Annotated in this window: 68 protein-coding genes and 2 pseudogenes (2 of these 70 cut by a window edge); 17 read left to right on the top strand and 53 right to left on the bottom strand. The window is 50.5% G+C overall.

Annotation, left to right across the window (positions count from 1 at the left end; all coding sequences use genetic code 11):
- Positions 1-528, bottom strand: the 5' portion of a protein-coding gene (znuA, locus tag F3J26_RS04415) for a zinc ABC transporter substrate-binding protein ZnuA (RefSeq protein ID WP_166991812.1). 417 nt of this gene lie to the left of the window's left edge; 528 of the gene's 945 nt are visible here — the first part of the coding sequence; the start codon lies at positions 526-528; its stop codon lies beyond the left edge, outside the window.
- Between the two features lie 79 nt (positions 529-607).
- On the opposite strand from znuA, the gene znuC reads away from it, so the two are divergent.
- Positions 608-1,360: a zinc ABC transporter ATP-binding protein ZnuC gene (znuC, locus tag F3J26_RS04410; RefSeq protein WP_166991807.1), complete on the top strand. Its 753-nt coding sequence runs from the start codon at positions 608-610 to the stop codon at positions 1,358-1,360.
- Complete coding sequence (znuB, locus tag F3J26_RS04405; RefSeq protein WP_166991804.1) at positions 1,360-2,145, top strand: zinc ABC transporter permease subunit ZnuB; 786 nt, start codon at positions 1,360-1,362, stop codon at positions 2,143-2,145. Before znuC ends, znuB begins: the two co-directional genes overlap by 1 nt.
- Positions 2,146-2,200: 55 nt before the next feature.
- Here the strand turns inward: znuB and ruvB are convergent, their stop codons facing one another.
- The 6 genes from ruvB to aspS form a co-directional block, all read right to left on the bottom strand.
- Entirely contained in the window at positions 2,201-3,211 is a 1,011-nt protein-coding gene (ruvB, locus tag F3J26_RS04400; protein WP_008453938.1) for a Holliday junction branch migration DNA helicase RuvB, read from the bottom strand.
- 8 nt (positions 3,212-3,219) lie between these two features.
- A complete protein-coding gene (gene ruvA / locus F3J26_RS04395) occupies positions 3,220-3,831 on the bottom strand; it encodes a Holliday junction branch migration protein RuvA (protein ID WP_008453936.1) in 612 nt (203 codons plus the stop codon).
- Between the two features lie 82 nt (positions 3,832-3,913).
- Positions 3,914-4,435: a crossover junction endodeoxyribonuclease RuvC gene (gene ruvC, locus F3J26_RS04390; protein WP_008453933.1), complete on the bottom strand. Its 522-nt coding sequence runs from the start codon at positions 4,433-4,435 to the stop codon at positions 3,914-3,916.
- A gap of 40 nt (positions 4,436-4,475) precedes the next feature.
- Positions 4,476-5,216: a YebC/PmpR family DNA-binding transcriptional regulator gene (locus tag F3J26_RS04385; protein WP_008453931.1), complete on the bottom strand. Its 741-nt coding sequence runs from the start codon at positions 5,214-5,216 to the stop codon at positions 4,476-4,478.
- Positions 5,217-5,239: 23 nt separating this feature from the next.
- A complete protein-coding gene (nudB, locus tag F3J26_RS04380; RefSeq protein WP_008453929.1) occupies positions 5,240-5,683 on the bottom strand; it encodes a dihydroneopterin triphosphate diphosphatase in 444 nt (147 codons plus the stop codon).
- Positions 5,683-7,455: an aspartate--tRNA ligase gene (gene aspS / locus F3J26_RS04375; protein ID WP_166991801.1), complete on the bottom strand. Its 1,773-nt coding sequence runs from the start codon at positions 7,453-7,455 to the stop codon at positions 5,683-5,685. Before aspS ends, nudB begins: the two co-directional genes overlap by 1 nt.
- A 268-nt stretch (positions 7,456-7,723) precedes the next feature.
- Here aspS and F3J26_RS04370 point away from each other — a divergent pair, with 268 nt between their 5' ends.
- From F3J26_RS04370 to cmoB, 5 genes are all read left to right on the top strand, one after another.
- Positions 7,724-8,290 (top strand): hydrolase, encoded by a 567-nt coding sequence (locus tag F3J26_RS04370; protein WP_008453925.1) that lies wholly within the window; start codon positions 7,724-7,726, stop codon positions 8,288-8,290.
- Complete coding sequence (locus F3J26_RS04365; protein ID WP_166991798.1) at positions 8,287-9,105, top strand: DUF72 domain-containing protein; 819 nt, start codon at positions 8,287-8,289, stop codon at positions 9,103-9,105. The genes F3J26_RS04370 and F3J26_RS04365 overlap by 4 nt, the downstream gene beginning before the upstream one ends.
- Before the next feature lie 70 nt (positions 9,106-9,175).
- Positions 9,176-9,571, top strand: coding sequence for an MAPEG family protein (locus tag F3J26_RS04360; RefSeq protein WP_008453920.1), 396 nt, complete (start codon positions 9,176-9,178; stop codon positions 9,569-9,571).
- A gap of 39 nt (positions 9,572-9,610) precedes the next feature.
- A complete protein-coding gene (cmoA, locus tag F3J26_RS04355) occupies positions 9,611-10,354 on the top strand; it encodes a carboxy-S-adenosyl-L-methionine synthase CmoA (RefSeq protein ID WP_166991795.1) in 744 nt (247 codons plus the stop codon).
- On the top strand, positions 10,351-11,322 hold the full coding sequence (gene cmoB, locus F3J26_RS04350; protein WP_166873000.1) for a tRNA 5-methoxyuridine(34)/uridine 5-oxyacetic acid(34) synthase CmoB: 972 nt from the start codon (positions 10,351-10,353) through the stop codon (positions 11,320-11,322). Before cmoA ends, cmoB begins: the two co-directional genes overlap by 4 nt.
- A 54-nt stretch (positions 11,323-11,376) precedes the next feature.
- Here cmoB and F3J26_RS04345 read toward each other — a convergent pair whose 3' ends face one another.
- Positions 11,377-11,655 carry a YdgH/BhsA/McbA family protein gene (locus F3J26_RS04345; RefSeq protein ID WP_008453915.1) on the bottom strand — a complete coding sequence of 93 codons (279 nt, stop codon included), beginning with the start codon at positions 11,653-11,655 and terminating at the stop codon, positions 11,377-11,379.
- A 329-nt stretch (positions 11,656-11,984) separates the two neighbouring features.
- On the opposite strand from F3J26_RS04345, the gene F3J26_RS04340 reads away from it, so the two are divergent.
- The 4 genes from F3J26_RS04340 (at position 11,985) to F3J26_RS04325 (ending at position 14,747) form a co-directional block, all read left to right on the top strand.
- Positions 11,985-13,106, top strand: a complete 1,122-nt coding sequence (locus F3J26_RS04340; protein WP_166991792.1) for a tyrosine-type recombinase/integrase — start codon at positions 11,985-11,987, stop codon at positions 13,104-13,106.
- Positions 13,107-13,392: 286 nt separating this feature from the next.
- Entirely contained in the window at positions 13,393-13,632 is a 240-nt protein-coding gene (locus F3J26_RS04335) for a DinI-like family protein (protein WP_008456751.1), read from the top strand.
- A 354-nt stretch (positions 13,633-13,986) separates the two neighbouring features.
- Positions 13,987-14,427, top strand: coding sequence for an STM2901 family protein (locus tag F3J26_RS04330; RefSeq protein ID WP_166991789.1), 441 nt, complete (start codon positions 13,987-13,989; stop codon positions 14,425-14,427).
- Positions 14,424-14,747, top strand: a complete 324-nt coding sequence (locus F3J26_RS04325) for a DUF1493 family protein (protein WP_166991786.1) — start codon at positions 14,424-14,426, stop codon at positions 14,745-14,747. The genes F3J26_RS04330 and F3J26_RS04325 overlap by 4 nt, the downstream gene beginning before the upstream one ends.
- 95 nt (positions 14,748-14,842) lie before the next feature.
- On the opposite strand, the gene F3J26_RS04320 is transcribed toward F3J26_RS04325, so the two are convergent.
- From F3J26_RS04320 to F3J26_RS04310, 3 genes are all read right to left on the bottom strand, one after another.
- Positions 14,843-15,220, bottom strand: coding sequence for a HumD family translesion DNA polymerase (locus F3J26_RS04320; protein WP_008456757.1), 378 nt, complete (start codon positions 15,218-15,220; stop codon positions 14,843-14,845).
- 2 nt (positions 15,221-15,222) lie between these two features.
- Entirely contained in the window at positions 15,223-15,462 is a 240-nt protein-coding gene (locus F3J26_RS04315) for a DNA polymerase V (RefSeq protein WP_166991783.1), read from the bottom strand.
- 106 nt (positions 15,463-15,568) lie between these two features.
- Positions 15,569-16,498: a tail fiber domain-containing protein gene (locus F3J26_RS04310; protein WP_166991780.1), complete on the bottom strand. Its 930-nt coding sequence runs from the start codon at positions 16,496-16,498 to the stop codon at positions 15,569-15,571.
- A gap of 276 nt (positions 16,499-16,774) precedes the next feature.
- Here F3J26_RS04310 and F3J26_RS04305 point away from each other — a divergent pair.
- Positions 16,775-17,611, top strand: a pseudogene (locus F3J26_RS04305) (tyrosine-type recombinase/integrase); the annotation flags it as partial.
- A 365-nt stretch (positions 17,612-17,976) separates the two neighbouring features.
- Here the strand turns inward: F3J26_RS04305 and F3J26_RS04300 are convergent.
- The 6 genes from F3J26_RS04300 to F3J26_RS04275 form a co-directional block, all read right to left on the bottom strand.
- Positions 17,977-18,381 (bottom strand): GtrA family protein, encoded by a 405-nt coding sequence (locus F3J26_RS04300; RefSeq protein WP_008459974.1) that lies wholly within the window; start codon positions 18,379-18,381, stop codon positions 17,977-17,979.
- Positions 18,378-19,331, bottom strand: a complete 954-nt coding sequence (locus F3J26_RS04295; RefSeq protein WP_166991774.1) for a glycosyltransferase — start codon at positions 19,329-19,331, stop codon at positions 18,378-18,380. Before F3J26_RS04295 ends, F3J26_RS04300 begins: the two co-directional genes overlap by 4 nt.
- A gap of 10 nt (positions 19,332-19,341) precedes the next feature.
- On the bottom strand, positions 19,342-20,664 hold the full coding sequence (locus tag F3J26_RS04290) for a hypothetical protein (protein ID WP_286180184.1): 1,323 nt from the start codon (positions 20,662-20,664) through the stop codon (positions 19,342-19,344).
- 505 nt (positions 20,665-21,169) lie between these two features.
- Positions 21,170-21,874, bottom strand: a complete 705-nt coding sequence (locus F3J26_RS04285) for a Rha family transcriptional regulator (protein ID WP_166991768.1) — start codon at positions 21,872-21,874, stop codon at positions 21,170-21,172.
- Between the two features lie 89 nt (positions 21,875-21,963).
- The gene (locus F3J26_RS04280) at positions 21,964-22,746 is read right to left on the bottom strand and encodes a BRO family protein (RefSeq protein WP_166991765.1); all 783 of its coding nucleotides are present in this window, start codon (positions 22,744-22,746) and stop codon (positions 21,964-21,966) included.
- Positions 22,736-22,894, bottom strand: a complete 159-nt coding sequence (locus tag F3J26_RS04275) for a hypothetical protein (protein WP_008456791.1) — start codon at positions 22,892-22,894, stop codon at positions 22,736-22,738. Before F3J26_RS04275 ends, F3J26_RS04280 begins: the two co-directional genes overlap by 11 nt.
- A gap of 98 nt (positions 22,895-22,992) precedes the next feature.
- Here F3J26_RS04275 and F3J26_RS04270 point away from each other — a divergent pair, with 98 nt between their 5' ends.
- The gene (locus tag F3J26_RS04270; protein ID WP_166991762.1) at positions 22,993-23,316 is read left to right on the top strand and encodes an Arc family DNA-binding protein; all 324 of its coding nucleotides are present in this window, start codon (positions 22,993-22,995) and stop codon (positions 23,314-23,316) included.
- A 34-nt stretch (positions 23,317-23,350) separates the two neighbouring features.
- The gene (locus tag F3J26_RS04265) at positions 23,351-23,818 is read left to right on the top strand and encodes a hypothetical protein (RefSeq protein WP_286180183.1); all 468 of its coding nucleotides are present in this window, start codon (positions 23,351-23,353) and stop codon (positions 23,816-23,818) included.
- Positions 23,819-24,105: 287 nt separating this feature from the next.
- Here the strand turns inward: F3J26_RS04265 and F3J26_RS04260 are convergent, their stop codons facing one another.
- The 6 genes from F3J26_RS04260 to F3J26_RS04235 are packed head-to-tail and all read right to left on the bottom strand — an operon-like array spanning position 24,106 to position 33,259.
- The gene (locus F3J26_RS04260) at positions 24,106-25,947 is read right to left on the bottom strand and encodes a tail fiber/spike domain-containing protein (protein ID WP_166991759.1); all 1,842 of its coding nucleotides are present in this window, start codon (positions 25,945-25,947) and stop codon (positions 24,106-24,108) included.
- 58 nt (positions 25,948-26,005) lie between these two features.
- Positions 26,006-28,483 (bottom strand): host specificity factor TipJ family phage tail protein, encoded by a 2,478-nt coding sequence (locus tag F3J26_RS04255; protein WP_166991756.1) that lies wholly within the window; start codon positions 28,481-28,483, stop codon positions 26,006-26,008.
- The gene (locus F3J26_RS04250; RefSeq protein ID WP_205246346.1) at positions 28,470-28,886 is read right to left on the bottom strand and encodes an NlpC/P60 family protein; all 417 of its coding nucleotides are present in this window, start codon (positions 28,884-28,886) and stop codon (positions 28,470-28,472) included. Before F3J26_RS04250 ends, F3J26_RS04255 begins: the two co-directional genes overlap by 14 nt.
- Positions 28,849-29,319 (bottom strand): hypothetical protein, encoded by a 471-nt coding sequence (locus F3J26_RS04245; protein ID WP_166991753.1) that lies wholly within the window; start codon positions 29,317-29,319, stop codon positions 28,849-28,851. The genes F3J26_RS04250 and F3J26_RS04245 overlap by 38 nt, the downstream gene beginning before the upstream one ends.
- The gene (locus F3J26_RS04240; protein ID WP_166991749.1) at positions 29,319-29,816 is read right to left on the bottom strand and encodes a hypothetical protein; all 498 of its coding nucleotides are present in this window, start codon (positions 29,814-29,816) and stop codon (positions 29,319-29,321) included. The genes F3J26_RS04245 and F3J26_RS04240 overlap by 1 nt, the downstream gene beginning before the upstream one ends.
- Complete coding sequence (locus F3J26_RS04235) at positions 29,816-33,259, bottom strand: tape measure protein (RefSeq protein ID WP_166991746.1); 3,444 nt, start codon at positions 33,257-33,259, stop codon at positions 29,816-29,818. Before F3J26_RS04235 ends, F3J26_RS04240 begins: the two co-directional genes overlap by 1 nt.
- Before the next feature lie 109 nt (positions 33,260-33,368).
- On the opposite strand from F3J26_RS04235, the gene F3J26_RS04230 reads away from it, so the two are divergent.
- A complete protein-coding gene (locus tag F3J26_RS04230; RefSeq protein ID WP_286180182.1) occupies positions 33,369-33,851 on the top strand; it encodes a hypothetical protein in 483 nt (160 codons plus the stop codon).
- 400 nt (positions 33,852-34,251) lie between these two features.
- On the opposite strand, the gene F3J26_RS04225 is transcribed toward F3J26_RS04230, so the two are convergent.
- From F3J26_RS04225 to F3J26_RS04155, 15 genes are all read right to left on the bottom strand, one after another.
- Positions 34,252-34,926 (bottom strand): DUF6246 family protein, encoded by a 675-nt coding sequence (locus tag F3J26_RS04225; RefSeq protein ID WP_166991742.1) that lies wholly within the window; start codon positions 34,924-34,926, stop codon positions 34,252-34,254.
- 49 nt (positions 34,927-34,975) lie between these two features.
- Entirely contained in the window at positions 34,976-35,716 is a 741-nt protein-coding gene (locus tag F3J26_RS04220) for an Ig-like domain-containing protein (protein ID WP_166991739.1), read from the bottom strand.
- A gap of 65 nt (positions 35,717-35,781) precedes the next feature.
- Positions 35,782-36,183: a phage tail termination protein gene (locus F3J26_RS04215; RefSeq protein ID WP_166991737.1), complete on the bottom strand. Its 402-nt coding sequence runs from the start codon at positions 36,181-36,183 to the stop codon at positions 35,782-35,784.
- On the bottom strand, positions 36,180-36,578 hold the full coding sequence (locus tag F3J26_RS04210; RefSeq protein WP_166991733.1) for an HK97 gp10 family phage protein: 399 nt from the start codon (positions 36,576-36,578) through the stop codon (positions 36,180-36,182). The genes F3J26_RS04215 and F3J26_RS04210 overlap by 4 nt, the downstream gene beginning before the upstream one ends.
- 1 nt (position 36,579) lies before the next feature.
- The gene (locus F3J26_RS04205; RefSeq protein WP_166991731.1) at positions 36,580-36,927 is read right to left on the bottom strand and encodes a hypothetical protein; all 348 of its coding nucleotides are present in this window, start codon (positions 36,925-36,927) and stop codon (positions 36,580-36,582) included.
- Positions 36,924-37,094, bottom strand: coding sequence for a DUF551 domain-containing protein (locus F3J26_RS04200; protein ID WP_166992911.1), 171 nt, complete (start codon positions 37,092-37,094; stop codon positions 36,924-36,926). Before F3J26_RS04200 ends, F3J26_RS04205 begins: the two co-directional genes overlap by 4 nt.
- Positions 37,091-37,489, bottom strand: a complete 399-nt coding sequence (locus tag F3J26_RS04195) for a DUF7370 family protein (RefSeq protein WP_166991728.1) — start codon at positions 37,487-37,489, stop codon at positions 37,091-37,093. The genes F3J26_RS04200 and F3J26_RS04195 overlap by 4 nt, the downstream gene beginning before the upstream one ends.
- Before the next feature lie 59 nt (positions 37,490-37,548).
- Entirely contained in the window at positions 37,549-37,737 is a 189-nt protein-coding gene (locus F3J26_RS04190; protein ID WP_166991725.1) for a glycoprotein, read from the bottom strand.
- Between the two features lie 9 nt (positions 37,738-37,746).
- Positions 37,747-38,823 (bottom strand): major capsid protein, encoded by a 1,077-nt coding sequence (locus F3J26_RS04185; protein WP_166991722.1) that lies wholly within the window; start codon positions 38,821-38,823, stop codon positions 37,747-37,749.
- A 19-nt stretch (positions 38,824-38,842) separates the two neighbouring features.
- Entirely contained in the window at positions 38,843-39,292 is a 450-nt protein-coding gene (locus F3J26_RS04180) for a gp53 minor capsid family protein (RefSeq protein WP_166991719.1), read from the bottom strand.
- A complete protein-coding gene (locus F3J26_RS04175; protein WP_166991716.1) occupies positions 39,292-40,566 on the bottom strand; it encodes a hypothetical protein in 1,275 nt (424 codons plus the stop codon). The genes F3J26_RS04180 and F3J26_RS04175 overlap by 1 nt, the downstream gene beginning before the upstream one ends.
- A 2-nt stretch (positions 40,567-40,568) precedes the next feature.
- A complete protein-coding gene (locus tag F3J26_RS04170) occupies positions 40,569-41,504 on the bottom strand; it encodes a phage minor head protein (RefSeq protein ID WP_166991713.1) in 936 nt (311 codons plus the stop codon).
- Positions 41,479-42,807 (bottom strand): anti-CBASS protein Acb1 family protein, encoded by a 1,329-nt coding sequence (locus tag F3J26_RS04165; protein WP_166991710.1) that lies wholly within the window; start codon positions 42,805-42,807, stop codon positions 41,479-41,481. The genes F3J26_RS04170 and F3J26_RS04165 overlap by 26 nt, the downstream gene beginning before the upstream one ends.
- A 21-nt stretch (positions 42,808-42,828) precedes the next feature.
- The gene (locus F3J26_RS04160) at positions 42,829-44,313 is read right to left on the bottom strand and encodes a phage terminase large subunit family protein (protein ID WP_166991707.1); all 1,485 of its coding nucleotides are present in this window, start codon (positions 44,311-44,313) and stop codon (positions 42,829-42,831) included.
- Entirely contained in the window at positions 44,300-44,860 is a 561-nt protein-coding gene (locus F3J26_RS04155) for a terminase small subunit (RefSeq protein ID WP_166991704.1), read from the bottom strand. Before F3J26_RS04155 ends, F3J26_RS04160 begins: the two co-directional genes overlap by 14 nt.
- Positions 44,861-44,884: 24 nt before the next feature.
- On the opposite strand from F3J26_RS04155, the gene F3J26_RS04150 reads away from it, so the two are divergent.
- Entirely contained in the window at positions 44,885-45,118 is a 234-nt protein-coding gene (locus tag F3J26_RS04150) for a hypothetical protein (protein ID WP_166991701.1), read from the top strand.
- A gap of 364 nt (positions 45,119-45,482) precedes the next feature.
- Here the strand turns inward: F3J26_RS04150 and F3J26_RS04145 are convergent, their stop codons facing one another.
- The 6 genes and pseudogenes from F3J26_RS04145 to F3J26_RS04120 form a co-directional block, all read right to left on the bottom strand.
- Entirely contained in the window at positions 45,483-45,701 is a 219-nt protein-coding gene (locus tag F3J26_RS04145) for a hypothetical protein (RefSeq protein WP_166991698.1), read from the bottom strand.
- Between the two features lie 101 nt (positions 45,702-45,802).
- Positions 45,803-45,913, bottom strand: a pseudogene (locus tag F3J26_RS04140) (lysis system i-spanin subunit Rz); the annotation flags it as partial.
- A gap of 670 nt (positions 45,914-46,583) precedes the next feature.
- Entirely contained in the window at positions 46,584-46,967 is a 384-nt protein-coding gene (locus F3J26_RS04135) for a hypothetical protein (RefSeq protein ID WP_286180181.1), read from the bottom strand.
- 202 nt (positions 46,968-47,169) lie between these two features.
- Positions 47,170-47,667: a lysis protein gene (locus F3J26_RS04130; protein ID WP_166991690.1), complete on the bottom strand. Its 498-nt coding sequence runs from the start codon at positions 47,665-47,667 to the stop codon at positions 47,170-47,172.
- Entirely contained in the window at positions 47,664-48,143 is a 480-nt protein-coding gene (locus F3J26_RS04125; RefSeq protein WP_166991687.1) for a lysozyme, read from the bottom strand. The genes F3J26_RS04130 and F3J26_RS04125 overlap by 4 nt, the downstream gene beginning before the upstream one ends.
- A 2-nt stretch (positions 48,144-48,145) precedes the next feature.
- The gene (locus F3J26_RS04120) at positions 48,146-48,361 is read right to left on the bottom strand and encodes a phage holin (RefSeq protein WP_166991684.1); all 216 of its coding nucleotides are present in this window, start codon (positions 48,359-48,361) and stop codon (positions 48,146-48,148) included.
- A gap of 244 nt (positions 48,362-48,605) precedes the next feature.
- Between F3J26_RS04120 and F3J26_RS04115 the strand changes: the two genes are divergently transcribed.
- A complete protein-coding gene (locus tag F3J26_RS04115) occupies positions 48,606-48,782 on the top strand; it encodes a hypothetical protein (RefSeq protein ID WP_166991681.1) in 177 nt (58 codons plus the stop codon).
- 229 nt (positions 48,783-49,011) lie between these two features.
- Here the strand turns inward: F3J26_RS04115 and F3J26_RS04110 are convergent, their stop codons facing one another.
- The 9 genes from F3J26_RS04110 to F3J26_RS04070 form a co-directional block, all read right to left on the bottom strand.
- Complete coding sequence (locus F3J26_RS04110) at positions 49,012-49,629, bottom strand: hypothetical protein (RefSeq protein ID WP_166991678.1); 618 nt, start codon at positions 49,627-49,629, stop codon at positions 49,012-49,014.
- A 154-nt stretch (positions 49,630-49,783) separates the two neighbouring features.
- Complete coding sequence (locus tag F3J26_RS22640; protein WP_286180180.1) at positions 49,784-49,906, bottom strand: hypothetical protein; 123 nt, start codon at positions 49,904-49,906, stop codon at positions 49,784-49,786.
- 41 nt (positions 49,907-49,947) lie between these two features.
- A complete protein-coding gene (locus F3J26_RS04105) occupies positions 49,948-50,562 on the bottom strand; it encodes a recombination protein NinG (RefSeq protein ID WP_166991674.1) in 615 nt (204 codons plus the stop codon).
- Positions 50,563-50,867: 305 nt separating this feature from the next.
- Entirely contained in the window at positions 50,868-51,062 is a 195-nt protein-coding gene (locus F3J26_RS04095) for a NinE family protein (RefSeq protein WP_166991668.1), read from the bottom strand.
- Positions 51,059-51,607: a phage N-6-adenine-methyltransferase gene (locus F3J26_RS04090; RefSeq protein ID WP_166991665.1), complete on the bottom strand. Its 549-nt coding sequence runs from the start codon at positions 51,605-51,607 to the stop codon at positions 51,059-51,061. The genes F3J26_RS04095 and F3J26_RS04090 overlap by 4 nt, the downstream gene beginning before the upstream one ends.
- Positions 51,604-52,014 (bottom strand): recombination protein NinB, encoded by a 411-nt coding sequence (locus tag F3J26_RS04085; RefSeq protein ID WP_166991662.1) that lies wholly within the window; start codon positions 52,012-52,014, stop codon positions 51,604-51,606. The genes F3J26_RS04090 and F3J26_RS04085 overlap by 4 nt, the downstream gene beginning before the upstream one ends.
- 93 nt (positions 52,015-52,107) lie before the next feature.
- Entirely contained in the window at positions 52,108-52,494 is a 387-nt protein-coding gene (locus F3J26_RS04080) for a hypothetical protein (protein ID WP_166991659.1), read from the bottom strand.
- Positions 52,491-53,084 (bottom strand): DUF6475 domain-containing protein, encoded by a 594-nt coding sequence (locus F3J26_RS04075; RefSeq protein ID WP_166991656.1) that lies wholly within the window; start codon positions 53,082-53,084, stop codon positions 52,491-52,493. Before F3J26_RS04075 ends, F3J26_RS04080 begins: the two co-directional genes overlap by 4 nt.
- Positions 53,084-53,382 carry the end of a replication protein gene (locus F3J26_RS04070; RefSeq protein ID WP_166991653.1) on the bottom strand. 637 nt of this gene lie beyond the right edge of the window, so the window shows 299 of its 936 coding nt (coding positions 638-936); its start codon lies off the right edge, out of view; its stop codon occupies positions 53,084-53,086. Before F3J26_RS04070 ends, F3J26_RS04075 begins: the two co-directional genes overlap by 1 nt.

Here is a 53,382-nt window from a genome sequence, read left to right as displayed (position 1 = left end):
TTTGGCTCGATTTTCGGGCATAAGTTCCACTAATTTATCGTGGATTGCAACCGCCGACAGCCGCGCTACTTCTGGGGAGAGCCAAATGTGCAAGTTGTATTCACCGTGATGGTGATCTGCGTCACTCTTTGCGCCATGGCCATGTTCATCGCCGTGCTCATGGTCGTCGTCGTCACCGCCTTTCATGAGCAGCGGTTTCACGCCGGCAAGCGCCGCCAGCTCAAGCTGTTTTTGCTCGGGAAGCTGACGCACAGACTTCTGCATGAAAGCTTCCATTTCTGGCCCAACCCATACAACTAAGTCCGCGCCCTGTAAGCGTTTTACATCGGACGGACGAAGTGCATAGTCGTGCTCAGAGGCGCCATCAGGCAGTAATACTTCTGTGCCAGTCACCCCGTCGGCAATGGCTGAAGCGATAAAGCCCAGAGGCTTGATGGACACCACAACGGCGGCGTTGGTGTTGGTGACGGCAAAGCCCCAGAGGGCAGCGGAAAATGCAGCGAAAAGAAGTGTCTTTTTATGTAACATAATGCAACTTATCATCGTGGAAATCAGAATAATTGTGATATTATAACATCCGCTAACTTATGCAACCCCTGAAATTGTCATGACAAATTTGGTTGAACTGGAAAATATCTCGGTCTCTTTTGGCCAGCGACGCGTGCTGGCTGATATCTCACTTGCGCTAAAGCCCGGCCGTATTCTTACGTTGCTGGGGCCTAACGGTGCCGGTAAATCCACCTTAGTGCGTGTCGTGCTTGGGCTGGTTACACCCGATCAGGGTGTCATCAAGCGCGACCAGCATCTGCGCATTGGCTACGTGCCGCAAAAACTTCATTTGGACGCCACGCTGCCGCTCTCGGTTAGTCGTTTCCTGCGTCTGCGTCCGGGAGTGAAAAAAGCCGACATTCTCCCGGCACTTAAACGCGTGCAGGCTGCTCATTTGATAGATGCGCCAATGCAGAAGCTCTCTGGCGGTGAAAACCAACGCGTTCTGCTGGCGCGAGCGTTGTTGAATGAGCCTCACCTGCTGGTACTGGATGAACCCACCCAGGGCGTGGACGTCAACGGCCAGCTCGCGCTTTATAATCTGATTGACCAGCTTCGCCATGAGCTGAACTGCGCGGTGCTGATGGTTTCTCATGACCTGCACCTCGTCATGGCCAAAACCGATGAGGTGCTGTGCCTGAACCACCATATTTGCTGCTCCGGTACGCCAGAAGTCGTCTCCACCCATCCTGAGTTTATCTCGATGTTTGGGCCCATCGGTGCCGAACAACTGGGCATTTATCGCCACCATCATAACCACCGTCACGATCTGCAGGGTCGCATCGTTCTGCGCAGAGGGAATGGACAGTAATGCTTGAATTATTGTTGCCCGGCTGGCTGGCCGGGATTTTGCTCGCCTGTGCGGCAGGGCCGCTGGGCTCTTTTGTGGTCTGGCGTCGGATGTCTTATTTTGGCGATACGCTGGCTCACGCCTCATTGCTGGGCGTCGCGTTTGGTCTGCTGCTCAATGTGAACCCATTTTATGCCGTTATCGCAGTGACGTTGTTACTTGCTATTGGCCTGGTCTGGCTGGAGAAACGCCCTCACCTCGCCATTGATACTCTGCTGGGTATTATGGCGCACAGCGCCCTGTCGCTCGGTCTGGTGGTGGTCAGCCTGATGTCTAACGTCCGCGTCGATCTCATGGCTTACCTTTTCGGCGATTTACTGTCAGTCACGCCGTCGGACATTATCTCCATTGCCGCTGGCGTGGCCGTCGTGCTTGGCGTACTGGCCTGGCAGTGGCGTAGCCTGCTGGCGATGACCATCAGCCCGGACCTTGCCCACGTGGACGGCGTCAATCTTCAGCGAGTGAAAATGCTGTTGATGCTGGTGACCGCCCTCACCATCGGTGTTGCAATGAAATTCGTCGGGGCGCTCATCATTACCTCACTGCTGATTATACCGGCCGCAACCGCACGACGCTTCGCCCGAACGCCTGAACAAATGGCGGGCTTTGCGGTTCTCATCGGTATGATTGCCGTCACCGGCGGGCTGGCTTTCTCGGCACTTTACGACACTCCGGCAGGTCCATCCGTAGTGCTGGCCGCCGCCGTGCTGTTTATTCTTAGCATGGCTAAAAAGCAGCCGGCTTAAACCTCACGTAGACACGAAAAAGGCGCCCTGAGGCGCCTTTTTTATTGCGGAATATTTACGGCTGAGCCGGAGGCACAATCCCAAAGTGCGTCCAGGCCCGCGGCGTGGCAATACGCCCGCGCGGCGTTCGCTGCAGAAAGCCCTGCTGAATCAGGAACGGCTCCAGCACGTCCTCAATGGTTTCTCGCTCTTCGCCGATAGCGGCGGCAAGGTTATCCAGCCCAACCGGGCCGCCGAGGAACTTGTCGATCACCGCCAGCAACAGCTTGCGGTCCATGTAATCAAACCCTTCGCTATCCACATTCAGCATGTCCAGCGCCTGCGCTGCTACTTCGGCAGTAATCGCCCCGTCATGCTTTACTTCGGCAAAGTCGCGAACGCGGCGAAGTAAGCGGTTGGCAATACGCGGCGTACCGCGAGCGCGGCGGGCAACTTCCAGAGCACCATCATCGCTCATCTCCAGCCCAAGCACGCTGGCGCTGCGCCCGACAATATGCTGCAGGTCGGCCACCTGATAAAACTCCAGCCGCTGCACAATCCCGAAACGGTCGCGCAAGGGCGAAGTCAGGGAGCCCGCGCGGGTGGTCGCGCCAATCAGAGTGAACGGAGGGAGATCGATTTTAATCGAACGTGCAGCCGGGCCTTCGCCAATCATGATATCCAGCTGATAGTCTTCCATCGCCGGATACAGCACCTCTTCCACCACCGGAGAAAGGCGGTGGATCTCATCGATAAACAGTACGTCGTGAGGCTCAAGATTGGTTAGCATTGCCGCCAGATCGCCAGCTTTCTCCAGCACCGGGCCGGAGGTGGTTCGCAAATTCACGCCCATCTCGTTGGCCACGATGTTAGCCAGGGTGGTTTTCCCCAGCCCCGGTGGGCCAAAAATCAGCAGATGATCGAGCGCATCGCCGCGCAGCTTGGCCGCCTGAATGAAGATTTCCATCTGCGAGCGCACGTGCGGCTGCCCGACATACTCTTCGAGCAGCTTCGGGCGAATGGCACGATCGATTAACTCGTCCTGGGTGATATTTCCTGGGGATACCAGGCGGTCTGCTTCAATCATCCTCTACCTCATAGCGCCGCGCGGAGCGCTTCGCGGATCAGGGTTTCGCTGTCGGCACCGGCACGGCCCACTTTGCTGACCATGCGGCTGGCTTCCTGTGGTTTATAGCCCAGAGAAACGAGGGCAGCAACGGCTTCCTGCTCGGCATCGTCGGCCTGGCCGTTATCCGGCGAGGTTAGCACCAGATCGGCTGCAGGGGTAAACAGGTCGCCATGCATACCTTTGAAGCGGTCTTTCATCTCCACAATCAGGCGCTCGGCGGTTTTCTTACCCACGCCCGGCAGCTTGATAAGGGAGCCAATTTCTTCGCGCTCGACGGCATTCACGAACTGCTGAGCCGACATCCCGGAGAGAATAGCCAGCGCCAGTTTTGGCCCCACGCCGTTCACTTTAATCAGCTCGCGAAACAGCGTCCGTTCCTGCTTATTGTTAAACCCGTAAAGCAGCTGAGCGTCTTCACGCACCACGAACTGAGTGAACACCACCGCCTCTTTGCCAATGTCCGGCAGCTCATAGAAGCAGGTCATCGGCATATACACTTCGTAACCCACGCCGTTGGTTTCCAGCAATACCAATGGGGGCTGCTTTTCCAGAACGATGCCTCTGAGTCGACCTATCACAATGTGCTCCTGCGTATTTACGTTGATGCGCGAAAAAGTAACGCTATGATATAAAAAAGGCTGGATAGATATCCAGCCTTAATTATTTTAATCGCCCTCGCGCCAAATTAAGCCGCGATTCGCTCATCTGGACCGAGTTTTGCGTCACATGGCAATGCGTAATGGCTATAGCCAACGCATCCGCCGCATCCGCCTGCGGGTTGGCCGGGAGCTTAAGCAGCGTGCGCACCATGTGCTGCACCTGGCTTTTCTCCGCGCTGCCTATGCCCACCACGGTTTGCTTTACCTGACGTGCCGCGTACTCAAACACCGGTAGATCAGCATTCACCGCTGCGACAATGGCCGCGCCGCGCGCCTGCCCCAGCTTAAGCGCGGAATCCGCATTTTTCGCCATAAACACCTGCTCGATGGCAAAATACTCGGGCTGGAACTGGGTAATGATTTCGCTCACCCCCGCGTAGATAAGCTTCAGACGCGAGGGCAAGTCGGCAACCTGCGTTCGGATACAGCCGCTGCCCAGATAGGTCAACTGCCGCCCGGTCTGGCGGATAACGCCGTAACCGGTGACGCGCGATCCCGGGTCGATGCCGAGAATAATCGCCATCACGCGTCTCCTGAGTACAGGTCAGATATTGGCTGCGCCATTAAAGGGTAGCCGCCACCTCGTCGGAGATCTCACCGTTGTGGTAAACCTCCTGCACGTCGTCACAATCTTCCAGCATGTCGATCAGACGCATCAGCTTAGGCGCGGTATCCGCATCCATGTCTGCTTTGGTGGAAGGGATCATGGAAACTTCTGCGTTGTCCGCCTTCAGGCCCGCTGCTTCCAGCGCATCTTTCACCGCGCCCATCTCTTCCCATGCGGTGTAAACGTCGATAGCGCCGTCGTCGAAGGTTACGACGTCTTCAGCACCCGCTTCCAGCGCAGCTTCCATAATCTGATCTTCGTCACCTGCTTCGAAGGAGATAACCCCTTTCTTGGTGAACAAATAAGCAACGGAGCCGTCGGTGCCCAGATTCCCGCCGCATTTGTTGAACGCATGACGCACTTCGGCAACGGTACGGTTACGGTTGTCGCTCAGGCATTCCACCATCACGGCAGAGCCGCCAGGGCCGTAACCTTCATAAATGATGGTTTCCATGTTCGCATCATCATCGCCGCCCACGCCGCGTGCAATCGCACGGTTCAGGGTGTCGCGCGTCATGTTGTTCGACAGCGCTTTATCGATAGCTGCGCGCAGACGCGGGTTAGACCCTGCATCACCGCCGCCCAGACGGGCAGCCGTTACCAGCTCGCGAATAATTTTGGTGAAAATCTTACCGCGCTTGGCATCCTGTGCCGCTTTGCGGTGTTTCGTGTTGGCCCACTTACTATGACCTGCCATAACAATCTCCAAAAGCGCCTGTATCAGGCGGCATCAATTACAAACTCTTCAATCGCCTGCCGGTTGCTCCATGACTTGGTCATCAGGGCCGCCTCTTCGGCGGGCACCCATTTCCAGGCCAGATGTTCGGTAATCGTAATCTGGCGTTCATGAGGCAGCGCAAGACAGAACCACGATTCCGTATTGCGCGTGATCCCCGGCGCATAGCGATGACGCAAATGAGTAAATATCTCAAACTCCACCCGGCGCTGGCAGTCAACTAACGGCAGCGGCTCATTGAGCACGTCGATAGCGACCTCTTCCTTTACTTCACGCCGGGCGGCATGCAGCGCGCTTTCCCCTTCTTCAAGGCTGCCGGTGACCGACTGCCAAAAATCAGGATCGTCGCGCCGCTGTAACATCAGCACCCGCTTCGTATCTTCTGCGTAAATGACCACCAGAACCGAAACGGGACGCTTATAAGGCATCAGTTTTTCTCTGCCTTTTTGATGACTTCAATCCCCAGCTCGGCAAGCGAAGCCGGGTTAGCGAAGCTTGGCGCTTCGGTCATCAGACAGGCGGCAGCCGTGGTTTTCGGGAAGGCGATAACGTCACGGATGTTGTCGGTGCCGGTCAGCAGCATGGTCAGGCGATCCAGACCAAACGCCAGGCCCGCATGAGGCGGCGTACCGTACTTCAGCGCGTCCAGCAGGAAGCCGAATTTCTCGCGCTGTTCCTGCTCGTTAATGCCCAGAATGCCGAACACGGTCTGCTGCATCTGGCCGTTGTGAATACGCACGGAGCCACCGCCCACTTCGTAGCCGTTGATAACCATGTCGTAGGCGTTGGCAATCGCGGTTTCCGGCTGAGCCGCCAGTTCTTCCGGCGTCATGTCTTTTGGCGCGGTGAACGGGTGGTGCATCGCGGTCAGGCCGCCTTCGCCGTTATCTTCAAACATTGGGAAGTCAACCACCCACAGCGGCGCCCATTTTTTCTCATCGGTTAACTGCAAATCTTTACCGATTTTCAGACGCAGTGCGCCCAGCGCGTCGGCAACCACTTTCTTGCTGTCCGCGCCGAAGAAGATCATGTCGCCGTCGGCTGCGCCGGTACGAGCCAGGATAGCTTCCACGATATCCGCGTTCAGGAACTTGGCGACCGGGCTGGTGATCCCTTCGATGCCTTTCGCACGTTCGTTAACCTTGATGTACGCCAGGCCGCGAGCGCCGTAAATTTCGATGAACTTGCCGTAGTCGTCAATCTGTTTACGGCTGATCTGTGCGCCACCCGGCACACGCAGTGCGGCAACGCGGCCTTTGGCGTCGTTTGCCGGGCCGGAGAAGACCTTAAACTCTATGTCTTTGACCAGGTCAGCCACATCCACCAGCTCCAGCGGATTACGCAGGTCCGGCTTGTCGGAGCCGTAGCGGCGCTCAGCTTCGGCGAAAGTCATCACCGGGAAGTCGCCCAGGTCAACGTTAATGGTGTTGATCCACAGTTTGCGCACCAGGTCTTCCATCACTTCACGCACCTGTGGCGCGGTCATGAAGGACGTTTCAACGTCGATCTGGGTAAATTCTGGCTGACGGTCGGCGCGCAGGTCTTCGTCGCGGAAACATTTCACGATCTGATAGTAGCGGTCAAAGCCGGACATCATCAGCAGCTGTTTGAACAGCTGAGGAGACTGCGGCAGCGCGTAGAATTTACCTTTATGGACGCGGGAAGGCACCAGATAGTCACGTGCACCTTCTGGCGTAGCCTTGGTCAGCATTGGGGTTTCAATATCGAGGAAACCGTGGTCGTCCATAAAGCGGCGCACGAAGCTGGTAATTTTTGCGCGAGTTTTCAGGCGCTGAGCCATTTCTGGACGACGGAGATCCAGGTAACGGTACTTCAGGCGCGCTTCTTCGGTATTAACGTGGTTGGAGTCCAGCGGCAGCACGTCAGAGCGGTTAATGATGGTCAGTTCGGTGGCAAACACTTCCACTTCGCCGGTCGCCATATCTTTATTAACGTTGCGCTCGTCGCGAGCACGCACGGTGCCAACAACCTGAATACAGAACTCATTACGCAGTTCAGAGGCGAGCTGGAACGCTTCCTGACGGTCCGGGTCGAAAAACACCTGCACGATGCCTTCACGATCGCGCATATCAATAAAGATAAGGCTACCGAGGTCGCGGCGACGATTGACCCACCCACTAAGCGTTACTTGCTGTCCCACATGGGATTGATTGAGCTGCCCGCAATATACTGTACGCATGAGATATCCCTTAATCAGCTGCACGCGACCCGCCACCTGCGACGGCAGGCGCTTTGGTGGCAGCTATTTCGACTGTCACAACTGGATGAAAAAAGGGGGCTATTATACTGGAAATAATGGCTGGCGATAACCCCGAAACCGCCGACTGGCGCGAATCGCAGCGCCGGTATTGCAGATTCTCACAAAAATTAACAAAATTTGTAAACTCAGCAACCTGGCTTCCAGCGTAAGGTATTGACCCTTAACCCCAATGTTAACCGGAGTCACAATGACACAACTCAACGCATCTCGTACTGCCCTGGTGGTGATTGACCTGCAGGACGGCATTTTACCGTTTGCCGGTGGCCCCCACAGCGCCAGCGACGTCGTGGCTCGTGCCGCGCGTCTGGCAGAGAAATTCCGCGCCAGCGGTTCGCCGGTGGTGATGGTGCGCGTGGGCTGGTCAGCCGATTACGCAGAAGCCCTGAAACAACCTGTTGATGCCGCACCTCCGGGCCATGCCCTGCCTGAAAACTGGTGGAGCTACCCGGCCGCGCTCGGTAAAAAAGACAGTGACATTGAAGTCACCAAACGCCAGTGGGGAGCGTTTTACGGCACAGACCTCGAGCTACAGCTGCGCCGCCGCGGTATCGACACCCTCGTCCTTTGCGGTATTTCGACCAATATTGGCGTCGAGTCCACCGCACGTAACGCCTGGGAAATGGGGTTCTCGTTGGTTCTGGCTGAGGATGCCTGCAGCGCCGCCAGCGCCGAGCAGCATAATCACAGCCTGAAGTTCATCTTCCCGCGTATCTCCCGCATTCGCAGCACCGACGAGATAATTGCTTCGCTATGATTTATATCGGCCTTCCCCAGTGGCAGCACCCGAAATGGAACCGGCTGGGCATCACTTCGCTGGAGGATTATGCCCGCCACTTCAACTGTGTGGAAGGCAACACCACGCTGTACGCTCTGCCCAAAGCGGAAATCGTACAGCGCTGGCGGGAAATGACGGGCGACAGTTTTCGCTTCTGTTTTAAATTTCCCGCCACCATTTCCCATACCGCCGCCCTTCGCAACTGCGGCGACCTCACCGCCGAGTTTTTCGACCGCATGTCGCCGCTAGCGGGCAGAATAGGCCAATACTGGCTTCAATTGCCGGCCACTTTCGGGCCTGGCGACCTCCCGGCGCTGTGGCATTTTCTGGATGCATTGCCCGCGGAGTTCACCTATGGCGTTGAAGTCCGGCACCCGGCCTTTTTCGACAAAGGTGCGGATGAACAGGCATTGAATCGCGGCCTGCATGACAGGAAAGTGAATCGAGCCATTCTCGACAGCCGCCCGATTCACAGTGCCGTGCCGCACAACGAGGCGGTGCGGGAAGCCCAACGTAAAAAGCCCAAAGTTCCGGTGCATGCCATTGTCACGGCCAGCCATCCTCTGGTGCGATTTATCGGCAGCGACAACATGACGCAAAATGCCGAGCTGTTTGATGTCTGGTTAAAAAAGTTGCCTGAATGGACGGCAAAAACAACGCCATACCTTTTTCTCCACACCCCGGACATTGCCCAGGCGCCGGAGCTGGTTCATACCCTATGGCCCGCGCTGCAGCACGTTTTTCCTGAATTAGGGGCTCCACCCGCCATCCCGCAACAGGCCACACTTTTCTGAGCGCTAGCGACAGCACTCCGCTTGCGAGCTATCATAGCGTGAGCCGTAACTGTTACGACATGGAGTTAATATGGTAAGCGCGCTGTATGCGGTGCTGGCTGCTCTGCTGTTAATTAAGTTTTCGTTCGACGTTGTTCGCCTGCGAATGCAGTACCGGGTTTCCTACGGCGACGGCGGCTTTAGTGAACTCCAAAGCGCCATCCGTATTCACGGTAATGCGGTGGAATATATTCCCATTTCCCTGCTGCTTTTACTGCTGATGGAGATGGACGGCGCCGAAACCTGGATGGTGCATATTTGCGGTATTATGCTGCTGGCCGGACGCCTGCTGCACTACTACGGATACCATCATCGCCTGATCCGCTGGCGCCGTTCCGGCATGAGTGCCACCTGGTGCGCGCTGATGCTAATGGTGCTGGCCAACTTATGGTATATGCCGTGGGAGTTGGTTTTCTCGCTCCATTAACGCAAAATACGCCCCTTTCGAATTTCCGGATTTAACGTTATGTCTGACCGCGATACGCTGTTTTCCGCCCCGATAGCCAAACTGGGCGACTGGACCTTTGATGAACGGGTAGCCGAAGTCTTCCCCGATATGATCCAGCGCTCGGTGCCAGGTTACTCCAATATCATCTCCATGATTGGCATGCTGGCGGAGCGCTTCGTGCAGCCCCACAGCCAGGTTTACGACCTTGGCTGCTCTTTGGGCGCGGCAACATTATCGGTACGACGCAACATTCATCACGATGGCTGCAAAATCATTGCCGTCGACAACTCCCCGGCCATGGTCGAACGCTGCCGCCGCCATCTTGACGCCTTTAAAGCGCAAACGCCCGTCGAAGTCATCGAAGGCGATATTCGCCATATCGCCATCGAAAATGCGTCGATGGTGGTGCTGAACTTCACGCTACAATTCCTCGAGCCCGACGACCGTCAACTGTTGCTGAATAAAATCTGGCAGGGCCTGAGGCCGGGCGGTGCACTGGTGCTTTCGGAGAAATTCAGCTTTGAAGATGCCGAAGTTGGCGAGCTGCTGTTTAACATGCACCACGACTTTAAGCGCGCCAACGGCTACAGCGAACTGGAAATTAGCCAGAAGCGCAGCATGCTGGAAAACGTGATGCTGACCGACTCGGTCGAAACCCACAAAAAACGCCTCAAACAGGCGGGCTTTGAGCACGCCGAACTGTGGTTCCAGTGCTTTAACTTTGGCTCTCTGGTAGCCGTCAAGTCCGGAGAAGTCGCGTGATTGATTTCGGTAATTTTTATCAGCTGATTGCAAAAAACCACCTGGCCCCGTGGCTGGAAACCCTGCCCGCGCAAATTGCCAGCTGGCAGCGTGAATCCCTGCACGGCCAGTTCAAGCACTGGTACAACACAGTGAACTATCTGCCGGAGATGACGCCTCATCGTCTGGACCTCCTGCACAGCGTCACCGCTGAGTCCGCCATGCCGCTGAGCGAAGGCCAGCAGCTTGGCATAGAAAAGCTGCTCCGCAACCTGATGCCCTGGCGCAAAGGCCCCTACTCGCTGTATGGCGTAGATATCGACACCGAATGGCGCTCAGATCTTAAATGGGATCGCGTCTTGCCGCACATTTCGCCGCTTGCCGGGCGGACCATTCTCGACGTGGGCTGCGGCAGCGGCTATCACCTGTGGCGCATGATTGGCGCAGGCGCGCAGCTGGCGGTTGGCATTGACCCGATGCAGCTGTTTATTTGCCAGTTTGAGGCGGTGCGTAAGCTGCTTGGGAACGATCAGCGCGCCCACGTTCTGCCGCTTGGTATTGAGCAACTTCCAGAGCTGAACGCCTTTGATACCGTGTTCTCGATGGGCGTGCTTTACCATCGCCGCTCGCCGCTGGATCACCTCTGGCAGCTGAAGAATCAGCTGGTCAAAGAAGGCGAACTGGTGCTGGAAACGCTGGTGGTGGAAGGCGATGAAAATACGGTATTAGTGCCGGGCGAGCGCTATGCTCAGATGCGCAACGTTTACTACATCCCGTCCGCGCTGGCATTGAAAAACTGGCTGGAGAAATGCGGTTTTGTCGACGTAAAAATTGTCGACCACTGCGTCACCACGCAGGAAGAACAGCGCCGCACGTCGTGGATGATCACCGAATCGCTGGGCGATTTCCTCGACCCAAATGACAGTGGCAAAACCATTGAAGGTTACCCCGCCCCGCTTCGTGCCGTTCTGGTGGCCCGCAAGCCATAGCCCACAAACAAAAAACCCGGCGCTGATTGCCGGGTTTTTTATCTTCGCCATCGCTTAGCGATAAACCTGTGCGGTGCCACTCCACAGGCTGGAGTCTCCAGGCGTGCCCAGGCCAGTAATGTTAATTTTGCTGCCGCCGATTTTCTCGGCCTTTACCTGCAGTCGGTTGATGGCATCATCGGTGCTGCCGGATACGCCACGAATGGACACGACGCCAATTTGCTCCTGTCCTGCCGGGCTGCTGTTAAGCACTTCGGGCAGCGGTGCGGCAAAAGCGGCAGATGCGAAGACGGATGACAGAGCCAGGATGACAGTTGCAGTTATTTTTTTCATTTTTAATTCCCTCTAACATAGATAGTTGTCGGAGAGGATTATTCACCCCAGGGTGTTTTGTAACGTAAGTGGCTGGCAAACGAAGTTAAACAATGTGTACAAAAAGTGAAGGAAAGGTTACGCGACGCATCGCTGGTTACAAAATAAAAAAAGCCCCAGCAATACGCCGGGGATATGGATTTCGCCTTAGCCATTAAATATCATCAATTCAACCAGTTGAAAAATAATACTGTTTGCATAACCAGTATTATTATGGTGCTTTTTAGTTCGTCCTGGGGTATTTTTTCACTATCAGCACCCCACACAGCACCCCAAGAAGGCAATGAATAATGGCTTATTACACTATCGAAAAAAGGCGGCGGCGGGATGGCACCCCCCGCTACCGCTGCACCGTCGGCGTTAAGGCCGGGGGGAAATATCTTCACAGGGAAAGCGAGACATTCACTAAGCAGAGCCTGGCAAAAGCATGGGGTGCCAAACGGGTTGCATACATTGAAGAGAATGGCATACCCGATAGCTCAGCCTCAAGCAAAGAAGTTGTCACCCTGGGCGATGCGATCACAAAATACCTTGAACATCCCGAGGTGCTGATGCAGCGCTCAAAACGTGAAACGCTCGAGCAAATTCTCAAGAGTGATGTTGCAACAGTGGAGCTAAAGAGCATAACGTCAAAAGCCCTCATTGAACACTGCATGTATCGCAAGAGCCTTGGCCGCAGCCCTAAAACTATATCTAACGACATCTCATTCATCGCTTCAGTATTAAACGCTGCAAAGCCACTGTTCGGTATTGAGGTTAACCTCAATGAATTAGAAGAGGCAAAGAACTGGCTCAATCAGCTGCGTATCATTGGCCCTTCACAGCGGCGCAATCGGCGGCCAACGCGCGAGGAATTTCAGAGTATCTTGGTCGGGCTAGAAGAAAAGGCGAAAACTTCCTACAGCGGCGCCCCATTCCACGAAATTTATCTTCTTTCGGTTCTTACTTGTGCGCGCATAGGAGAGCTTTGCAGGATTCGATGGGATGATATAGACGAGACGCAAAAAGCTGTGCTTGTGCGAGACAGGAAGGATCCCCGTAAAAAATTCGGCAACCATATGCTGGTGCCGCTTCTGGGCGAGGCATGGAATTTGATTCAGAAGCAGCCACGAAATGATGAGAGAATTTTTCCTTTCCGAGAGCGGAGTGTTACGCAGACATACAGGCAGGTGCGGGATGAGCTGGGAATTGAGGATTTGCGTTATCACGATCTCCGACGCGAAGGAGCAAGCCGGCTATTTGAAGCTGGGTTCAGCATCGAGGAAGTTGCCCAGGTCACAGGCCATCGATCGCTCAACACCCTATGGCAGGTTTACACCGAGCTGTTCCCCAAAACCCTGCATCAAAAGTTTGATCACCTTCATGGGGTGTCGGGGGTCGGAGGTTCAAATCCTCTCATGCCCACCAAATAAAAATTGAAAACTAGCCTCTTACGGCTGGTTTGTGTGACTTGCTTGATATTCCTAGTTCATATTCATGGCCTAGGGCAATATTAATGACGCAGATATAGGTTGTGATTTCAAATGCAACCTGCTGTTTTATAATGAAATACATCTAAATAGGCATGATAAAAATAGATAAAATCAGTCAATAAAATTCATAGTAAAATCAACGAATAGCAAATGATTTGCAGAATGGTGTTGACTGTAACCTACCCTGTAAATACTGTATACACATACAGTAATTAAGGGACTAAAAATGTTCGTTGAACTCGTCTATGACAAACGCAATGTAGAGGGTTTACCCGGCGCAAAAGAAATCATCCTGGCTGAGCTGACGAGGCGTGTGCATCGCGTCTTTCCCGAAGCTGACGTGCGCGTTAAACCGATGGAATCCAGCTCTGTTAACAGTGACTGCACGAAAAATGAGAAAGAGAAGCTGAGTCGTCTGGTCGAAGAGATGTTCGATGAAGCTGAGTTCTGGCTTGTTAGCGAGTAACTGGCATGGACAACATGATCATATCTGGCGTCAGGATTTACTTTCCGCGACGAGGCGAAAAGCTCCCGGTACCGTCTGCTGATATGCGTACCTTTGCGATTAAAGGTACCACTGGCGATCGTTGCTGTGTTCTTGGGTTCTGGAATGGTAAATGGCGGGTACTGTCTCTTCCTGAGTATGAGAGTTCGGGAAAGGCGATTATGGCGGTAGCCAGGCGAGGGAAACGAGCATCGTGTCAATGATACAATTCAGCGGGAGCAAGCCACTTTCCGAAACTGCGCTTGGTTGTTGAAGTCCACAGTTTCTATGATTAATGTCCTTACTGAGACGATAATCATTTAGGATATTGAACGTATGGATACTATCGAACAGATAAAGGGCTATTACTTTAAAGGGATGCACAATCTGCCTTGTGGGGAATTGGCTTTTTGGATCACAGTAGATGAAGCAGAGAAGCAGCTCGGTGGGATCGATATTGTTGCATTTGCCTTTATTCTTGGTGGATTGAATGTCATTCATGTTCCCGGAAAGCCGCTTACCGCAACGCCGGGAACCAGTTTTTTATCCCTCTATCTCCGACGAATGATTTCTTATCGACTTAATTCCCGCTGGCGTTCTCCAACATGGAAAACATTAGTTGGCGGGGGTTGGGCAAAAACAACAAGCTTGGGTGGACTTATAGGACGCTGGATCCCTTGGGTAGGAGTTGCGATCACTGCATATGATGTAATGATTATCGCCAAAAGAAGTATTCAGCGTTACAACCTGATTGTTCGCCCAGGAGACAAGATATGATTGAACTTGAAAGGGCAGTTTTGCAGTTTGTTAAAACAGAGCTGGGTGATAGCAGCATTCAAGTATCCTCATCGCTTAGCACCGGGAAGCACCAAACTGTACCAGAGGATATACTGGATATGATGGATAAATATTCCGCCAAATTTAACGTTGATTGCAGCAATATTCATTGGCGCAGATATTTTCCTCAGACAGTTTTACCTTTCCTGCCCAACTGTATTTTACCCGAGCGCCTGAAATCAGATCGACACAATCCTGAGCTATTTACGATCGGTATGATGATTGAATCAGCCAAAGCGGGTCGCTGGCTTTACGATTAACAATCATTTAAAACCAGCCTCTTACGGATGTTTTTTGTCCCTGAGTTTTACGTGGGGAACTGTTGGGGAGAAATGGGGGAATTACTGCCGACGAATTACATGCATGGGTTGTCGTCAAATTCCTCCAGTCGGGCATCGTTGATGATGTACGTCACAACGCCAAACACGTCCAAAGGCTCATCATCTGATCCATGATTTTCCCGGGCGCCAGTGTCTAGCCGCTCAAGATATTTGTGCGGGTGGAGCCGCAGCCGGCGCAAACGAAATTCCCCGTCAATTGCGCAGGCAAGAATCGATCCATCACACTGCGTGGCCGCCGTGTCGACAACCAGCAGAGCCCCTTTGATAATCCCGGCGCGCAGGCATGTTTCCGATGCGCGCATGAAGTAAGTTGCAGCTGGCCTGCTGATTAGCTGGCGGTCGAGAGAAATGCGGCTCTCTACATAGTCCTGAGCTGGCGATGGAAAACCCATGATCAAAGCCCTCCGTTAGGGTTGTAAACCATAAATGTCCTGGCTTCACCATCTTCTGTCGATACGTCTTTGAAGGTGCTAACAGAGCTCTCAATCCAGTCGTTCGCTTGTTTCAGGCTCCACCGCCAGTTCACTTTGTTCAACTCTTTCACAAAGTCAGCAGTAGTGACCGTGCGCCGGCCGTTTTCCTCTATCCTCAAAGCCTTCCAAAATGCTCCTTCAATATCATCACGACGTGGCATATTTCACCCCAATAAATACTGTTTATACATACAGTATATTTTGGAATTTTTAGGAATCAACAGTAGAAGAGGCACGATCGGCTAAGGGTCTGGCAGGAGGGAGAATTTATTTTTTTGCTAACAGTGCTTCGAGTTCTTCTATCCGGGTCCCCTGCCGCTTCACGGTCTCGGCTAGTTCATTGAAGCCATTAACAAGTAGCGCGACCACGCCATTGTAGTTAACGCCAAGCATCTTTTCTTCACCGTACTCATACACGCACTCGGGCAGCACCTCGTTAACGTCCTGTGCGATTAAACCCGCCTCCTCTGAATAATAGGAGTGCTCATCTTCTACCAAATTTCCGCGCTTGAGATAGGTATAACCGACCAGGGATGACAGTTTTTCCAGCGGGGTTTCTATGCGTTTGAGATTGGCTTTTAAACGCAGGTCAGACGCACTTACCCAGTTACCCTGGGCCGTGCCGTTTGCATAGAACGTTGACTGGAAGCCACCCACAATGAGAGCCGTCGCGTGGTTATTATCCGCTGCAATAACGGTGCTCATGCCAGAGCCCCAATCCTGGCCCCATTCGACCGATTTCCATACAGTTGAAGCCCCGCCTGTTACCTCCGACTGTATGATTGTTCCGGCGCCCATGCTACGCCAGTTACCCCACGACCCACCCTGAACTCTAGTGGTCGACATCGCCCCAGAAGCCCCTGCTACTACGCCACCAAAAGCCAGTCTCGCTACATCATTTAATTCAGGGAATGAAATTTGTTTTGCAACATTGATATTATCAACCCCGGAAAAAAGCCCATTCTCATCAAATTGAAAATATCTATGCTTTTCCCGGCCATTTGTTACGTGGATTGTCGCTTTTGCCGCTTCACTTTGCACTTCATGATACATGCGTGCCATCGACACAATAGCAGTACCGTCATCGGTCAGCCTGCGGGACTCAAAAACACCGCCATTTTGCACTGCACTGGCTTTTGTATCGAGCCGTAGTCCTCCATGAGTCACTAAATTGCCATCACCCAGACCAAGGTTCATGCGTGCGTGTCCTGCATCGGTTGCACCGGTACTGCCTGACGTCACTGGGATTGGTTTATTAACTCCCCACCCGTCCTGTATCTGGAATAATCCATCATCACCGAGGACTATCCTGTACCCCCCTTTCGGGGAGTATAAAAAAGAATATTTGTCGAACGTTTTTAATAATGAAGCAAAATAGTTAAGTGATGGACCGGTGTATGTACTTCCGTCAGGAAGTTTAACGGTAATTGTCCCTGTTCCGCTGAATACCTGCTGCCAGTTCTGCTTGTCATAGTTCAGGGCCGCTCAGTTGCTACGGTAAATACGGTAAATTTCTACATGGGAGTTATCTACGGGATGTTGGGCTTCGCTAAAGCCAATGGCTACATCAGCGAAAATCCCATGGATGGGATGTCTCCGCTTCGCCGTTCTAAGGTAGAGCCAGACCCGCTTACTCGTGAGGGATTTGTTCGACTTATTGATGCGTGCTCAAATCGGCAGGTTAAAAACTTCTGGTCACTGGCGGTATATACCGGATTGAGGCATGGCGAGATGTGTGGCATTGCATGGGAAGATATCGACCTGAAGGCCGGCACATTGACAGTCAGAAGGAATCATACTCTGACCAAAGAATTCACCCCGCCAAAAACAGACGCTGGAACAGACAGGGTGATCATACTGATTGATGCTGCTCTGGAAGTTTTGCGCGATCAAGCCGAGCTGACGAGATTAGGAAAGCAGCATGAGATTGATGTGGTCTTCAGGGAGTATAAAAAGAAGGAAGTCCACAAATGCACGTTTGTGTTTAACCCATCTTTACACGCTAAGAATGGACGATCTGGTTATCACTATGCAGTCGGTTCAGTAAACCAAAGCTGGGAAGCTGCAATGCGCAGGGCTGGTCTGAGATACCGCAAGGCTTATCAATCCAGGCACACATACGCATGCTGGTCACTTACTGCTGGGGCAAACCCGAACCTCATCGCATCTCAAATGGGACACGCCAATGCCCAGATGGTTTATCAGGTTTACGGGAAGTGGATGACTGATAATGACCGTGAACAACTTGCCATTCTGAACCAGAAATTATCGTCATTTGCCCCATCCATGCCCCACGCAAAAGTGATTTGATTAAATTATTCAGTAAAATCAAATAGCTTAATCAACTAAACCTGCATGTTCATCATATGAGGAGTTAAATTGTAAGATAGAGAAAGAACAGGAAACATCACGTTTAAGACAGAGATTTAGCGCGAGAGTGTTTGGACTGTTGGGAAGTTCACGCAACCTCGCGCTAGTTTTTTGTCCCATCATTGCCCCATGCCATGAAGATGGCGCACGGCATTAGCGCAAGCCAACCCTCACCAGCACCGGTGTTGAGTTGCTTTGTGCTAATTTTTTCCTTGGATGCCCAGCAGGTACAGATGACAAAATGCCCACCTGAGTGGGCTATATTTTAAAGCATCTTTAATTTATGCAAATGATATTTTTGCTAATTAACGGTCCGACTTTTTCCGGAATAGTACTAGCCTTGAAGTAATCAAATTTACTAACATTCCTGCAATGCTCCCAGCAGCTACGCCTATAATCGGATTTTCATTAACTAATTTATAAGAGGATATAAGCCAACTATAAAGACCATAATTTACCACTCCGCCTGCCAGCATTAACGCGAGGTATGATACAAATTCGCTTTGCGGCTTCATGCCAGAGCTATTTTCCTTAAATGTGATCCTTCTATTGAATAGCCATGTCACAATAACTGCGCAGAAAAATGAGAATCCTCGAGCTGCATACGGCCCGAGGAACTCACGCAACATGTAAAGCACCGAGGTATCGATCAAGAAACCGAATACCCCACTAATTCCGAAGAAAAAAAATTCTCTCAGAACTTTTCTCATTTATCTTCTCTGGTATCTGGAAGAGCAATACCAAGGTAGACCAGCCGCTTCATTTCATGACGCCCTCTTGTGACATTATCCAGAACCAAACCGCAAACGAACGACAATGCAGCTGCTATCATGATAGAGGCTGCCAACACAGCCGTTGGCAGCCTGGGAACTAATCCTACTTGAAGATATTCAGTTAATATTGGGAATCCCAACACTAGCGAAACCATTGCCATGATCAAAGCAAAAATTCCAAAGAAAGAAAATGGGCGTTCACTTATATATAGTCGACCAATTGTTTTTAATATCCTCCACCCATCTCGATACGTAGACAATTTACTCACAGATCCTTCTGGACGAGCCCCATACGATGTCATTATCTCACCATATGGCATGCGAAGTTCTAACGCATGAACTGTAAGTTCTGTTTCAATTTCAAAACCATTGGAAAGCGCCGGAAAAGACTTAGCATATCTACGTGTGAATACCCGATATCCTGAAAGCATATCAGTAAAGTTTCCACCGAATATTTTAACAACGCTTTGAGTTAGTAAATAATTACCCCATTGGTGGCCGCGTCTGTATGCCTCTCCAGCAATTTCTTCTTTGGTTTCCCTACACCCGACGACCATATCTAGTCGGTTATCAAGAAGCTTGTCAACAAGAGACTGAACTGCGCTTGCATCATATGTTGCATCCCCATCGACCATCACGTAGATGTCAGCATCAACATCGGCAAACATTCTTCGTACAACATTCCCCTTTCCAGGAAGTTGCACAGAAACTACTTTTGCTCCAGCGCTGGAAGCAACAAGTGCAGTGCGATCACTTGAATTGTTATCAAAAACGTAAACATCAATCTCTGGCATAGCATCACGAAATCCGTGAATTACGGACTCTATCGCCGCCTCTTCATTGTAACAGGGAACGATTAATGCTACATGTTGACCACGATAATACATTACAACCTCGTTAATATGATTTATTTGTTTTTATAGAAAGCATAATAAAAGGAATGCTCGCTGACGTTGCCAGTATTGACCAATATGCGTATCTAAAGTCAGAAGCTACACCAACAAAAAGGTATGCAAGTAGGTATAAGAAACTTGATGCATTTAATGCCAGAAACATATCCCTTGTAAAACATTTTTTGGCAAACAACCCATATATAGAAAACAAAAAAGATGCTAAAAGCCAAAAACCAGGTTTGAAAACAAAACTGTCTTTTAGTAGATTAGTTGTCACCTCAAGAGTTCTGAACATACCTGTTTTTTCAAATTTAAAACCCAGATCATTATCTGCAGTTTGGCCACCTAATATTAAATTAGGATTCCACAATAAAATCATGAAGTTTTCATATCGGTGATGCAGGTATGCACCAGGTTCATTGTAGATTGCAGTAACCCATTTTTTCAATAAGGTTCCATCTGCCCATGCTCCTGATGCCTGAATATCGCTAAGCACAAACTTGCATTCACCCCATGCATATACATCCCATGCTTTTGAGTTGTAGCAAATTGATGTTACTTTATCACTTTCAGAATTAGACCAATTCTCTTTGAAGTAATCTTTACCAGAGAAATGAGATATCCCTCCAATATCAAAGACTATTAATGATTGATAAGCCCTGCCCTTTGCCGCATTAAGAAAACCGTAATTAAATACCGACGTTAATAGAATGGTGCATGCTGGGAATAAGATAAGTATTATCAACCACTTTTTCCAGGATTGAATAGTTATCTTGCTAAAAAGAAGCCATACCAAAGGGAGCAAACCAAAAATTGCATTAAATCGAACCATGGTTCCCGCAGCTAACATTACCCCCGATGCAAGCAGCAGTTTTTTAATTCTTCTGTCCTTTTCATTATCTAAGTAGGAATACAATCCAATAATACCAACAGAAAATAACCACATGACTCCATGAAGTACGTCTTTCCATATGTGACTAAGCGTACCAACGGTGAATGGCATGAAGCCAGCAACTATAACCGCTAAAGAAAGTTTTCTATGCGATTGTGGAATAGATAAAGAAAGAAGAAATAACCCACCCCAGTACAAAATGCACTCAAGTAACAGCATTCCAAATGGGCCTGGTATCCAGTCGTTAACAACTGACCAAATAAAGCTCATGATTGGAGGGTGCCAATCACTGAAAATAAAACTGGTCGCTTGCTGGTATTGATCAATCGCGTCGCTACTGACTATCCCAGGGAAGAAAGCCCGCAAAGTTAATGCTAAGCCAATTGCTGCCAGGACTGCTTGCGGGGTTCTTTTTTTTATGTCGATGGTTGACATTGTCATTGATTTCCGTTGACTTGACATACAGCAGGGCGGGCATTATCACACAGTAAACGCACTCAGGCAAGCATTCATAAGTCAATCGTTTTATTCAAAAAAATGAGTTTTATGTACCCAGACATTAATTTACATGTTAATAAAATGATTTCAGCATAGAAATTAATATAGAACAATAATATCTATTTATGTGATTGGAGGCTCGAAAAGCTTAAAATCTGGTACTTAGGTACAGAACAGTTATTTAGCAAAAAACGTTTTAATACAAATAAGGGCAAGCAAAGCCTTTTTTGTGTCCACATTTCTGCCTCCAGGCATGAAAATGCCCTCACAGTGCCACCAAATTACCTCTAATAAAATACCATCACAACAGAGCATTAGCTTAAGACAAATCGAACCCATTCCCTGCCTGAGTTGTTTTGCGCTAATTTTTTGCCCCATTGGTAAAGATGATAAAAAACCCGCAGAAGCGGGTTTGGCTGAAGTGTTTCGAAAATCGAAATACTTATGCTACATCGGCACCATGAACCAGGTGGCGCAGAGCCTCAAGGCCATTGGCATTATAGCGGAACGCCTCTACCTGCTTGTCTGAGTGTTTCGATTTGTCTAGGAAGAATTTTCCGTACTGCTCAGTCTTCAGGTTGTGCTTGTTAGCCAGGCGACCAATTTTGTTAGCCGTGCACCCAAGCTGATCGGCAATGTCTCCAGCGGTGTAGTAATGCTGCTCAATAACAGGCAAGGGGATCGCATTGAAACCAACGATTGGGTTGATGATGTTAGCTGCTGCGCACTGTCGTGCTTCTGCTGCAAGGTTTGGCATCAAGTCAAAAAGGTTCGTCACTGCCTCTACCGTCATCTTCAGAGTGCGAGCCTGACGGAATTCTACCAGGCCGCTAGCAGATTTAGACGGGAGTGCCTCCCCTGCCTCCAACTGACGCCAGCGTTTTGCCACCTTATGGCGCAGCGGAATGCTGTAGCCCATCATCAGAGTCATGGTGAGATCCTGGTCAAGCCAGTACTCCTGGTATGTACGTCCCCTTTCGTCCTGGTAATCGGCCGAAAAGTCGGCCGATTGAAGATTGAGCGATTCAAACATTTTCCGGCAATCTTCCAGCACATGCTTGTGCTGCTTCCCGGTCAATGTCGCAATCTCACGACTGGACATTTTCGTGACAACAGATCCTGCTTTTGCTACATTCTTAGAAGTCATTCGACATTCCTTATGTGAAAGTTAGGGTTTGTGACATACGCCAGCAGCTGTAACTGCTGGCTTTTTTATTGCCGTATGTCAGAGCAAATTTAAGAAAGAAGAAGCTCTCCCTTCGCGCCGCGAACATAAACATTCCTTGCCTTCGAAACCCTTCTGATCGCGTCAATCTCTCTAATTTCTGGATACATCTTCCTGAGCATGGTTCGCATTACTTCAACCTCGCTTCGTGGGCCAGAAAGATCGAACCCCATTTCTTCCAGTATCGAGACAAGGTGCAGCGTTGGGGATTTCGCATCATCGCCATACATCATGTAAGGCTGCACATTTAAGCTAGGCGTCTGGAAAGGCCTCTTTGGCTGCGGAGGGTTATTAACCCGAAGAGAAAGATTGTTTTCGTACCACCAGGATAACGTGATATCCAATCCTTCTGCCGGCAAGCCGGATAGGATTGGCGATACCGAAACTTCTTTTTCAAGAACATCCAGAACCCAGCGACGAAATTCCTTTGCTTTCGCTGTACGGGCAAACATGGCAATCAAGTGAGCACCGCGAAGTGAAAATGCGCGGGTCATCTGCTCACCGTAAGGGGTGGTCACTTTGACCACCCCTGTCATTTTCTCCGTAAATTCATCAGCATGGCGAGAATAGATACGCTGTACAGCCTTATCATCGGCGTACTGAAGCGCGTAGCCAATTTGGCTCGCAGTCAGCCATGTCTCTGCCATGTTTTCTACGGGCTGAAGATGTATGCCCTGGAAGTTAAGATCTGATTTAGCTACAATATTCATGTCGATATTTCCTTTGCCGGATTTGTTCGATAAGAGGCCCAGGGTGTTAGCGCACTTCTGGGCTTCGCCGTTTTTACTGCACATGCATTTGTCCTCTGAACTTCAAAGCCCATACCAACGCCTGAACAAGTGCGGCGTTTTCAGAAAGCCCCTCTTCATCGGCGATACGCTTAAACTCTTCTTTCACCTTCTGCGGATAGCGCAGGGTTGTCTTTGCTTCGTTCTTTTCCATCTCTTTCCCCTAGAGGCCATATTGCCACCACGGGGCCATAGTGCCACTATTGAATTGATATGGCAATATGGCACCATTGATTTTTTTAAGGGGGGCAAATGTCAGAAAAACAGGTTAAAGACTACGACAAATTCAATGTCAGATTCCCCGATGGTATGAGGGATGCTGTAGCCGAGCGTGCAAAGCGAAATGGCAGATCAATGAATGCAGAGATCATTCAGATTATTGAGGATGCAATTGCAGCTGAAGAAAGCGGCTTCCCGGCTGGCGATGCCAGGGAATTGCGTGCAGTTATCAGGGCAAAGGATGAGTCGATTGATGAATATATTGGAGTTCTAGAGAAAATGACCAGGGTGGTTGATAAGTTGTCAAAATTAGCTTTCCCTGATCATGATGACAAAGACAATAAAAAGCCCACCTAAGTGGTGGTCAACTTATTAAATCTGAAGGGAAGTCATGGACAAATTCAACAGAGAATTGCAGAGAGAACTCCTTAAATGTCTATATGACGCAACCCCGTATCGCATGCCAACAGAAAGGGAAAACCACTTCTGTACAGCATTTGGCGGACAAGCTGAACTAGTTGCAAACTTGCTCTATCTTCGTGATCACGGCCTTATAAATGTCGTAATTAAGCAAGTTTTATCAGGTAGCTACATAGTCGAATTTGAGTCATTAAAGATTAACAGCAAGGGTATCGACTTTGTGCGTGACGATGGTGGTTTATCAGCAATCCTGAATGTAACAACTATCAAGTTCCACCGTGAAGCTGTGGTCGTGATCGAAGATCTCATCGCACTATCAAATATGTCCGCTGAAGAAAAAGAGAAAGCTAAATCTAAGCTTGGAGAGCTATCTTTTGAAGCATTGAAAGCAGTAGTGCAGACAGCAACCACTGTTGGACTATCGGCTTTATTAAAATAGGCCACCTGAGTGGGCTTGCTCTGCTTTCAGGCGGGATCGGTGATTGCTATCATTTCATTGTTGAAAAAAACACTTTGCAAGTGTAATGTCCTACCTCATTTATTTATAAGGATATTGCTAATGGATAAATTCATAAAAATCGGCCACTGGTTTATCCGAGCAATGGGACTTGCATGCCTGCTGATGTTAATAACAGGGGTGTCGTATAGAAATGGATGGCTGGGGATTGATTTATTCATGATAGCCATATGGCTATGGGATGAATACTCTCTATGGAAGAATGGTATTTAGCTCGTTTTAAATACTGCTTCTTCTAGTTTCTTGACCCGTTCATCCAGTCTGTTTCTTTCTCTTCGTTGATACGCGGCCTCAAGCCAAAGGCACTGATCAGCTCGGATTCCCCATCTGTTTCCGGCTGGTGTTACCAATACTTTTCTCTCCGGCTCTGTCACTTCATGCCACGACTCTTTGATGAGAACTTTATTTATATAAGTTTCTCCATCTTCATTAGTCAAAAATTCATCTTTAAATTCATCTGGATGATGAATAACTTCGGCTGGAATAATGTCAAACTGGTCATCCCACTCATCGTAACAAAGTAACCCAAAAATAGTTCCATCTATTCCGCGTTTATCAAATGCCTCCTTCACTTGTTGAGCTATTACACCGAAATGCCACCTCGCGTCATCGCCTTTTTCTTTAATTGCACTCAGCCACTTGAACGCGATTAAAGACACATCACCCCATGCATCTAAAATTACATCTGAATTATCCTCTCCGCATAACCTCTCTGATAAATCACTTACTGTTATAGGCTTTGTTTTTTCTCTTCCATCGGAGGTGTTGATTACTCCTGTGCCAGCATGAACCTCGCTGAATCTATTTACCTGATCACCACAAGGGGTTAAGTTATCATTGCCTGGAGTAATCGCCCTGTTAAACGTCGCAGCCTGCTTTATTTGTAATCTGGTTTCTCCTGCGGCAACAAGTTGAATTTTATTATCACCAGTAACACCCATTGCCATTCCATTTCCATCAGTTGTGGCAAATCCGTAGAACGTACCTAACTGGTCGCCGCGAAAGTTTACTGGAAATAAAGATACTGAAGGATCTACACCAAATCCCGCGGAGCCGTTCTGGAACATTTTCCCGCCAAACGGCGAATAATATCCAAGACCACTAACTTGTCTGACGTTAATTGCAACGTTTGCACCGGCAGCCTGTAGATGTTCGATATACAACCCACTTTGCTCAACAATATTCCCAGCCCCAGAAAGAACCGTATCATTAATATATGCACCAATCCTGTTCTGTATTGTTCCAGAGCCACGATGAGATGGTGTTGAAATTAACCCTCTCATGTTTTCTAAAATTCCAGAACCGTCATAAAAAGTTCTGTCCTGGTAACTATATACGTGATTGTGTGTGTGAGGTCCTTTTAGTACAGTCGTCGCATCAAACGCGCCGTATCCGCCATAGTCCGTTGCTGTATCGATCACAGTCTTATCAGCAAAGGCGTGACAGTTTGTGGGGCCGTTCTGTATTAAACGAGATACAGTAATTGCATCTCGAGCCGCATCACTACCTGCCGGGATTGGAAGATTACCGACTACAAGATTCCCCGTGGCGCTGGCAGTGGAATCACCCGTGATATTCAACCGTTGCATCGCATCGCCACGCTTATCAACGGCGTTTTTTACTAATTCAACACCTCCATCATCCGCCAAATTTGCCCTCAGTGACGCATCTCCAACCGAGACCCACGCACCTTTTCCCACCCCGCCAGTGCTTTGCGGAGTTGAGCCAGCAGGTACGCGCTTTGGTATCTCACCATCCCAGCGGTAGTACTCCCCATCGGTTTCATCCTGAAGAATTTGATTTGGAAGTGTTAGCTCGTTATTTGGTAAAGGCGCACCGAGCTGGAAGCTCTTTAATGTGATATAGCCAAATGCAGAGATAGCTTGCTGCGCAATCCATCTTAGCCCTTCAATCGTGTAATGCTTCACACCAAATCTGTCTGTGTATTGCCACCCCATAGAAGTCACGAACTCATCAATTTTTCCCGCGTTAAATTTAAGATCGCGTGGGGATTCGCTTGGTACTGCGTTATTTGTGGGTTGGGTAGCCATAATTTTTCCAATAAAAAACCCGGCACATGGCCGGGTTGTGTTGTTAACAAATCGAGGGTTATGGGTAAATCAAATCGCTATATTCTGCGACGCTCAGAGAGACGGTGTTATCAGTGTTTGGTTTGATGCTGTTGACAGTCCATAGCTGACTGTCCAGTTCTTCCACGGTCGCAATCAGATAGCGCGACGGGAGCTGCACAGTGTCTCCGTTCCAGATATTGAGCTGTATGCTGGGGATCGCCGCACTGAAGCCGTATTTAGTGTCATGGCGGGATGTTGCCGGATATCGAAGTGTGGGAGTACCAAGGTTGTCTGTCACCAGGACATACATCGAACCGGTAAATGTGATCGGCTCGCTTGTATCAAAATTATTCCCAGTACGGCCAGTGATGTAACCCTGCTGCTGGTTACTGTCATAAATATCAGCTATCTGAACGACGCTACCGACTTGCATAATCCCGTCCTCAAACACTTTGGCGTTCATCTTCACCCGTGAGTAGATCAGACGCTTTGTTTCGCGTAGCGCGCGCTCCCGCGCCTGGTACTCGTTACGGAAGCCGACTATCTCCAGCTTGTTCGGGTTCTCTGCTTCCTGCTCGACAATGGCGCCGCTCAGTACGCGGTAGTTAATGTAGGTCTTGTTGTTCGTGGTCGGATGAACGTAGGACACCTGAACGCCATCGTAGCCACCAGGAAGCGTAGCCTCGTACGTCATTTTGTACTCGTCCGTCTTCATATTCGCCCGATTGAAAACGGCGGCCGGGTGAACAACTTTTTGATCACGGGTAAACGTCAGTACACCATCATCCCAATACGCTATGACAGATGCCGCATTGCAGATTGCCTGTACCCTATCACCGAGCGAGTCGTTTTCATCGTCAAAGGTGTAGTCGAAGTAGCCCAGGCGATTATCTGGCAGACTCTCGGCGATGGAATAAAGACCGTACAGGTCAATACCGCTCACCGACTGCTCACCCATGATTAACCAAGTGTGTGCCACGGCATCTGCAAAGGAGCGCGAAGCTCGCAACGTGTAGTCAACTGACTGCGTGTTCAGGTTGTAGGAAATGGTATGCCGGGTTACCAAAGCATTATATTTACGCTCACGGCTTCCGAGCGCGTTTTCAGTGGCTCTAACGCGTACTCGAACCAGAGTGTCGGTCGGGTGCACGACATTGGCCCTGATATTTACCGCATGAATCTCCTCTACTTTGAGTACGCTTGCATCGCTGGAGTTGTCAGTACGCTGAAAATTGATTGCATACTTACCAAAACCGCCATTCGGTGTGATTTTCGCCGTTCTGTAAAAAACCTCACTGGCTGAGTGGTGCGGCGTTCCCTGGGCAAAGTTAAATGTCTGCTCAGTTCCTGGTATCTGGTTATGCTCATCATCTATCTTCCAGATAACAACCTTCCAAAATGTCGAGTGATCGCCACCCAACTGAGACTGTGTATGTATCCAAAGTTGCGAGGACTCGACGGGTGAGAAGAATGGCCCCACCACAAGTGCTTCGTTGTCGTTCAGGACAAACTTAGTTGTGTTAATCGTCGCGTTGGAAGGTACGTCAGCGGGACCATCAAGTTTATCCATTGTGAATGTGTACCATTTGACTGGATTCACCAAGGAACCGTCATCAGACTCTGATGCACTGATAAGTGTGCCAGCAAATGTGGCGTCTTTTGTTATATCTCCGGTCGGCGTTGGATAAGTTACGCTTATTGTGAAAGTGACAGCGTGCGGAAGAGCAAGACCGATAAAGTATTCAAACTCAGCCTGTTTCACAATTTTCATCGCTATCTGTCCACCGGAGTATGTACCGCTCACAATGGTGTTAGCTGTTGCGCTCTCAACAGGGAAGTTGCTTGCCTCATTCTGTCCTGGAACTTCCTGTCCATCGACATCATCAAAGCCGTAACCTTCTACAATCTCAGGTATCACCTCACCTGGCTGGTAAAACTGAAATGACGCGCCGGCAAGCGACCCCAGACTGGACTCAGAATAACGAACAGATGAATAATCGTAGGTTCCGATACCTACGCACATCCATTCAGTGACGTATTTCAATCCTCCGTCGATATCGCTCTGCCTGACGTATTCAAAAATTGATTCCTGTATCAAATCCGGGAAAGAGCGAACCTGTCCGTAAATATCAGGCTTTGCTTTGTAAACACGAGCGGTGTTGGTCTGGCCCGTCAGGCTGTTGTTCGGGGAGTCGACGCTGTTTCCACCGGTGTTTGCGATAGCAGGCTTTGGTGCCAGAAACGAAAACACCTGACTAACAACTTTGAAGATTGGGCTCAGTATGTCGCCAACGATGCCTTTCGGCTGGTCAAATATCTGGATACAGTCCAGCTCGCTCAGCTCATTAGCAAGATCATCATCGTCACTCAGCTTCACGCCGTTTCGGACGATCATTAGGTCACTGTGGAGGGAGCCATCGTTAGCAGCCAGCCAGTCATAAAAAAGGGTGCCGTTTGGCACCCTGAAGCGTTCTTTTGGCGTTCCCGGGAAACGCTGAAGCTCAATCAACGCCATATTTGAAAAACTCCACTTTGGTAAATGCCCGCTGAATGACCAGTAACGAATCCATGCGCACGCTTCCGTTCTCGCCGCGAGAGTGCAGCGCCTTACGATTCAGAACCAGGCCAACATGAGCCGGTTGCGACCCTCGATACCCGACGAATATTCCGCCTTCTACCGGTTTATCTATCTGGCGCCAGAAAACCACGTCGCCCTGATAGCATGTGAAGAAGTCTTCCTTGGCTTCGTAGTCCGGAGTCTGGTGCAGTTCAATGCCGAGAACGTGGCGGTAATACAGCACCACCAGGCCCCAGCAGTCGACCCTGTCGAACGAGCAAGCCCGGTTAGCCCACGGCGTGCCAATCACCTTACTTATAAAATCAGAGGTACTGCAGACCGGTGTATTCGAGTGGATCATAAAGTCGACCTATATTGTTGTTCAGCGGATTAGTGACAGACAGGGTGACGGATGCCGCTTCAGCGTCGATATCCACCGTTTTGACATATAACTGCCACGACTTGATCGGCACCGATACGTCTCCGCTGTCGAATACCTGTCTCGTGGCCGTGATGGCTGTCAGCCTCGCCGCGCCTTTCCATTTCTTCATCAGCGATTTGATATCTGTAGACAGCCTCCCAAGCTTTACCGTCGCGTCGATCACCGGCGTACCGCTCTGCTGACTTTCTTCAATCTCAAATCGCGCTGGCGTGTAAGTCTGGCCACCAAGCGTCTTCGGGAAGAACTGCTTATCGACCAGGCGGACATAGCCAAATGATGGGTGATAGAAGGTCATGGTGTCGAACAGGCCGCGCGTCGGGCGCTGCTGCTTGTACTCCCTGAAGCTAGGCATTATGGAGCCCTCGGTAGTGATTCTGGATCACGCCCGTCCGGATAACCCGTCACAACGATATCCAACCGGCTATCCCAAGGCTGCGGCAGTTCAACAATGATGTCGTCGAATTCGTCGTCTGCGTTGTAGAGATGATTGGCTATAACCGTTCCAGTCCAAGTAACGGCACTTCCGTCAATACTGGTTTGCACTGGCATCTGTGTGAAATGCAATTCCTGCAGTTGTAGTCCACTCCCACCAAGATTGATATTCATCCTGAACCAGTTCAGGCCACGGTTGAGATAGTTAGGGCTGCGTAACCACTGCTGAAATGCTCGCTCTTGCGCTAGGGTGAAAATCCACGTCAGCGACCAGGTAACCTTCAGGTCATCGGTCTGGCTCTCAAAGATAGCCGGGCCGACCGCTGGCTGATCGGTCTGGAACCCGGTATCGAGCGTCATGTTTTTGCTGGTCTTCTGCGCCAGCGGCAGCCAGTCTGGATAGTCGATAATTGGCATCAGCCCTGCCCCCTCGGAGTGCGTTTAACGTTCATGTTGCTGGTTATGGCATTACTGATCGGGCCGCCATTGTTCAGGTCTGCAACGATGACATCAACGGTCAGACCGCCATTTCCGTCGGTACCTGCCTGTGCATCAACCGAGGATGACGTGTAGTTCTGGATGTTAATTACCACCCCGCCACCGCCCACTGCGGTCATATCCTTGTTGCTTATCACCTTGCCGTTATCACCCGGTATCATGTACTGTTTACCAGTGCTGGCCTGGTAAATCTCAGGCATGCCGCCCTCGCCTACCTGGTACATACCCCCAGCCGTGACAGGACCGCCATTCTTGCGCTTACCGAGCAGATTCGCCCCGACAACCCCAGCGACCGCCCCAAGCCCAATAGCTGCAGCCGTACCCATTGAGGCCACGGATGAAAGTATTGCCGCTGGAGTCCATGCTGCAGCTGTTGTGGCCGCTGCTGCGGTGCTGGTTGCTGTTTGCGTCGCCACTGCAGCTGTTTGAACTGCCGTTACAGTACCAATTGCAGCAGTTTGTGCAGCTTGTCCCATGATCGCAGATTTAACCCACTCGACCCCCATCTGAACGAAGGTATTAACAAGACTGTTGAGTGCATTGCTACCTATAGAACGAAGCGCATCCTCAGCAGACATGCTGCCGGTGATAATTCCTGTCAGGGCATTGGATGCGTTGCCAGCAAAGCTATCAAAGGCGGCTGCGGCAGCTTCGTTTCCTAAGCTCTGCTGGCGCCAGATTTCCCACTGAGCGGCGGTTCTTTCCTGCTCATACTGCTTGTTAGCTGCAGTCATAAGCGCAATACCGCGCTCGGTAATCGCGCCTTTCTCTGTTTCGAACTGTTGAATCAAAGCCAGCTTACGGGCGTTTTCATTCTGAAGTTGCTGAACCGGGTCGATTGAGCCGCGGGCGTCATTGATGGGGCTAACCACGGCATCAGAGCGAATTTTGGCGAGGTTGGACTGGTGCTGCTGCTCGGCTCTCTCTGTGGCCTGATTGAACTCGTCCTGAGTTATTTTCTTAGCATCGAGAGCTGTCTTGAGGTCTTTAGTCTCTTGCGTGTAGCGAGTTGATTCCTGTCGCTCCGGGATAAGCTTCTCTGCTGCTGCCTGGGCTTTAAGTGCGTTGGCTGTATCCCATATTTCTGCTGCGTAATCTCCTGCTTGCTTCTTCTGAGCCTCGGTTGCGCCTTTACCAAGCGAAAGTTGGGCATTCAGGATTGCCTGCTCTCTGTTAAGGTCTTTCGCGGACTCTGCGGCAAGTTGGGATTTGTTTTTGAGGTCATCCAGTTTCTGATTTACTGAATCAGCCTGAGACGCTGATTTTTTACTCTCGCTATTTGCTTCCTTCTGAGCCTTGGTGTTCTTCTCAGTTTGGGCGTAGCGATCCTGCAGTTGTTTTGTAACCGGGTCATTGGCAGCCAGACCAACATCTTCTGCATCATATTGTGCCTGCAACCTTGCTCTGGCCTCGCCCTCAAGTTTTGATAGCGCAAGACGTCGCTCTGCGTTCTGAATCAGCTTCTTAGCTTCTGATGAAGGTTCAGGCTCTGCCGCTTTTCCAGATTCAGAAGCTTTTTTATTTAAGGAGTCAAGGCTCTGCATAGTTGCAGCCATTGCGGCAATGGCCGCCTCGCTTGCATTTGGTATCTTTGTTCTCAGGTTGTTTGCAAGAACATCAAATGCAGCATCAGATTCCTTGGCTTTGGTGTTAAGTTGCTCCTGTATTTCAGCCTGCTGATGTTGTGTTTTATTAAGCTTATCTGTTGCATCGCTAAGGTCCCTTTTCCTTTGACTTAGCGTATAAAACCATTCATTTGCTTTTTGAACATAACCGTTTGTTTGGTCTTGCTCTACACCAAACTTCCTTGCTAATCCTATATACTTTTCGTACTCACGCTGAGCATCCGAGACGGAATCATTAAGATCATCAATTTTTTCTTTCTGTGCAGTTATTGATTTTGCTATGTCAGCCAAAGTCCCCTGCAGTTGAACCTGATTCATTTCTCTCATTTTGGCGATTACGCCATCTAGAGAGTCTGCGAAGTTAATTGACTCTTCTTTAGCCTGCTTAGCCTGCTGCCAGAAATAGAATATCGCAGATGCTGCCAGCATTGCAGCACCGGCAGGGCCGCCAATGAAAGAAAGAGCGCCTTTCAGCAAGGTAGCTGAAGCCGCGTAGACCCTGTTTGCAACCGAAGCCTGTTGCGTGGCCGCTGCAAGTCTTGCTTTTGCAGCGGCTGCCGCGTTATCAGCTGCAACTATATTTTTCTGAATTGCTGCATACTCTGCCTGGTAGGAGACCGCTAGGCCATACTGTTTATTTATTGCTGCCTGAGTTGCCAACTGGCGAGCTTTAGCCTGCTCAGATGCAATAATGGCCTGAGAGTTTTTTATCTCGGCTTGAGCGCTGGCAATCGTAGCCTTGGCGTTATCGTATTCAGCCTTCTGCTGCCTGATTGTTGCTGTAACGCCTGAAACTTTAGCCTGTGCCGCCATCGTTAACGCGCCAACATAACGACTCCCCATGATTGCAGCAACACCGGTTAAAGCCACTCCAAGTACGTCAATGTTCTCACTGATGCTGACAATTGAAGAATTGAACGTTGCAACACCGGATTTTACGGTGGAGTTTTCACCGAAGAATTTCGTGATGTTATTGCCAGCCACTTCTAATGCCTGGCTAATCGTCGTGGTAGTATTAGCGAACTCTTTACCTATCGCATCCCCTTGGGATAGCAATCCTTTTACCACTACATCGGTAGTCAGCTTGCCTTGCGCTGCCAGCTCACGCATCTTACCGACAGTGACACCCATCGAATCAGCAAGAGCAACGATTAATCGGTTCCCCTGCTCATTAACTGAGTTAAACTCCTGGCCCCTTAACGCTCCGGATGCAAGCCCCTGAGAAAGTTGTATAACGGCGTTTTTAGCTTCCTGCGCTGTAGCTCCAGAAACTATGAACCCCTGATTGATTATTGTTGTAAGCTTTGCAAGTTCGCTGGCACTGGCTCCATATGAGCGAGTCGCCCTCTCCAGCCTTGAGTAAAGAGTAGCCGTGGCTTCTAAGCTGCTTCTTGTCTGCTGAGTGATGTTAAAAACAGTTTCAGTGACATCCGCCAGCTGCTGATTAGGCCTGATGGCATTTGATAGCTTATTGTTTAGTGTTGTCCATGCGTCAGCATATTGCGCCACCTGCTGTACAGACAATATTGCCATCAGTGAAGCAGCAACTCGGCTTAAACCTGAAAATGATGAGGCAGTGGAAGATGCTGAGCGACCAGCTTTATCTAGCCCATTTGATAGCCCGGAGGTGGAGCTTCCAAGCGAATCGAGCCCACCTTTTGCTCTTTTGACGGAGTCCATCAGGCCTTTTGTTTCAAGGTCTACTTCGTAATAAATACCGCCTAAATCCTGCGCCATATTTTTCTCCGGGCATAAAAAAACCCGCCGAAGCGGGCTGATCAAATATCAGTATTTGACGACAAACAATCAAGTGATAGCCTGATGTAAATCTCAAAAAGGATAAATGATGACTAAGTTCGATAGAGTATTGCAAAAGGAAATACTGGAGTTATGCGCAATGATGTATCCCTATCCAGCACAGTTTCTGGCATACGTCTTACCTTCAATTGAACCATTGATCAATAGTGAGTTTAAGATTGACAGTGAGAGAAAGATTAAAGCCAATCTCTTCTACCTAAGAGACCATGGCCTGATAGATTTTATTGGTAACCGCGATTCGTACTATTTGTCCATACTCGAAGAAATGACAGCCACTTGTAAAGGTATTGATTTCATAAGAAACGATGGTGGACTTTCTGCCATCCTTAATGTGCAAACTGTTAGGCTTCATCGGGATACTGTTGTGGTTCTTGAAGACTTGATCAATCTTTCTGGAATGAATACGCAAGACAAAGAAAAAGCAAAGTCATTGCTTGGGGAACTTTCTTTAGAAGCGCTGAAATCCGTTGTTCAGGCCGCTATTAATGCTGGACTTAAGGCTATTTCTTAATAAAAAATCCTTGTGCGTGACTACAAGCGAAAAAGCAGATGCATTGTACAAATCCTGAACTACCTACCAAACGGTGTTCCGCAATTCGTGCTGTTATCAACACACCCCCTGTCTCTTACCTTTTCCATTCGATGGTCACGACGCATATTTCCTGATCCATCTACCTTATAGATTGGTGACGATACTCGTGTTGAATTCTTATCTGAAGAATACATCTCATCGCTGGATGCGCAAGATGCCAGCAGGGTCAATGAAATAAGAATAAATATTGCTCTCATGAATAGCATCCTCCTTGGCTAGATTTAAAATCCCATACCAACATATCACTACTGATATTGCGAAAAAATAAACGTTTAATAAACAAACAAAGCTTGTCTTTGCCATTTGCAGACTACCCTTTTCAATCCGATTGTGCCAAATTTCTCGCTTTTTTCGCAAAATAATCATCGACAACGCTATCATATTCTTCTTTCGTGAAACCTTTTTGATCCGGGTATTTGGTGTTGAGCAGCAACTGGAACTCGGTCATGGTCAACTTCATCGCTTCATCTTTCGATATGCCGAAGTGTGAGCGGGCGGCGTTGATGTATTCGATAGCGTGAAATTCTCTCGTCATCTGGCCTGATTCGTTGCGCTGCAGCTTGCGAACTTTCGCCTTTCCAATAATGCCGTGGGTGATAAGCGAGCTGGATATCATCACCATCTCTTCATAAGACATCGCTCCTGGCATCCAGATTAGCTCACCTGTACGACTGCGGCTCGGCACCATTGCGCCGGTCAACGATGCACAGTCATCATCGCAACACGCCTGCAGGATGTTTATTGCCGCGCCAATCGCTTTGTCGGCAAACCCCGGCTTACTGACGTATTCCATCAGCCACGCAGGAACGCTTCCGTAAGCTTCATAGGCGCGAGCAAACAGCGGTGACACTGCGTCATGGTTTAAGTCGTAAAAGTCCTGCACAATCTCTGCTGGCGAGCCTATGCGCGTCATTGCAGCGAATGATGGGCGAAAGAAGTATTCGCGGCGGCCAGCGCCGATAAGGCACTCGCCAATTTCAGTTAAAGGTGTCATTGCTCCCCCATAATCAATATCGAGGGCCCACAGGAACCCTCTGTATTAATTACGCAGTCACGGTGATAGCTGCAGTATCGGTCTTGGCACCGTCCTCAGTAGTCGCAGTGATGGTCACGGTGCCTGCGGCGACGCCAGTCACCAACCCGGTATTGCTCACCGTCGCCTTGGTGGCATCGGAAGATGACCAGGTAACAGCTTTGTTAGTCGCATCAGCCGGTGCGATAGTAGCTGTCAGTTGACGAGTCGCTCCCACAGCGACGGATGCGGTTTTCGGGGCTACGGTGACGCCAGTAACCGGAACGTCATCTGCAACGTCTGTAACCTGGACGGTGGAACCATCAGCCACTTTAAACTCGGTGGACAGAGTCACGATGTCATCAGTGCCGCCGTCATTACTGAGCGCGGTGATAACCATGTAACCCTGAATCTGAATCTGCCCAAAGGTCATGCGTACCCACAGCGTAGGCTGGCGGCCTGCCGTTGCCTCTGCGACGTAATACTTGATGAATTTATACACCCCGTACTGGTCGGAACGGTCGTTTACACGAACCTCGCCCTCAAAGGATAGCGTCAGGTCGTTAGAGGTAACGATATTCTCAACCCAGCCTTTCGTATCGTCAGCTGATGATGTGGTCGTGTTCGGGGACATATCGAACGTCTTTGATGTGCCAGGCATCAGCAGCTTGAAATCTGCCTCCGTAGGCACCGCATCGGCGCAACCATCAGCCACTTCCAGAATGACGGCGCGGCCAAAGAGTTTTGTATTATCGGTCTGACAAATTGCCATGTCTTAGGCCTCTTATGAGCATAAAAAAAGGCCGCACATAGCGACCTGGTTGATTTGGTGTTTGGTTAATCGCTGCCGAATAGGCAGGCGAACATGAGGCGGTAAACGAGCCGCCCCTCAGATGTCTGTATTGGCGCTGGAATGCCGCCGAGGTTGGTTATCTGGCCCAGGCATTTGCTGACCAATGGATTTTGCTTCACGAACTCGATGATGCGGTTAACGGCGTCGTCTGCCTTCTGATACTCGGTCACGCCTTTAGCGGAAATGACATCCACCATGACGAAGTAATCACCGCTGATATCTTTATCGATATTTGAACCGCCAGACGGTCGAAACACGATGTAGCTTTTCGCCAGGCGCTTATCGTTAGGGTCATCAGTCCAGACCAGCAACTGAATGTTGAGCCCTTCGGTCAGGCCGCTATCCATAAAAACATCACGCACTCGCTTGTACATTGGAGGCGTCATAGGCTCAGCTCCTTGTGGATGATTGCGGCCACCTTGTCGGCGTTATCCTTGAATGCCTTCTCAAGGAACTTCGGCTCGCCTGAAGGGTCCCAATAGTTACCGCTGCCGTTAGCTCTTGGCCTGCCCCTGAGCTTACCTGATGCCTCGTGAACGTAAACCGCATAGTTGGCAGAGTATCCTACACGACCGGTTACGCGCGTACCGTTGACCAGCATTTCCTGATACTGCGAGTTAACAAGGTAAGAGGTGTCTATTGGAGTCATGGTCGCCGCATCTGCGCCAATGATGAATAGCGCCGACTTGATAGCCCGGCCAACTTTCCTACCCTGCACTTCACCGAGTAGAGCATCCAGTTTCTGCTTGGCCTGGCTGACGCCTTTCACTTTAACAACCATATCAAGCTCCGGTCAGAATTGCATAGTCATCAACTGTGCGCTCAAAGGTGTCGGCATAGCGGATAACCTGCATCACCTCATCGGCACCGGCACTAAACGGGTCAGCGTCAGTTGACTGGCCTATCAGGATGTAATCGCCGCGCTTTGCCTCCGCGAACTCAGTCCAGAAGGTGTTCTTAACGGTGATTTCAGTCCCGATGCTGCCGATTTTCGCAGACAGGCCGCATTGATAGTCAGCCATGATGGTTTCAGGGTCTGACCAGCCTAACGAGTCGCCATTCTCAGCAAAGCCAAGGTTTCGCCAGATGGTGCACGGAGCTGTGTAGCTCCAGTTAGCAACATTACTCATTCTCTCCACCTCAGAACCTGCGCACCGGTCGCCCGGATTTTCTCGCAGCTCATGAACCACTCGCCGTCAGATTTCACGTAACCGGTAGTCTGCCTTCCGGTATCGGTCATCACCCACACGCGGACGAATTGCTCAGGCATTCTCTGCTTCACGGATATCCACATCAGCGGTCACCACACATACAGCCACCTTTCCCGATCCAGATGCCAGCAAAGGCCTTCTTGGTTGGGTCTGGTGGGATGAGTCCGTTAGCGCATCCGTGCTTATCCAGGCCGCGAAGCAGAGCAGTAGCTCCTGACCAGCGATCACCGAAAGACTGATAACGGAATGACCTTGAGGCACCAGATGGGGCTGACTGACTGGATAAGTACTTATCCCCCTGTCCCAGCCCCATCAGTCCTAATAGGTACATCTGAATAAGCAGCGCGGTGGCTTCAGGATAATGAGCGTCCAGGCACTCCTGAATGCTGTTGGCCTGCTCAACGAGAGCCGATAGGATGAAGTCAGGCAGCTCAATCCCTTGCCCGGTTAGATATTCTTTGGCTTGCTCAAGAGTAACCATGACTCCTCCGGTAAGCTGCCCTGCCGAAACAGGGCGTAAAAAAACCGCTTTCGCGGCGGTTATTCTTCTTGCTTAGGCTTTCGGCCTCGACCAGAAGCCGCTGCCGGTGTGGCCGGGGTTAACTCCCCTGCCGCCTCGCCCTTAATCAGCCGAAGGTGTGGCTGAAGAGCAGGGTGTAGCGTGTCCATATCGACCACGTCACCAACCGCAACGCCATGCCACGGCTTCACGACTTCATACCTAGCCATAAGGCCTCCTTAAGCCAGGTTGGCACCGTAAAGAACACCGGACAGGCCTTCGCCATCGCGCTTAACCTGCAGACCCATAGCAGACATGATCTGGAAGTTGTAGTTCGACTGAGGCATCGGGCGCGGCAGTGGCACAACACCAGTAGCCATACCGACCAGTGGAGTAACCACGTCCTGACGGCGCTGGTAAGCGATGAATTCGTTACCTTTCAGTGCAAAGGTAGGCTTGATAACGCCAACCGGAGCGAACGGAAGAACCGCTTGCTGCACAGTTCCGGTAACCGCACCGTTAACCACGTATGGCTGCATCAGGTTTGCCCAGATTTCTTGAGATACCCACAGCACATCGTAAACAGCTACTTTGTTGTTGCGAGCGGTCTGGCCGAATGCGCCTTTGCCGAAGAAGTTGATCAGCTCAATAGCAGTCGCCTGTGTCAGGTCGATGTTCACACCGCCAGCACCAGAGCCGAGGTTAATCTTCACGGTATTGCGGTGGTTCTTCAGGCCCTGCGCCTTGTATCCCTGCACAGAGATATTGGCGTCACCGTTTAGGGTGAAGTTGACTACCCTCTTGTTGAACTGGCGCATCTTTGCAGTCTGCGAGTCAAGCACCAGGTCAATGCCGACAGTTTGCAGGCCAGCAGCGTGACGCCAGTTGACACCGTAACCGGCAGTGAATACCGGAATCGGGTCGCCGTCGCTGTCGTACTCAGTGTGGTCGAAGGAGTATGGCGGCTGGCCGTCCATACTAATGCTCACGTCATCAGCGATATCGCCGACGAAGTTATACAGCTTGGCGGTCTTGCCGATTGGTAGCACGGTCTGAACGCCCATCAGGTCGTTAACGATTTCCATGCCGACTTCCTGATCGCGCAGCTGGATAATCTGGCGGTCAATCTCAGCCCAGAAGTCACGAGTCAGGCCGCCGACTGCGTTAGCAGCCAGCATTTCATTGGTCATGTAAGATCGGTTGGCGGCAATCATGCCATCGTTCTGAGCATTCCAGATGTTGCGGTTAGCCCACAGCTCTGCCCAATGACCTTGCAGGCGGCTATTAACTGCCAGCGTTTCGGGAGTGAAAAACATGTGTTATGTCCTCTTGTTATTATGCGCTGGCGGCAACGGTGCCGACACGGAAACGAACGCGGATGAAGTCGGTGGAGCTTGCGGCGATAGTCGCCTCATCCTGCGAGTAACCAATCACCGAATCGGTGTCAGCAGTAGCCAGGGTGAATTGCCCGTTGGTGCCGAGCTTGATAGGGCTGTCTTTCTTGTACGCGCCAGGCGCACAAAGCACGGCCAGTTCACGACCTTCTTCGACATAGTTGCCGATAGCGGAATCGCCAGCAGGAACAGCCTCACGAATGTTCAGCCCCTGGTGATATGCCACGTCGATGACATACACACGGCCTTTCAGCGCGGTAGCCTGTGAGAACTGGTTGCTTGCATTGATGGTTGCCAGAGTGCCAGGAAGAAGCGCAGCGGCGGCAATGCGGGTTTCGGTCTTGTACAGAGACTGACCGTCGATATTAACGCGACGATAGCGGCTAGCCATTATTGAGCGCCTCCGAAGTGGGTTTTAGGGTCTGGAGCACCGGCTTCCTGATGGCCTTGAGCTGCGTTAGTACCCAGCGGAGCGGCTGAGCCCAGCGACTTAAACATCGCGTCCAGTGCATCACCGGCCAGCGCGTTAGCAACGATTTCACCGTGAACCTTCGCCACCGCTTCGCGCTTAGTCTTCTCTTCAGCGCGGGAGTTGGCAGTCAGGGTTTCGGCCAGTTGGTTGTGGTTGGTTTGCAAGCCGCTGATGGCCTCTTTAATCGGATTCAGGGCTTCACTGATGTTCGCAGCCAGGCCTTTACCGATTTCAGTGATCAGCTCTTGTTTCTCTTCTGTGGTTAAAGGCATGTCGCCCTCCGTTTTGTGGTTGGTTGCAGGTTTCCCCTGCCATGTGAAAAGTGATTTGAATTTGTTTGCGGCGATTTCCACCCATGACTCCTGGCGAGCCACCGCGCTTCCGGTGTCATCAATGGTGATTTTTCCGCCGTCGCTGGAGTAAGCGAAGACCTCTGCCTTGCCGCCGTTACGCACAATGACGACTTGCGAATCGGTGAAGTCAGCCACCCAGGCATAATCATCCGGGCCGGTGGCAAACTTGTCGCGCACAGCGCGGTCGAGGCGGCTTTCGCGTTCGCGGTAGGATTCACCTACCAGCGCCCCGGAGTTAGTCTTGATTGGCGTTGCCAGGTCAGCGTTAACCATCAGACCCACACCCTGCTCAGGAGTGGCTGCGCCTACTTCATGCAGCAGGATTGCGTCATGATCCATCGAATGAATCTTTGCCACCCAATTAGCACCGAGAGACTTTTGCTGCTCGTTAGCCTCAAGCTCTTCCAGGAATACGGCCACGCTGGTATGAATCGGTGGCACATCCTCGCCACGATGAATTGCCTCTACGCGCTCAAGAAGCTCTCGCCCCTGTTCTGACTGATTGGCAACTACCGTATCGACCCACTTCTCGACGTAGACACGGTTACCGGCCTTCTTGGCGTTGCGGTTCCATGCGCCAATGTGACCCTGATTGATACCCTCAGGGCTGAATGCAGAGACGAACTGACCATTTACCTGAGGATGCCCAAGCGGGGCGAGAGTGCCATCCAGACCCTGATAGTGGGCGTCAATTTCCTCTGCCGGGTACAGGCCGCCGTTCATCACAACGTTGGCAGGAAGCGTATAGCTAGGCAGCACCCAATGCTCGCGCCCGTTGTAAACCTCTTTGCGGATAGACTGATTGTTAACTTTGGTGGTGACGTTTACTTGCATTGCCATGATTAACCCTTAGCCCACTGGTAGCCACGGGCTGATATGTTTTCGAATGCCTCTTTGGCGCGTTTAATTGGCGTGTCAGATACTGGCTTGCCTTCATCGTTGACCAGCACAGAAACCGTGGAGCATTTGCAGTTGATTGAGTTGCCATCCTGCGACCACCACTCTCGCTGCTCGTCTGCGGTGAATAGTTTTGCGTGTCGCGCTGCGTGGCTGTGTCGGGTTGTCGGGCTTAGCGCTGAAATGTGAAGCTGTTTTGTCTTCAGCCCGAATTCATCTTCGGCCTGATCCGCTTCATCCATTCTTGCCTGCCGGAGCGCATTGGTTATCTCGGTGCGAGCCACCCGGTTTGCGCGGCGCTTCTCGATGCCTACTTGCTGAGTTAGTGACTTAGCCACTTCTGACGGCGGCAGCCCACGACCAATGCCATTGGTCAGGATGCGCGACATATCAGCGACGATTCCGGCAGATAGCCCTTTCATCTCTTCGAACTCACGAGCCCTAAGCAGCACCAGGCGGCGCTGATAAACATCACTCAGCAGAATGTCTGCGATGCTGTTCTGTCCGGCTGCATACACATCGGACTGCTGATACAGATTGGCAAACTCCTGAGCCGTGCCGCGCTGATATGACGGCTTAACGTAGCCATCAAAGAACCAGAGATTGAACTCACCGCCCTGGAGCATGATTTGCTCAACTAACGACTGGGCGTTACTGAGAAGCATCGTTAAGAGCCCCTGGTCTAACTGGAAGGTGTATTTCTTGTTTACTGCGGGAGATGCGGGGATGCGGTTTAGTGCGTCGATGTATGCCTGACTGGATTTCTTTACTCGCTTCGCGAATTCATTCATCGCTCCGCGCTCCAGCCTATCTACCCCTGTCGGGTCGGCAAGGTTACCGGGTAGAATCGCCGGTTTAGGTTTCTTCTTCCTCGTCGTCATCTTCCTCACCTAATGGCGCTGGCGAACCTTCGTAACCGGCAGCGGTTCGAATCTCATCGCCAGTGAATGGCTGCTCACCCGCCCCCTGCATGGTGCTGTTGATTTGCGCCATCTTGTATGCGGCATCCAGTTTCTCTGTGTCGGTCTGCGCGTTCAGGTCATCCCAGATAACGGCGCTTTCCGAAACATCGTCTATAACCTTCAGGCCGATGAGCTTCTGCACAAAGTCGCCAATCTCCAGCGACAAGTCTTCGCGTCGAGACTGGCAGCGGGCGTTGAAATATCGCTGATCTTCCATACTGGCTCGCTCACCGGTCTGCATGCCAACCATGATTTTGGTCGGGATGTCGAGTGCGGCGGCGGCGGTCTGTAGGTTGACGTTGTAGGTCGGCTGCGGGTCAGCAACGGATGTAACCAGAGGTGTAACGCTTGCGCCTTGAGTTGTCAGGGTGGTGTCGTTGCCCCGGTTAACCTCAACGGCTACCTCGTCGAATCTGGCCTGAAGCTCATCGACCGGCACTCCATACATTGAGGCGAGGTTATTGAAGTCGATATCCTTCTCGAAGTTGATGTTCAGCTGCCGCGCTGCGTTCTTCAGGAATGACTCACCGGAACCACCCTCAACCTTCTCCAGGCTGACAAAGGCGTTGTAGGCTGGCTCAAGGAAGCCGATAGCATCAGAGGTGTAATCGCCCAGGATGAATACCCGGCTTGGGTGGATGAACACACGGCGAGTTGAGCCATTCGGTAACTGTTCGGTGTACTGCCATTGCTTAGGCTGTCCGTAGGTAGCGGAATTCTCGCTAGTGTCCCACTCTGAAACCGTGAGAGCACCAGCCCATGCGGCTGTAATCTTCTCCAGGCCACGACCTTTTACCGCCTCATCTTTCCACTGCTTTCCGTCCTTGATGTGCAGCAGCAAGCCAGCATAGCGACCTACCAAACGGCGGCGGTCAGCCTCTGCGAATACTCGCCAGAATCGGTGGCTCAGCACCGGCTTTAACTTCCGCTCCCATGCTGTTTCTTTCTTCGCGTCGTCCTGGTTGTCACCCTCAATCACCTGCGGATTAGACTTCCAGCAGTTACCTATAAGCTTCTCTACAGCACCGTGAGCGATGCCGCCGCGACGATATAGCTTGTACAGGTCATTGAATGTTAATTCGTCTTTGAAGCCGTATTCGCACCATGCTGATGCGCGTTTGGCATCAAGCCCCGTTGATGGGGTTAGCAGCATCTCACGGGCACGAGCGAGCCGTGCATCACTGATGGCGTGATTCACTGCGAGTTGTAGGTTTTGGTTCATGCTGTGTCCGTTTGGTAGGGTTTATCTGCCTTGCAGGCGTTTAGGAATCATCATGCCGACCGGTTGAGAGCCGCCCAATTCAGTAAGCGCGTAAACCATCGCGTCAAGCCTGTCTGGTGACTTCTTGGCAGTTGTTGGCACGTATTCCATCAACTGATTCTCCAGCGTGTACAGGTTGCCGTTGTGAGCCACTCTGCCTTGTTCGTACAGGGCAGATATTGGCTCAGCACGAGCGTATTTACCCTTGCTGGCGTGAACTCGGATTATGCGGCCTTTGAACCCAGCGTTGCGGAGAGTCTCCTCTGCCATGTCGCCGCCCTGGTTAGTTTCGATAACTATCGCGTCAGCATCATGTTCCTCATGAGCGAACATGGCTTTCTTAGCCCATCCCGCAGGAGAGTATTTGCCGCTGTAGTCAGCATCGACTGAGAATTGTTTCTTATCACCCGCGCCGTAAGCGCTGGCTACTGCAATGCCTGTCTCATCGCTCTCGTCACTGTTAGTTGCCTGGGGGTCAATTGCCACCACAGTACGAACCTTGTCATGCCTGATTTGCAGCTCATGAGCAGAGCTGATCATCTGCTCATTCCACAGAGCGCCCTCAGCGTTAAATCTGCGTGGCTTCTGCATGTACTGCGCTTCAGCAGTACGACGGTGAGAGAAGAGTGCGGTGCGGTGCGATTCGTTATGCTTGAAAGGCCACAACCAGCCATCAGGCAAGCCGTGGTCTATAGGTATGGCGTGAGTGTTTTCCGGGTACTGTGCGGTGTACGCCTGGCTGTTATCGACAAGCACCGGTAGGTTCAGGTGATGCCACATTTCACCGCTGCCGCCTCGCAGCAAATAGCCGCTCAGGTCGTGATAGTGAATGCGCTGCATAATCACAATTATCGGCGTTGTCTCTATCGCCAGTCGTGATTTGATTGTTTCGTTGAAGCGGTTATTAACGCCGTCCCGGACTGTTTCGCTGTATGCGTCATCAGGCTTTACCGGGTCATCTATAATCAATGCGCCTTGCCAGCCAGACTCCATATGACCGGCACGAAAGCCAGTCACCTGACCAGCTGCTGATGAGGCGTAGACGCCGCCGCCAAAGTCATTCCACCACATAGCCTTGCTGTCAGCGTCATCGCGAAGAGTCATAGGCCACATAGACTGATAAGCCTGTGACTTAATCATGCTGCGTGCGGTAGAGGAATTCAGCAGCGCCAGGTTGTGCGAGTACGACAGGTGCATGAAGCGAGCGCGGTTGTTTAGTGACAACCCTCGACCCATCATGTTAATGGTCGCCAGCTCTGTTTTTGTGTAGCCTGGCGGAACGTTGATTACCAGTCGCTTAATTTCGCCGTCGATAACGCGATCTAATGTCTGCTGTATCACCTTATGGTGAGATGCAACAATCATCTTGCCGCCAGTGCGCTGCTTGAAGAAGTATCGGGAGAAGTAGAGTCCGTCCTCTTCGCACTCTATCTTTCGCGCATAGTTACGCTGCTCAACAGTCGTCATCCTCCAGCATCTCCCGGCGAGCAGCCTTGTATTCATCTTTGGTAAGCGCGGCTACTTCAATCGGACCGCCATTCTTGCCAGTGTGTTCATGAGCAGCTTGCTCTTTAAACGCCTGAACAGAAACGTGCTTGCCTAGCAGCTCAAGGTTCTTAACTTTATCCGGCCACTTAATCTTCTTCAGCAAAGCTGCCGTGCTACCTTCTGATGCCATCTCCATTACATCCATACCTGATAGCGTTGTGCGCCAGACCTTCGGCCAGTCAGCAATTGGCTTTAGTTCACCGGTTGACATGAGGATGTCCAGCACGTCCATTTGGTCTATCTCAACAAGACGATGAAGGACATACGCAGCATTAATAGACAATTCCTCGTTGCGCTTCGCTTTTAGTTCGGCAATTCTGGACTGGATGTCAGGTTTCGTTAAGTTTTCGCAACCTAACGCGCGGGCGGTTTTTTCGCTGTACCCCGCCCGAATAGCCGCCTGTGTGGCGTTTAAATCGATGAGGTACTCGCGACAGAACATTTCTTGTTTGTCGGTGAGTGCCATGTGCATACCTAAGAGGGATTTTAAATGGAAAGATTAATTAAGCGTCACAGTTCATATGATGCAACCTTACTTTCTGATGCGCTCGCATGTTACGCAGCCAATATAGAGGATGCCTACTTACTTGTAGGAGCTAAGCCTGGTAAGGACTATTCAGTGAATGATATTTTCACCTTGGCGATGCGCTACATGGAGTTGAATGGCACAGAAAATATAGGTGGAGTTTTCCACACTGACACAACAGTCTGTGGTCAGCAGTAGTTATTTAGAACAATCATCTGGTTCGTGTTGATACTTCCCCGATCCATTTGATACCAACGCCATTAGAAACTTACATAAAACTCTGTCAAGGCCACCATTCTGATGACCTTTGCAGAACTTTATAATTACCCTGATTCATCCACCGCAGTTCAGGTTGACTGCTAATGAGGGATAACCCGCTTGTGCGGAAACCCGGTGTAACCCGTTACTGATTAACTCCATCCACTCGCATGTAAGGAGCCCGCTATGGCGGCATGGTCTTCGTTGAGATGGAGAGACTGCGACGGGGTGACGCTGTGGTTATGGAAATAAATAAGCCACCCGAAGGTGGCCTTTGGAATGATGATAAAACAGCCAAAGATCGTTAAGAACTTTTCATCCGGTACGGAGAAATGCTCCCGGATTTCATGATGAAGCTTCCGTGCTTTTCATTACAGCTTGCTTCTACTTCAGCATACATTCGATCTTGTAGCTGCTCGACAGTTTCGTTCTCCACAGCTGCAAGAAAATGCATTCCTACGCAATTTTCTAATCCTGGTGCCGAATACTTATAATTCAGCACCCACACAGCAACGTCATTCATTTTTACATCCATACATTTACCTTCTTTTTTTACAACATACTGGAAGATATGTTTGGACTTTAGGGCAACTAATCAACCCACCCACCCTTTCATAAACAAAACTAGATCACGCATTGCTGCCTGATGTAGTCCTGCAGGTAGTTAACCTGACCGGTCACTGTTTCGATTCGCTGTCGGAGAGTGAAATAATCCCGTTTAACGACATCAGTAAGTCCGGATACTGTCACGCAGCACTAACGGCTGACACTAATCGCTCATTAATGTGATGCAAGTCACATTTAATTTGACTTATCTCAAATTCTCACTAAAGTCTCGCAGGAGTTTTTACGGTAAATGGATGAGTAAAATCTTAATCTTCAGCGGGATAAGTGATGTCACCTCCCGCTTATTTTTTCTAAATACAGACCAAAAAACTCCAGTTATTCAAGTCAAGCTGAAACCGGATCGGAATACTTATTGCTGTTTTTTAGCTCTTTGCTTGCTCCAACCAGGATTAATATCACTCGTTCACGAGTAAATAATTTGTCCAACTAAACGGGTTTCGATTTGTTAACGAAGATATGCCACCTTTGCCTCAAGACTAAAGAGCATTTCAAATCATAAACAGCATCGAAAAAAAAACCGCTCGGACAGAGCGGTCTAAAACAAGGCATAAGAGAGCAATACGCGGAAACCGCTAACCAAGCTTAGAAGGTAATTTCACTTTAGATAGGACATTTCAAAAATAATTTATTTATTCCTAAAAACTTTAAAAACAAGTTGATTAGTTCAGGAAACCCCGTACAGTAGCGCGACTTTGTAACGATGATGCTGTTTGCATCCTCTCAGGAATAGAAGGATTTCCTGCTCCTGAGAGTTTTTTTTAAAAGAAAGCAAAAAAATTCACTTTCGTAAGATTTCAAGCAAATCCTTTTCAAACAAACCCGTGCTTTTACACTCAACGGGCTTGACCTTATCGTTTCCATCCGAAGTGACTAAACCCACAACACCTGTAACAACCACGCTCACATTGCTACCTTCTCCTGCACTCCATATCTGGGTCACAATTCTTGATTGCTCCTGTATATTTTGTGTTTGCGGAAGCGCGGAACAGTCCAGATAGGTACTTACTACTCCCTCATCACTACTAACAGCCGCTACTATACCGGTGGTGTTGTCCTGCACCGACGGGTTAAGCCTTTTTTGCTGATAGTAAGCTGTTACTGCATTGAAAAGTTCTTGCGGTTTACGGTTACCAATTTTAACGATCGATGCCGCATCATCCATACCCGGAGCTTTTGTTTGAGTAGAGTCTCCCTGAGCGCCTGGCTTTACTGGCCCATAGACATTTATGCAGCCACTGAGTAGCAGCACAACAGCAGGTATTAGCTTTCTCATAATAGTTAGCGGTAATAAAGTGTCGTGCAGCCTGCCAGACTGATGCACAGGATAGCCAAAAGGAAAAATTTATATCTCATATGTAGATTCCTTAGTGATTAAGTAATGCCTTCATTGATGCTGCCTGGTTCGCACACTGCTGCCGGATATATTCCTGAAGCCCTGCTATTTGCTTGTTGCTGATTTCAATTCGTTCCCGGAGACGGAAATAATCCCGTTCAGCGGCGTCAGCAAGTCCGGGGCTGGCTGCATCATCCATGCCGGGGGGGCTGGCGGCGGTACGCACTGGCTTACAGGTAGCGTTGAGGTGCAGCCGCTTATCACCAGCAGCAACATCGTGCTGCAGCTGCTCAATAGTCTGTTTTGCATCTGCCAGCTCCTGAGTGTATTTCGTATCGAGCGCTGCAACATCGCGCTGCCGAGTCTGCATATCGTTGATTGCCGCGGTAGCTTGGCTCAACTTCGTGTTTGCTGCGTCTCTCTGCTCTTTGTATGCAAGAGCGTTTGAGCGGTAGTGATCGACTGCCCAACAGAGGCTAAACAGGATTGCAGCCACTACAGCACAGCTAATTATCGTTGCGCGGTTCATTTCTGGCTCCAGTTGCAAACCTCGCGCTCCACCTCACGCCGATTCATGAGCCCTTTCCACTGCTTGCCACCGGCATAAGTCCACTGTCGCAGGCCATCACACGCAGCCTGATAATTCCCAGCGTTGAGTTGGAGTAGAAGTGAAGAACGCTCGAATGCTGCCACCCCAACGTTGTAGCTGAAACTGATGAGCGCCGCTTTCTGATATTCGCTAGTCGGCACCTTCACGGAGCGTTCGACGGAGCGTGCGAATGGCTGCAGGTCTTTATCGAGCATCGCTTTGCATTCGGCCTGTGAGTACGTTTTGCTCTTGATAATGTCGGCACCCGTATGGCCGTAGCAAACGGTGAGTATCCCGGCGACGTCGTAATACGGCGTATAGCGAACGCCTTCCAGATCGTTCAGCATCGTACCGGCTATTGCTATTGCGCCAGCACCTGACATGCCGAGTAGTGATTTTCTCAGTGCTGGATTCATGCTTATTCGCCTCGCGCAGCTTTGCGCCTGTCTTCTTTGATTTTGAAATAGAGACTGGTTAACCAGGTAAGAAGCCCAAAGAACAAGCTACCTATTACGCCTATGGCCGCCCACTGCTCCGGGGAATGGCTATCCAGTAGCCTGTTAAACCAAAAGACAGCACCTCCTCCTGAAGTACCGTAGGCAATGCCAGTTGATAGTTTGTCCATGCGATACATCTCTCACCTCCCGCTTACGGGCTGTGCTGTGTGTTATTGAAGGGAAAAGTGAATGCGCATTGCGCTTAGTGTTTTTGGTTTGCGCTCACCCCGTTACCGCTATGCGCTACAGAGGGATGAGGGTTGCTCCGGGATTTGGGATGAACGCAAAACAAAAAGCTACCGATTTTGGGAGGTTTTTATTAAACAACTTTGTTAATAACATCCCGAGTTGGATTTAAAACTGAATGAAAAGGAATGTCTTATGGGCAAGGTTATGTATGTTTTAGCCGCATTGTTTGGCTTGGCCGCTGCTTTAATGTGGTTTCTGTCAACAAGCACAAAAATCCCTGTGTTAGTTGATAGCGAAAATCATTGGGCAGCTGGACTTACTGTGGCAGCAGCAGCATGTGGAGTAATAGGTCTTTTTTCTAAAAAATAAAAACAAAAAGCCACCGGCGTTAACCAGTGGCTTTTAATGATTGGTGATGGCTAAAGTTGCGTTTTGGCTGTCGCCACACAATTCAGCTTTTAGGCTTTTGATGTCCCAGATTCATGAGCGTTGTCATCTTGCTATTCATCACCTCGCTCTTTCGCTATTGCTCCCGAGCATACCTGAAAATATACACTTTCATTTCGCGATTGCAACCCTTTTAGGAAAATATCTCTATTTAAGCTGCTATTTGTGAAAACTCATTCTCCAATTCACGTTTCAATGCATAAAACATTTCTGCATCCAGGATGTTTGAGCACCACACGACTCGCCGACGAGCAGCCTGAACATCCAGGCCTGTGTGGTAGTTAATTAGCCTGGCAATGTCTTGCGGGCATTTGCGCTCGCAGTATTGTTTAATGGCTACATCGCGAACCGGGCTATCACGGTTAATGGTTTTGCAGAGCACCCTTTCCACGAAAGCGGCATCATCTAATTCTTTGGCGAGAGCGATGATGTTGCTTATCGAGGATTGAGGTATTACCAGGTCGCGAGCCCTGCGGTACAGCTCCTCCCCGCGCAGTCCTTCTTCATCATGTAGCATGGTTACCACCCTGCAAATCTGGTCTGACTTATCCTGGCTCCACTGACTCCGAATCATCAGCCTTCCGATCACGTTTACTGCTCCAGCCGGAGAATCATCACCGCGATTAACCCGTCCCCATACCGCCAGCATGTAGTGAACCCATGCCTGTTGCTTTTTGGTGATGGTCTTCTTGGTGTACTTCCAGGTTCTGCGGAGGTGGGATTCGTCGGTGATGGATGGAAGGTGATAAATAGCGTCTACTCGTCTCATGCTCTGCCCTTATCGGCCTTAGCCATATATCTGTCTGCCTGAATCAACGCATTGCATTCCCGCGCCAGAAGAGAGCGGCGCTTAAATCGGAATGGTGGGAATGCTGAGTGCTGGGAGATGATGTTTATTGCTTCGCGGTTGTGAGCTGGTCGTATCATGCGACCTCCGGGTCAGGCTTGTTATCACCCAGGCGATTGATCACCTCACGACGCATCGACTCCAGTCGCAGCCTGCTTTCATCGCTGCACTTCAGCGCTTCGTCTAGCGTCTGAAGCATCTCTCTGTCTTTCTGTCTCTGTTGAGCCAGAGCTATGTTGGTTACGCTGCACATGAGTCCTCCCGTGAGGCTATTAGCTCTTTGGTTTTCTGCTGATACTTCGCCTTGATTGCCTGGCATTCTTCGGTAGTCCAGCGGTGGCGCTTATGGTCAGACTCAATCTCCACCACACACTCTATGCCGATGCGCTCTATTAGCTCCACCCGATACGGCACCAGGTTCCCGCTCTTGTGCTGGTTGCACACAACGCATTGCCGGTGAATATTCCGCTCATCAAATCGGAGTTGAGGTGCCGCAGCAGTCGTCCGGTAATGGCCGGCATCCCACTGAGCAGACGTGGACGTTCCGCACGAGATGCATGGCAAGTCGCGGTCTCTTTCTCTGATGAAGGTGTTTACTGCTTGTTGGGCTTGTTTAATCCAGTAACTGCGGGGCTTTAAGGCGAGCTTTCTGACTTTCAGTTTGTCTTTCTGTTCCTGTTCCTCTCTTCGTCGTTTCTTGTCGGCTGCTTTCTCAGCGTTATCTCTTTCCCGGCTTCGCCGCTCCATCGCGACTACCGTTCCGCAATCTGGAGAGCACCACCACTGGTTGCTGAATTTGGGGTGGAACCATTCGCGGCAGGATTCGTTTTTACAGCGTCGACGTGTCTGCCTCATCTCTCTTCACTCCCTTCTTCCCGGTTTCAATGTACGCATCACTCGCGCACTCGTCGCACACATGCACTTCGTCATCATCAAGCAACCTGGCACAACCAGCACATAACCCAGCCGTTTTGTTGCTGTTGCGTTCGTATGATGTGGTTTCAGATGGGGTTAGCATTCATCCTCCAGGGGTCAAGTAGATGGTTGCTGCGATAAGCGCAACGAAGAAAGCGCCGAGCCATTTACCAATTTGCAGCTCAATTTTTGGCGGTTCGTAATGTATGCGGCTGGAGTGCCTTTTGGGGTATTTGTGCTTGTGTTTATATTTGCTGCGCGGTCTTGGCATAGATTTTCCTCGCTCGCACACGCAGCCACATAACATCAGCCAGGTGAGCGGTGTTGTTGAAAGTCTTTATTTCGGATGGGAGTGGTTCAGTCTTGCGTTTACTGCGGTGTCGGACGTTGAAGATGAGGTTGTCGAGAGCTTTCTGGGTTGGGCTTCGGGTTCGCTTCATGCCGCCTCACTTTGCAGAATCTTTCTGCCGGCCTCGATTAGCTCATTCCGATCGACATAGCTCGTCAGACATACGCCGCGCCTCATCGGGTTCCAGATGAGAAGCATTGAGCCTTTGTTGTTCCCGTTCACCGCTTGCAGGTTGTCAGCGCGAACAAACGAGATGCGGCCGCCAGTGATGATCCGCACCTCGCTAACCGTCTCCAGTGCCAGCCGGAACCAGCCAACAGACATATCAGCCGGGACGAGCATCACCACACCTACAACACCATCAGCTGATGACTTGGCAGCCTGAGCCACCCACGGAGTGATATCGCTGTACGGTGGATTGCACCATACGTAACCGGCATGAAATGCGTCAGACCAGTCACAGGACAGCGCGTCGTCAACTTCGGTCAGGTACCGCGGGTGAAGGTGGTTCTTGTCGCTGGCCGCCACATCACCAGTGAAGCCGAATTCACGGTCTAATCCGGCGTAAATCTCTGGCGGGGTTTGCCATAAATCTCGAATGTCGATCGGGGTGTTGCTTCCGTTATAGTCACTCATGAGTAACGCCCTTCGGTGAATTTAACTCCCTGCCCAACCGCCCAGGCTGTCGTGTACTCAATCAGGCTAGCCATGCGCTTTATGCTCATTTCCGCGCTGCTTTCCCGGATGTTCACGTATTCGCCCTCGATTCCCGGCACCAACTCGGCCTCCTGTTTTGTCGCTACGGCGTGACCGCTGATGAGCAACACCTTCCACTGCTCAGGCTTCAGCTTTTTCCCGCACCAGTTAACCTGCGCGGCGATATCACCCAGCATTGCGTGAAACTTGGCATTTTGGTCGAGGTTGCGTTTGTAGTCGGAAATGCGGATTGTTACGGGTCGGTCTTTGTCGGTCTGTAGGGACTGGATGATGTTTATTGCGTTCTGTCTGATCCGTTCGTCACGAATCATTAGCGTTTGCTTCATCCCATTCTCCTTTAACGGTTATCCCTGCTGCACAAATAAAAAAGGCTGCGATGATGGTCAGCAGCCCGAATGCTATCTCTGAGATGTAAGAGGTCACGCTCTCACTCCTTCAAGCATCTTGTTAATCTGATATCCGCTCCAGTTCTGGCGGCACTCGTCAAATATCGTGTTGCCGGCTGTCGATTTGACGAACTTCAGCCTGCACACGCTTCCGCACTTGTCGGAGGTTTTGTATGGCCCGCGACCGTATTTAGCCGGGTGCGTGGCGTCAGGCGCTACCGTGTAGAGGTAATTGCTGCGGTCTCCGGTGCGGAGAATCTTGCCGGTCTGCCACAGCTTAGAGAACACCGACGAGACAGCTTTAGGCTCCATACCCAGCAACCTGGCCACACTATGCAGTCGGCACTGCGGATTATCTTTGATAGCCATCCATACGCGATATGGCAGAGTGGTTTCTGGTTGGGATGATTGGATGATCATGCGGCCCCCTTATTTTCAATCAGGAACATACCATTGCGGATTTGCTTCGCCTTGCTCTTATCGCCCAGCAGGAATGGCTGTGGCGCTTCCTGAAAACCAGAGCGGATATTTTGAGCATCGTCCATTCCGATAAGAATCGACTCGCATTTGCTCACACCGGTAAGTAGGTATGCCCGGTAGCGTTTTTCAAATTCTTTGGCGCGATAAGGTGTCTCTTCTTCGCTCATGCCAGCAAATTCAATCCAGCCCCCCATATCGGAAATAATTGCGTGGATTATCGGGTCATCGAAAACAACGCTATTTCTGCGTCCGTAGCTACATACAGCCTTGTAACATTTCGTCCAGGCAAGAAGTGATCGCCCATCTTTGTTGCCCTCGATGTGGCGCAGCAGGTCGGCGGGTTTAGGGAAGAATTGCCCGTTGTCAGTATCTCGGGTATGGCCTTGAAACGCCCTGCTGACATCCTCAACTGGGTAGGGCTTGAGTGCATTCCAGTAAATCCCGATCATGACTTCGGATATCTCTTTGCCGTATATCTCGCCGATAGCCGCCATCGACTGAGCGAACTTAGGCTTCTCAGTTTCGTTCATCAGAATGGTGCTCCAGTATCAGATGAGCCAGCCCAGCGCTGGAGGTTGTCCAGGTTTCTGGCTGTCGTTGCGGTGTACTGCCCTGATGCGATTGCGCGGGCGTGGTGGTTATCTGCCAGGTCTCTCAGCTTCTCAACCTGAGCTGCGTCTCTAAGCAGAGTGTCTATGCCATCGTAGACTTTGTTGGATGGGTTTTTACCCATAAGCCAGGTATCGCACTTGGCACCAGTAATGGCTTTGCAAAGCTCATCAACTGTAAACCCCTGCTCAAGCCTCGCCTTAATCCGCTTGCGTCGCT

Origin of the sequence: Enterobacter sp. Ap-867 (assembly GCF_011752855.1) — a bacterium.
Taxonomy (GTDB): Bacteria; Pseudomonadota; Gammaproteobacteria; order Enterobacterales; family Enterobacteriaceae; genus Cedecea.
This window is presented reverse-complemented; position numbering and strand designations above follow the sequence as displayed.

What these genes read in the sequence shown, in the direction of transcription:
- F3J26_RS04315 (WP_166991783.1), bottom strand. Translation starts at nt 15,462, where the DNA reads ATGCCACGTCGTGATGATATTGAAGGAGCATTTTGGAAGGCTTTGAGG.
- F3J26_RS04115 (WP_166991681.1), top strand. Translation starts at nt 48,606, where the DNA reads ATGGGCAAGGTTATGTATGTTTTAGCCGCATTGTTTGGCTTGGCCGCT.
- F3J26_RS04130 (WP_166991690.1), bottom strand. Translation starts at nt 47,667, where the DNA reads ATGAACCGCGCAACGATAATTAGCTGTGCTGTAGTGGCTGCAATCCTG.
- F3J26_RS04175 (WP_166991716.1), bottom strand. Translation starts at nt 40,566, where the DNA reads ATGGCAATGCAAGTAAACGTCACCACCAAAGTTAACAATCAGTCTATC.
- F3J26_RS04190 (WP_166991725.1), bottom strand. Translation starts at nt 37,737, where the DNA reads ATGGCTAGGTATGAAGTCGTGAAGCCGTGGCATGGCGTTGCGGTTGGT.
- F3J26_RS04320 (WP_008456757.1), bottom strand. Translation starts at nt 15,220, where the DNA reads ATGGGTTTTCCATCGCCAGCTCAGGACTATGTAGAGAGCCGCATTTCT.
- F3J26_RS04205 (WP_166991731.1), bottom strand. Translation starts at nt 36,927, where the DNA reads ATGAGTAATGTTGCTAACTGGAGCTACACAGCTCCGTGCACCATCTGG.
- F3J26_RS04240 (WP_166991749.1), bottom strand. Translation starts at nt 29,816, where the DNA reads ATGCCAATTATCGACTATCCAGACTGGCTGCCGCTGGCGCAGAAGACC.
- F3J26_RS04275 (WP_008456791.1), bottom strand. Translation starts at nt 22,894, where the DNA reads ATGGAAAAGAACGAAGCAAAGACAACCCTGCGCTATCCGCAGAAGGTG.
- F3J26_RS04285 (WP_166991768.1), bottom strand. Translation starts at nt 21,874, where the DNA reads ATGACTTCTAAGAATGTAGCAAAAGCAGGATCTGTTGTCACGAAAATG.
- F3J26_RS04245 (WP_166991753.1), bottom strand. Translation starts at nt 29,319, where the DNA reads ATGCCTAGCTTCAGGGAGTACAAGCAGCAGCGCCCGACGCGCGGCCTG.
- F3J26_RS04150 (WP_166991701.1), top strand. Translation starts at nt 44,885, where the DNA reads ATGGAAAGATTAATTAAGCGTCACAGTTCATATGATGCAACCTTACTT.
- ruvC (WP_008453933.1), bottom strand. Translation starts at nt 4,435, where the DNA reads ATGGCGATTATTCTCGGCATCGACCCGGGATCGCGCGTCACCGGTTAC.
- F3J26_RS04370 (WP_008453925.1), top strand. Translation starts at nt 7,724, where the DNA reads ATGACACAACTCAACGCATCTCGTACTGCCCTGGTGGTGATTGACCTG.
- F3J26_RS04250 (WP_205246346.1), bottom strand. Translation starts at nt 28,886, where the DNA reads ATGATCCACTCGAATACACCGGTCTGCAGTACCTCTGATTTTATAAGT.
- F3J26_RS22640 (WP_286180180.1), bottom strand. Translation starts at nt 49,906, where the DNA reads ATGCTTCAGACGCTAGACGAAGCGCTGAAGTGCAGCGATGAAAGCAGG.
- F3J26_RS04360 (WP_008453920.1), top strand. Translation starts at nt 9,176, where the DNA reads ATGGTAAGCGCGCTGTATGCGGTGCTGGCTGCTCTGCTGTTAATTAAG.
- F3J26_RS04195 (WP_166991728.1), bottom strand. Translation starts at nt 37,489, where the DNA reads ATGGTTACTCTTGAGCAAGCCAAAGAATATCTAACCGGGCAAGGGATT.
- F3J26_RS04300 (WP_008459974.1), bottom strand. Translation starts at nt 18,381, where the DNA reads ATGAGAAAAGTTCTGAGAGAATTTTTTTTCTTCGGAATTAGTGGGGTA.
- F3J26_RS04090 (WP_166991665.1), bottom strand. Translation starts at nt 51,607, where the DNA reads ATGAGTGACTATAACGGAAGCAACACCCCGATCGACATTCGAGATTTA.
- F3J26_RS04310 (WP_166991780.1), bottom strand. Translation starts at nt 16,498, where the DNA reads ATGAACCTTGGTCTGGGTGATGGCAATTTAGTGACTCATGGAGGACTA.
- F3J26_RS04280 (WP_166991765.1), bottom strand. Translation starts at nt 22,746, where the DNA reads ATGTGCAGTAAAAACGGCGAAGCCCAGAAGTGCGCTAACACCCTGGGC.
- F3J26_RS04155 (WP_166991704.1), bottom strand. Translation starts at nt 44,860, where the DNA reads ATGGCACTCACCGACAAACAAGAAATGTTCTGTCGCGAGTACCTCATC.
- F3J26_RS04120 (WP_166991684.1), bottom strand. Translation starts at nt 48,361, where the DNA reads ATGTATCGCATGGACAAACTATCAACTGGCATTGCCTACGGTACTTCA.
- F3J26_RS04235 (WP_166991746.1), bottom strand. Translation starts at nt 33,259, where the DNA reads ATGGCGCAGGATTTAGGCGGTATTTATTACGAAGTAGACCTTGAAACA.
- F3J26_RS04295 (WP_166991774.1), bottom strand. Translation starts at nt 19,331, where the DNA reads ATGTATTATCGTGGTCAACATGTAGCATTAATCGTTCCCTGTTACAAT.
- F3J26_RS04180 (WP_166991719.1), bottom strand. Translation starts at nt 39,292, where the DNA reads ATGGCTAGCCGCTATCGTCGCGTTAATATCGACGGTCAGTCTCTGTAC.
- nudB (WP_008453929.1), bottom strand. Translation starts at nt 5,683, where the DNA reads ATGCCTTATAAGCGTCCCGTTTCGGTTCTGGTGGTCATTTACGCAGAA.
- F3J26_RS04095 (WP_166991668.1), bottom strand. Translation starts at nt 51,062, where the DNA reads ATGAAGCGAACCCGAAGCCCAACCCAGAAAGCTCTCGACAACCTCATC.
- F3J26_RS04365 (WP_166991798.1), top strand. Translation starts at nt 8,287, where the DNA reads ATGATTTATATCGGCCTTCCCCAGTGGCAGCACCCGAAATGGAACCGG.
- F3J26_RS04080 (WP_166991659.1), bottom strand. Translation starts at nt 52,494, where the DNA reads ATGATCATCCAATCATCCCAACCAGAAACCACTCTGCCATATCGCGTA.
- F3J26_RS04210 (WP_166991733.1), bottom strand. Translation starts at nt 36,578, where the DNA reads ATGGTTGTTAAAGTGAAAGGCGTCAGCCAGGCCAAGCAGAAACTGGAT.
- F3J26_RS04290 (WP_286180184.1), bottom strand. Translation starts at nt 20,664, where the DNA reads ATGTCAACCATCGACATAAAAAAAAGAACCCCGCAAGCAGTCCTGGCA.
- F3J26_RS04330 (WP_166991789.1), top strand. Translation starts at nt 13,987, where the DNA reads ATGGATACTATCGAACAGATAAAGGGCTATTACTTTAAAGGGATGCAC.
- F3J26_RS04075 (WP_166991656.1), bottom strand. Translation starts at nt 53,084, where the DNA reads ATGAACGAAACTGAGAAGCCTAAGTTCGCTCAGTCGATGGCGGCTATC.
- F3J26_RS04335 (WP_008456751.1), top strand. Translation starts at nt 13,393, where the DNA reads ATGTTCGTTGAACTCGTCTATGACAAACGCAATGTAGAGGGTTTACCC.
- F3J26_RS04170 (WP_166991713.1), bottom strand. Translation starts at nt 41,504, where the DNA reads ATGACGACGAGGAAGAAGAAACCTAAACCGGCGATTCTACCCGGTAAC.
- F3J26_RS04325 (WP_166991786.1), top strand. Translation starts at nt 14,424, where the DNA reads ATGATTGAACTTGAAAGGGCAGTTTTGCAGTTTGTTAAAACAGAGCTG.
- F3J26_RS04215 (WP_166991737.1), bottom strand. Translation starts at nt 36,183, where the DNA reads ATGACGCCTCCAATGTACAAGCGAGTGCGTGATGTTTTTATGGATAGC.
- F3J26_RS04270 (WP_166991762.1), top strand. Translation starts at nt 22,993, where the DNA reads ATGTCAGAAAAACAGGTTAAAGACTACGACAAATTCAATGTCAGATTC.
- F3J26_RS04385 (WP_008453931.1), bottom strand. Translation starts at nt 5,216, where the DNA reads ATGGCAGGTCATAGTAAGTGGGCCAACACGAAACACCGCAAAGCGGCA.
- F3J26_RS04340 (WP_166991792.1), top strand. Translation starts at nt 11,985, where the DNA reads ATGGCTTATTACACTATCGAAAAAAGGCGGCGGCGGGATGGCACCCCC.
- F3J26_RS04265 (WP_286180183.1), top strand. Translation starts at nt 23,351, where the DNA reads ATGGACAAATTCAACAGAGAATTGCAGAGAGAACTCCTTAAATGTCTA.
- F3J26_RS04255 (WP_166991756.1), bottom strand. Translation starts at nt 28,483, where the DNA reads ATGGCGTTGATTGAGCTTCAGCGTTTCCCGGGAACGCCAAAAGAACGC.
- F3J26_RS04145 (WP_166991698.1), bottom strand. Translation starts at nt 45,701, where the DNA reads ATGAATGACGTTGCTGTGTGGGTGCTGAATTATAAGTATTCGGCACCA.
- F3J26_RS04165 (WP_166991710.1), bottom strand. Translation starts at nt 42,807, where the DNA reads ATGAACCAAAACCTACAACTCGCAGTGAATCACGCCATCAGTGATGCA.
- F3J26_RS04185 (WP_166991722.1), bottom strand. Translation starts at nt 38,823, where the DNA reads ATGTTTTTCACTCCCGAAACGCTGGCAGTTAATAGCCGCCTGCAAGGT.
- F3J26_RS04260 (WP_166991759.1), bottom strand. Translation starts at nt 25,947, where the DNA reads ATGGCTACCCAACCCACAAATAACGCAGTACCAAGCGAATCCCCACGC.
- F3J26_RS04225 (WP_166991742.1), bottom strand. Translation starts at nt 34,926, where the DNA reads ATGACACCTTTAACTGAAATTGGCGAGTGCCTTATCGGCGCTGGCCGC.
- F3J26_RS04085 (WP_166991662.1), bottom strand. Translation starts at nt 52,014, where the DNA reads ATGAAGCAAACGCTAATGATTCGTGACGAACGGATCAGACAGAACGCA.
- F3J26_RS04160 (WP_166991707.1), bottom strand. Translation starts at nt 44,313, where the DNA reads ATGACGACTGTTGAGCAGCGTAACTATGCGCGAAAGATAGAGTGCGAA.
- aspS (WP_166991801.1), bottom strand. Translation starts at nt 7,455, where the DNA reads ATGCGTACAGTATATTGCGGGCAGCTCAATCAATCCCATGTGGGACAG.
- F3J26_RS04135 (WP_286180181.1), bottom strand. Translation starts at nt 46,967, where the DNA reads ATGGATGATGCGGCATCGATCGTTAAAATTGGTAACCGTAAACCGCAA.
- cmoA (WP_166991795.1), top strand. Translation starts at nt 9,611, where the DNA reads ATGTCTGACCGCGATACGCTGTTTTCCGCCCCGATAGCCAAACTGGGC.
- F3J26_RS04110 (WP_166991678.1), bottom strand. Translation starts at nt 49,629, where the DNA reads ATGAGACGAGTAGACGCTATTTATCACCTTCCATCCATCACCGACGAA.
- znuB (WP_166991804.1), top strand. Translation starts at nt 1,360, where the DNA reads ATGCTTGAATTATTGTTGCCCGGCTGGCTGGCCGGGATTTTGCTCGCC.
- F3J26_RS04230 (WP_286180182.1), top strand. Translation starts at nt 33,369, where the DNA reads ATGACTAAGTTCGATAGAGTATTGCAAAAGGAAATACTGGAGTTATGC.
- F3J26_RS04125 (WP_166991687.1), bottom strand. Translation starts at nt 48,143, where the DNA reads ATGAATCCAGCACTGAGAAAATCACTACTCGGCATGTCAGGTGCTGGC.
- znuC (WP_166991807.1), top strand. Translation starts at nt 608, where the DNA reads ATGACAAATTTGGTTGAACTGGAAAATATCTCGGTCTCTTTTGGCCAG.
- ruvB (WP_008453938.1), bottom strand. Translation starts at nt 3,211, where the DNA reads ATGATTGAAGCAGACCGCCTGGTATCCCCAGGAAATATCACCCAGGAC.
- F3J26_RS04220 (WP_166991739.1), bottom strand. Translation starts at nt 35,716, where the DNA reads ATGGCAATTTGTCAGACCGATAATACAAAACTCTTTGGCCGCGCCGTC.
- F3J26_RS04345 (WP_008453915.1), bottom strand. Translation starts at nt 11,655, where the DNA reads ATGAAAAAAATAACTGCAACTGTCATCCTGGCTCTGTCATCCGTCTTC.
- F3J26_RS04105 (WP_166991674.1), bottom strand. Translation starts at nt 50,562, where the DNA reads ATGAGGCAGACACGTCGACGCTGTAAAAACGAATCCTGCCGCGAATGG.